At 69.0% G+C, this 57,671-nt stretch carries 38 protein-coding genes (1 of these 38 running past the window's edge); 30 read left to right on the top strand and 8 right to left on the bottom strand.

Features of this window, described 5'->3' with window-relative positions; translation table 11 throughout:
- Positions 1–1,218: the 5' portion of an Nramp family divalent metal transporter gene (locus ASC66_RS05655; protein WP_055835740.1), read on the bottom strand. It extends 45 nt beyond the left edge of the window; only the first 1,218 of its 1,263 coding nucleotides appear in the window; the start codon lies at positions 1,216–1,218; its stop codon lies beyond the left edge, outside the window.
- 326 nt (positions 1,219–1,544) lie between these two features.
- Between ASC66_RS05655 and ASC66_RS05650 the strand changes: the two genes are divergently transcribed.
- The 10 genes from ASC66_RS05650 (at position 1,545) to ASC66_RS05605 (ending at position 27,300) form a co-directional block, all read left to right on the top strand.
- Positions 1,545–4,049: a LuxR C-terminal-related transcriptional regulator gene (locus ASC66_RS05650; RefSeq protein ID WP_235496692.1), complete on the top strand. Its 2,505-nt coding sequence runs from the start codon at positions 1,545–1,547 to the stop codon at positions 4,047–4,049.
- A 189-nt stretch (positions 4,050–4,238) separates the two neighbouring features.
- Positions 4,239–4,559 carry a hypothetical protein gene (locus ASC66_RS05645; RefSeq protein WP_055835736.1) on the top strand — a complete coding sequence of 107 codons (321 nt, stop codon included), beginning with the start codon at positions 4,239–4,241 and terminating at the stop codon, positions 4,557–4,559.
- Between the two features lie 20 nt (positions 4,560–4,579).
- On the top strand, positions 4,580–11,452 hold the full coding sequence (locus ASC66_RS05640) for a beta strand repeat-containing protein (protein WP_157509654.1): 6,873 nt from the start codon (positions 4,580–4,582) through the stop codon (positions 11,450–11,452).
- Positions 11,453–11,559: 107 nt separating this feature from the next.
- Positions 11,560–12,234 (top strand): TrmH family RNA methyltransferase, encoded by a 675-nt coding sequence (locus ASC66_RS05635; RefSeq protein ID WP_502691565.1) that lies wholly within the window; start codon positions 11,560–11,562, stop codon positions 12,232–12,234.
- A gap of 219 nt (positions 12,235–12,453) precedes the next feature.
- Positions 12,454–21,636: a DUF5979 domain-containing protein gene (locus tag ASC66_RS05630; RefSeq protein ID WP_157509653.1), complete on the top strand. Its 9,183-nt coding sequence runs from the start codon at positions 12,454–12,456 to the stop codon at positions 21,634–21,636.
- 231 nt (positions 21,637–21,867) lie between these two features.
- On the top strand, positions 21,868–22,641 hold the full coding sequence (locus tag ASC66_RS05625; RefSeq protein ID WP_055835726.1) for an ATP-binding cassette domain-containing protein: 774 nt from the start codon (positions 21,868–21,870) through the stop codon (positions 22,639–22,641).
- Positions 22,641–24,731: a YhgE/Pip domain-containing protein gene (locus ASC66_RS05620; protein ID WP_055835723.1), complete on the top strand. Its 2,091-nt coding sequence runs from the start codon at positions 22,641–22,643 to the stop codon at positions 24,729–24,731. The genes ASC66_RS05625 and ASC66_RS05620 overlap by 1 nt, the downstream gene beginning before the upstream one ends.
- Before the next feature lie 35 nt (positions 24,732–24,766).
- Positions 24,767–25,378, top strand: a complete 612-nt coding sequence (locus ASC66_RS05615) for a TetR/AcrR family transcriptional regulator (protein ID WP_055835720.1) — start codon at positions 24,767–24,769, stop codon at positions 25,376–25,378.
- 118 nt (positions 25,379–25,496) lie between these two features.
- The gene (locus ASC66_RS05610) at positions 25,497–26,009 is read left to right on the top strand and encodes a DUF3151 family protein (protein ID WP_082492035.1); all 513 of its coding nucleotides are present in this window, start codon (positions 25,497–25,499) and stop codon (positions 26,007–26,009) included.
- A gap of 4 nt (positions 26,010–26,013) precedes the next feature.
- Positions 26,014–27,300 carry an adenylosuccinate synthase gene (locus ASC66_RS05605; protein WP_055835718.1) on the top strand — a complete coding sequence of 429 codons (1,287 nt, stop codon included), beginning with the start codon at positions 26,014–26,016 and terminating at the stop codon, positions 27,298–27,300.
- A 117-nt stretch (positions 27,301–27,417) separates the two neighbouring features.
- On the opposite strand, the gene ASC66_RS05600 is transcribed toward ASC66_RS05605, so the two are convergent.
- Complete coding sequence (locus ASC66_RS05600; protein ID WP_055835716.1) at positions 27,418–28,158, bottom strand: sulfite exporter TauE/SafE family protein; 741 nt, start codon at positions 28,156–28,158, stop codon at positions 27,418–27,420.
- A 189-nt stretch (positions 28,159–28,347) separates the two neighbouring features.
- On the opposite strand from ASC66_RS05600, the gene ASC66_RS05595 reads away from it, so the two are divergent.
- From ASC66_RS05595 to ASC66_RS05580, 4 genes are all read left to right on the top strand, one after another.
- The gene (locus ASC66_RS05595; RefSeq protein WP_055835714.1) at positions 28,348–29,061 is read left to right on the top strand and encodes a GNAT family N-acetyltransferase; all 714 of its coding nucleotides are present in this window, start codon (positions 28,348–28,350) and stop codon (positions 29,059–29,061) included.
- A 222-nt stretch (positions 29,062–29,283) separates the two neighbouring features.
- Positions 29,284–30,240 carry a DMT family transporter gene (locus ASC66_RS05590; protein WP_502691573.1) on the top strand — a complete coding sequence of 319 codons (957 nt, stop codon included), beginning with the start codon at positions 29,284–29,286 and terminating at the stop codon, positions 30,238–30,240.
- A gap of 73 nt (positions 30,241–30,313) precedes the next feature.
- A complete protein-coding gene (locus ASC66_RS05585) occupies positions 30,314–30,679 on the top strand; it encodes a chorismate mutase (RefSeq protein WP_055835711.1) in 366 nt (121 codons plus the stop codon).
- 17 nt (positions 30,680–30,696) lie between these two features.
- Complete coding sequence (locus tag ASC66_RS05580) at positions 30,697–31,668, top strand: SDR family NAD(P)-dependent oxidoreductase (RefSeq protein WP_055836426.1); 972 nt, start codon at positions 30,697–30,699, stop codon at positions 31,666–31,668.
- Positions 31,669–31,893: 225 nt separating this feature from the next.
- Here the strand turns inward: ASC66_RS05580 and ASC66_RS05575 are convergent, their stop codons facing one another.
- Positions 31,894–32,280 (bottom strand): RidA family protein, encoded by a 387-nt coding sequence (locus tag ASC66_RS05575; protein ID WP_055835708.1) that lies wholly within the window; start codon positions 32,278–32,280, stop codon positions 31,894–31,896.
- A 64-nt stretch (positions 32,281–32,344) separates the two neighbouring features.
- The gene (locus ASC66_RS05570) at positions 32,345–33,079 is read right to left on the bottom strand and encodes an IclR family transcriptional regulator (protein ID WP_055835705.1); all 735 of its coding nucleotides are present in this window, start codon (positions 33,077–33,079) and stop codon (positions 32,345–32,347) included.
- Positions 33,080–33,200: 121 nt separating this feature from the next.
- Here ASC66_RS05570 and ASC66_RS05565 point away from each other — a divergent pair, with 121 nt between their 5' ends.
- The 14 genes from ASC66_RS05565 (at position 33,201) to ASC66_RS05500 (ending at position 48,010) form a co-directional block, all read left to right on the top strand.
- The gene (locus tag ASC66_RS05565) at positions 33,201–34,340 is read left to right on the top strand and encodes a sugar kinase (protein ID WP_235496689.1); all 1,140 of its coding nucleotides are present in this window, start codon (positions 33,201–33,203) and stop codon (positions 34,338–34,340) included.
- Positions 34,330–34,944 carry a bifunctional 4-hydroxy-2-oxoglutarate aldolase/2-dehydro-3-deoxy-phosphogluconate aldolase gene (locus tag ASC66_RS05560; protein WP_055835702.1) on the top strand — a complete coding sequence of 205 codons (615 nt, stop codon included), beginning with the start codon at positions 34,330–34,332 and terminating at the stop codon, positions 34,942–34,944. The genes ASC66_RS05565 and ASC66_RS05560 overlap by 11 nt, the downstream gene beginning before the upstream one ends.
- The gene (locus ASC66_RS05555) at positions 34,941–36,272 is read left to right on the top strand and encodes an alanine racemase (protein ID WP_055835698.1); all 1,332 of its coding nucleotides are present in this window, start codon (positions 34,941–34,943) and stop codon (positions 36,270–36,272) included. Before ASC66_RS05560 ends, ASC66_RS05555 begins: the two co-directional genes overlap by 4 nt.
- Positions 36,273–36,302: 30 nt before the next feature.
- The gene (locus ASC66_RS05550) at positions 36,303–37,376 is read left to right on the top strand and encodes a lactonase family protein (RefSeq protein ID WP_162243476.1); all 1,074 of its coding nucleotides are present in this window, start codon (positions 36,303–36,305) and stop codon (positions 37,374–37,376) included.
- Positions 37,377–37,567: 191 nt separating this feature from the next.
- Positions 37,568–38,734, top strand: coding sequence for a baeRF11 domain-containing protein (locus ASC66_RS05545; protein ID WP_055835692.1), 1,167 nt, complete (start codon positions 37,568–37,570; stop codon positions 38,732–38,734).
- Between the two features lie 190 nt (positions 38,735–38,924).
- The gene (locus tag ASC66_RS05540; protein WP_055835689.1) at positions 38,925–40,190 is read left to right on the top strand and encodes an ABC transporter substrate-binding protein; all 1,266 of its coding nucleotides are present in this window, start codon (positions 38,925–38,927) and stop codon (positions 40,188–40,190) included.
- Between the two features lie 139 nt (positions 40,191–40,329).
- Positions 40,330–41,172: a carbohydrate ABC transporter permease gene (locus tag ASC66_RS05535; protein ID WP_235496687.1), complete on the top strand. Its 843-nt coding sequence runs from the start codon at positions 40,330–40,332 to the stop codon at positions 41,170–41,172.
- A complete protein-coding gene (locus tag ASC66_RS05530; protein WP_235496685.1) occupies positions 41,172–42,098 on the top strand; it encodes a carbohydrate ABC transporter permease in 927 nt (308 codons plus the stop codon). Before ASC66_RS05535 ends, ASC66_RS05530 begins: the two co-directional genes overlap by 1 nt.
- A gap of 3 nt (positions 42,099–42,101) precedes the next feature.
- Positions 42,102–44,015, top strand: coding sequence for a DUF8034 domain-containing protein (locus ASC66_RS05525; RefSeq protein WP_235496683.1), 1,914 nt, complete (start codon positions 42,102–42,104; stop codon positions 44,013–44,015).
- An 81-nt stretch (positions 44,016–44,096) separates the two neighbouring features.
- Positions 44,097–44,951: an RraA family protein gene (locus tag ASC66_RS05520; RefSeq protein ID WP_055835682.1), complete on the top strand. Its 855-nt coding sequence runs from the start codon at positions 44,097–44,099 to the stop codon at positions 44,949–44,951.
- A complete protein-coding gene (locus ASC66_RS05515; protein ID WP_200944734.1) occupies positions 44,944–45,918 on the top strand; it encodes an aldo/keto reductase in 975 nt (324 codons plus the stop codon). Before ASC66_RS05520 ends, ASC66_RS05515 begins: the two co-directional genes overlap by 8 nt.
- Positions 45,915–46,259 (top strand): L-rhamnose mutarotase, encoded by a 345-nt coding sequence (locus tag ASC66_RS05510; RefSeq protein ID WP_055835679.1) that lies wholly within the window; start codon positions 45,915–45,917, stop codon positions 46,257–46,259. Before ASC66_RS05515 ends, ASC66_RS05510 begins: the two co-directional genes overlap by 4 nt.
- A 123-nt stretch (positions 46,260–46,382) precedes the next feature.
- The gene (locus ASC66_RS05505; protein WP_157509652.1) at positions 46,383–47,336 is read left to right on the top strand and encodes an amidohydrolase family protein; all 954 of its coding nucleotides are present in this window, start codon (positions 46,383–46,385) and stop codon (positions 47,334–47,336) included.
- Positions 47,336–48,010 carry a GntR family transcriptional regulator gene (locus tag ASC66_RS05500; protein ID WP_055835673.1) on the top strand — a complete coding sequence of 225 codons (675 nt, stop codon included), beginning with the start codon at positions 47,336–47,338 and terminating at the stop codon, positions 48,008–48,010. The genes ASC66_RS05505 and ASC66_RS05500 overlap by 1 nt, the downstream gene beginning before the upstream one ends.
- 540 nt (positions 48,011–48,550) lie before the next feature.
- On the opposite strand, the gene manD is transcribed toward ASC66_RS05500, so the two are convergent.
- Together manD and uxaC are read right to left on the bottom strand one after the other, a co-directional pair.
- Positions 48,551–49,783, bottom strand: a complete 1,233-nt coding sequence (gene manD, locus ASC66_RS05495) for a D-mannonate dehydratase ManD (RefSeq protein WP_286145576.1) — start codon at positions 49,781–49,783, stop codon at positions 48,551–48,553.
- A gap of 60 nt (positions 49,784–49,843) precedes the next feature.
- On the bottom strand, positions 49,844–51,268 hold the full coding sequence (gene uxaC / locus ASC66_RS05490) for a glucuronate isomerase (protein ID WP_055835670.1): 1,425 nt from the start codon (positions 51,266–51,268) through the stop codon (positions 49,844–49,846).
- A 254-nt stretch (positions 51,269–51,522) separates the two neighbouring features.
- On the opposite strand from uxaC, the gene ASC66_RS05485 reads away from it, so the two are divergent.
- Positions 51,523–52,512 carry a LacI family DNA-binding transcriptional regulator gene (locus tag ASC66_RS05485; protein WP_055836414.1) on the top strand — a complete coding sequence of 330 codons (990 nt, stop codon included), beginning with the start codon at positions 51,523–51,525 and terminating at the stop codon, positions 52,510–52,512.
- A 49-nt stretch (positions 52,513–52,561) separates the two neighbouring features.
- Positions 52,562–54,115, top strand: a complete 1,554-nt coding sequence (locus ASC66_RS05480) for a mannitol dehydrogenase family protein (RefSeq protein WP_157509651.1) — start codon at positions 52,562–52,564, stop codon at positions 54,113–54,115.
- Between the two features lie 54 nt (positions 54,116–54,169).
- Here the strand turns inward: ASC66_RS05480 and ASC66_RS05475 are convergent, their stop codons facing one another.
- Together ASC66_RS05475 and purL are read right to left on the bottom strand one after the other, a co-directional pair.
- Positions 54,170–54,682 (bottom strand): NUDIX domain-containing protein, encoded by a 513-nt coding sequence (locus ASC66_RS05475; protein WP_055835665.1) that lies wholly within the window; start codon positions 54,680–54,682, stop codon positions 54,170–54,172.
- 532 nt (positions 54,683–55,214) lie between these two features.
- On the bottom strand, positions 55,215–57,539 hold the full coding sequence (purL, locus tag ASC66_RS05470; protein WP_055835662.1) for a phosphoribosylformylglycinamidine synthase subunit PurL: 2,325 nt from the start codon (positions 57,537–57,539) through the stop codon (positions 55,215–55,217).
- Positions 57,540–57,671: the final 132 nt, after the last annotated feature.

The raw sequence follows: 57,671 nt of genomic DNA, 5'->3' as shown, positions 1-57,671 counted from the left end.
CAGAACGGATGCCGTCACGCCAGCCGCGGTCGTCATCCAGCGGTTGCGGTACTCGCCGAGCACGCCGGCCTTCGCGGTCAGCCAGACCAGCGGCACGAGCGCGAACGGGATTCCGAAGGAGAGCACCACCTGGCTGAGCACGAGCGCCTGGGTGGGATCGAAGCCGCTGCCGAGGATCAGCAGCGCCGGAATCAGCGTGACGAGGCGCCGAGCCAGCAACGGCACCCGGATGTGCAGCAGTCCGTGCATGATCTCGGCGCCGGCGTACGCGCCGACCGAGGTCGAGGCGAGCCCGGAGGCGAGCAGCCCGACCGCGAAGAGGGTCGCGACGACCATTCCCATGGAGTCTTCGAGCGCCGCGTACGCGCCCTCCAGGCTGTCGGTGCCCTCGACACCCTGCAGGTTCGCGGCGGCGAGCAGCAGGATGCAGAGGTTCACGCTGCCGGCGATGACCATCGCGATCGAGACGTCCCAGCGGGTCGCGGTGAGCAGTCGCTTCGTGGTGAGGCCGGATGCGCGCACCTCGAAGCGGTCGCGCGCGAGGGCCGAGTGGGCGTAGATGGCGTGCGGCATGATGGTCGCGCCGAGGATCGACGCGGCCAGCAGCACCGAGTTGGTGCCCTCGAATCGTGGCACCATGCCGCCGAGCACGCTGCCGGCATCCGGCGGGCTGATGAACACCCCGGCACTGAAGCCGATCGCGATGATCGCGAGCAGGCCGATGATGACGCGCTCGAACACCCGGGGCCCGCGCCGCGTCTGCACCGCGAGCATCACCATCGACACGGTGCCGGTGATCACGCCGCCCCAGATCAGCGGGAGGTTGAACAGCAGGTTCAGGGCGACCGCGCCGCCGATGATCTCGGCGAGGTCGGTGGCCATGGCGACGAGCTCGGCCTGCAGCCAGTATGCGCGGCGGGCATGGCGGTTGCGGATGCCGCTGCCGAGCAGCTGCGGCAGGCTCTTGCCCGTGACGATCCCCAGCTTGGCGGAGAGGTACTGGATCAGCCAGGCCATCACATTGCCGGCGACGACCACCCACACCAGCAGGTAGCCGTACTGGGCGCCGGCGGTCATGTTGCTCGCGACGTTGCCGGGGTCGAGGTAGGCGACGCCGGCGACGAGGGCTGGCCCGAGCAACCACAGGATGCGGTGCTGCGGCGGGATCACGCCACGCCGGGTGGTGAGTGTCGGCTCGTCGTCGAGTTTTTGAGGCATGCCTAAAAGATAGCAAAATTTAGGCGCACCTAAAAGTTAACTGCTCCTCATGCTTCCGGCTCGGCCGGGGCCCGCTGAGCGGCTCGCATTCCCGCTACTATGGGCAGCACGTGGCAGACCGCCCGAGCTATTCCCGAAGCATGCTGTGGCGGTCGCAGTGCATTCAGCTATGCATTCTGTGGCAGTTCAGTGAAAGTCGGGAAGACCCATCAGTGCAAGACTCCGCTAGCATGTGCGCCCGCACTTCGGAGCGGGGATGCGCCACACTGCCCCGTTTGGCGGCCCGCAGCGTTCCACGGCCGGCCTTGGTGAGCAGGCTCAACCGCTTGGCGGCGCTCACCCTCGTGCAGGCTTTCGCGGGCTACGGCAAGACGCAGCTGATCGGGAGCTGGGCGCGTGACCTCGAAGCGGCAGGGACCGTTGTCGACTGGGCCGATGCAGACTCCTCGATGAACTCCGTCGATGCGGTGCTCGCTCGTCTGCACCGAGGGATCGAGCACGCGGAGCGCGGGGCAGCCCCCGTGCTCGTTGTAATCGACGACGCCGACCACATCGACTCACCCGACGCCGTGAACGCGCTCCTCGCCCTGCTCGAGCGGCTGCCAACTCTGCAGTTGGTGGTGTGCTCTCGTCGCGTGCATCCGATTCGAGCGGCAGCAGACGGGCGTCGAATCGACATGCAGGTGCTGACTGGGCGCGAACTCACGGCCAGTGCCGACGAGATGTCCGCCTTCGCCGATGCCTGGGGCCACGAGGTGGCCCAAGACCGCATGGCGGAGCTGCGCTCACTCACCGGCGGCTGGCTGCGCGTGATGCAGCTGGTTCTCGATGACACGGCGGTTGGCGCGACTTCGCTCTCGCCCGATGCGGCGAGCCGATTTCTGCGCAACTCGGTGCTGCCACAGCTCGGCGACGGGCAGAACAGGGATATGGCATTCCGGGCCGCCGTACCGCACGCCGTCACGCTCGGCGTGGTCACCGCTCTGCTGTCGCAGTGGGGCGAAGAGCGGGGTGATGAAACGCATTCGGGCTCAGCCATGACATCCGTCGAGCTCGTCGATAGGCTGCACCTCGTCGGGCTGCTTGAGCGGGCGGATGACAGCATGGAGGACGGGGGCGAGCCGGCCTGGCGCCTTCCGACCCTGATCCGCCGCGTGCTGGTGCAGGAGTTCGAAGCCGGCCACCCGCTCGAGTTCCAGGCGGCTCACAGAGCGCTCGCCAGGCACTACCGCCTGTCGCAGAGGGAAGCGAGCTTCGCCGCGTCCGTGCACCATGCGCGCACCGGTTCCGACTGGCCGCTGCTGAACCAAATCGTCAGCGAACGCGCCCTTGCGATGTCGCTGGCCGGATCGCGCGACGTGATGGCGGCCGTCTCGACGATCCCGCAGCACGCCCAAGACGCTCACCCCGGCCTCGGTTTCGCCGCAAGCATGCTCGAACCGTGGGTGAGTGATCCTGACACCGACAATGGCCGAGCGCTGCTGCGCAGGTACATGGCGGCGGGCAAGGATGGGCTCGCCGATCTGGCGGGGTTCAGCTCCGCCGCCGAGCTCTCCGCGGTGACCGCGGCGGCCGTCGTGTCGTTGCGCGGTAGCGGGCGTGTGAAGGCGGCGCTGGAACTCGCCAACCGCCTTGACACCGAGCTGGGCCTGCGCCGCGCGCGGGGCGACGTGGGGTGGAGGGCCGAGCCGACGGCGTGGTTTCTGTTCCAGTGGAGCATGACGGCGCTGTTGAGCGGTGACCATACTGCTGCCCAGCAGCTCTCGCTCCGCGCCTTTGAGCTGGCACAGACGGAGGGCAACGAGTTGGTGGCGTCGAACGCCGCGGCGCAGCTTGCCCTGATCCACACGCTGTCCGGCGAAGCGGGCGACGCCCAGAGCTGGCTCGGCACGCACCAGGGCTTTGCGACCTCCGGCAGCTGGACCGACCGCCTGATCGCGATACCCGCCCGGATCGCCCAGGTGCACCGTGCGCTCGACGCATTCGAGACGGATGCCGCGTCAGCGTTGCTGGAGGAGATCGGTGATGCCGCCCAGCCGATCGAGATGTGGGCGTTCGTCGCCGATGCGGCTGCCCGCCACGCCCTGCTCGTCGGCGAGCCGATGGTGATGCTCGCGCGGCTGGAGCAGTTCGTGCGCGTGCACGCCGAGGTGCTCCAGGGCGATGGGGTCGCCCGCTCCCTGCTGGACCGAGCCGCGATCGAGCTCCTGCTTTCGATGGGGGAGCTCAACCGGGCGGAACAGCGGATCGCCGCGTCCGAGCGCAATGGCTCCCCACTCATCGTGCAGGCCGCCCGCCTGCGCCTCATCGCCGGCAGGGACGACGCGGCCCAGAAGCTCGCGGCGTCGGCGGTGTGGGCGACGGAGACGTCACTGCGCGATCGCATTGAGCTGTTGCTGATCGGCGCGGTTGCCGAGATGCGCCTGGGTGATTCTGAAGGCGCCGCGCGGTCGTGCCGACGCGCCCATGCCCTGGCTGCCCACGCGAAGACGCTGACGCCCTACCTCGCCATTTCCCGCGAGGAACGCGACGCAGTGCTGGAGCTTGCCGGCATCCGGCTGCCGCCCAGTGTGCACGAGCGCCTTGACGGGTTCCGGAGTGTATTCCCGCGTCGGGCCTCGCTCATCTCGCTCACGGAGCGCGAGCAGGTGGTGCTCGCACAGCTCGTGCACACCGACGCGTTCTCGGAGATCGCCGCTGCGCTCACCGTCTCAGTCAACACGGTCAAGAAGCAGGCGGCGAGCGCGTACGCGAAGCTCGGCGTGCACGATAGGCGCGCCGCGTTGGCACGCGCGCACCAACTGGGACTCCTCACTGCCGGTTCCCGCTAGCCCCGTCTGGGGGTGATTCCGGCGCCTCCGGTGCCACCCCGGTACCAAGTGCGAAACCATTTGTGCCCGATCGTCGGCTCGCGGCTGGCATCTGCCCTGCGGCGTCGGGCTTGATGGACTCGTACCCCTGCGCGCGGCCGGTGTGCAGGAGTGCGTCTGCAGCCGCGCGGGGCGAAGCTTGGGAGAAGAATGCATTTCGGCACGAGGGCCGCGTCCGCCGCGGTCGGAGGCGCGCTCGCGGTCCTGCTCGTTGGATGCGTGCCGGCGACCTCGGCGTCGCCATCGACGGTCTCTGACGTCATCGCAGAGACAATCGAGCGCACGATCGACGTACGCCCGCTCGTCGACTGCGGCACGGATGTCATCGACACCGCCGACGGTGCAGAGACGTCGTGCACCGTCACAGACCCCGCGACCGCGAGCACCCACGACGCGCGCATCCGATTCATCAACCCCGCCGGCGGTGACGACTTCACGGTCGACATCGCCGTTGCCGACGAGCCGAAGTAACGAGAGTGCAGGATCGCATTGTGAGTACCTTCTTCACGACCTTGACGGGCCGAACCGCACGCCACAGGCAGGGCAGGCGGGTCGGGACGAAGATCGTGGCGAGCGTCGCTGTGGCACTCCTGATCGCCACTGGATTCACGCTCCCGACACTTCCTGCGCTCGCCGAGGAGGTGCAGACGGCCACCCAATTGGAGGGCACCGTTGAGGCGCCCCCGGTCGAGGACGCAGGGGAGCCAACGCTGACCCCAGCCGAGGAGACCCCAGCCGAGGAGATCCCAGCCGAGGAGATCCCGGCCGAAGAGGCAGCCGTCGAGGAGGTCCCGGCCGAGGAAGTCCCCGCGCAAGACGCTCCGGCTGCCGAGAGCCCTGCAGAGGCGCCGCCAGCCGAGGGCGCACCGACCCAGCGCGCCGACGGGCCGGTGGCGATGTCGGTTCCGGGTGGAACCGCGGTGCTGACCACGGCGATCGTCCCCGTCGACCACCTGACGGGCGACCCACAGACGACTGCCGCCTACAATCTGCACGGCGGCAACGTCGGCTACCGCGTCTCGTACTCCTGCGCGGTCTCCGCCTGCGAGAACGTGACGGTGCAGCTGGCGCCGGCGCAGGCGAGCCCCTACTTCCCAGCGGCTCAGGTCGGCACCTTGCTCCGGTACTCGAGCTGGACAGCCCCGTTCCTGGGTGCCACGATCGGTGGCAACGACACGACGGGCAAGCTCGTGAGCCTCGGAACGCTCACCCCGGGCACAGCCGGCACCTTCCTCGTCGTCTACGGCATCAGCGGCAGCAGTAGCTACACCACAGCGAGCCCCGCCCAGTACTACCCGTCTGGCTTCCAGGTGCAGAACTCCGCGACGATCGACGCGAGCACCGCGGGCGCGACTGCCACAGCGAATGCGGCCCCTGTCACGTTGAGCAACACGGTGCCGAACCCGTCACAGTCGATCACGAGTCCCGGGACGGTCGCCCCAGGGGAGGTCGTCTCCTACCGCGTCTACATGGGATCCGGTGCGTTCATTCCCGCCGGCTCGGGGCGAATCGCGGGAACGCCGGAGCTCGTCGGCGCCGGCAGCTATGTCGTCGTCGACCAGCTCCCCGCAGAGGCAGAGTACGTGTCGAGCAACGGTGGCGGCGTCTATGACGCGGCGACCCACACCGTCACTTGGGCCGTCGGCTCCGAAGCTGCACCCACCCAGAACACCGTCGGCGGCTGGGGTTCCTCAGCGCAGTCCGGCTGGGTGACGCGCGGCGAGTATTCCCCGCGCACGGTGTCGATCCGCTATCCGGGAACGCGCTTCGCCGCCGCGACGAACGGCTGCGAGTTCACGCAGAGCGTGAGCCACACGGTCACCTCGACGCTCACCTACCTCGACACCGCGCGCACCGTGAAATCGGTGTCCGGCTCGATGGCGCACACCGTCTCCTGCTACCTGCCGTTCGGCGCCGCGACGGTAGCCAAGGACTCCACCAACAGTGCATCGTCTGGCGCCACCCGACTCGTGAACGTGCCGAAGACCGACACCCCGAACGCGTTCTATTGGGCCGTCGAAACCGTGAACCGCGGCAACGTGTCGGGAGTCGCCGTCGTCACCGACAACACCCTCGACCAGGCCAACGCGCCCGTGCACCGGATCAACACCACGGTGACGAGCCCGGCGCCGACGATCGCATACCGCTATGTCTGCCAGACCGCCGACCCGGTCACCGGCCTGAGCGATGTCTCCGGCAGCGCGCAGAGCACCGACATCTCGTTGACGACGGCGCAACGAGCCGCCGGATGCCGCTACGCCTCCGCAGAGGTGACCAGCGGTCCGATCGCTCCGAACCGCGTGTCACCGAGCGACCCAACAGCCGGCACGCCGTTCCGCGTGCACTACAACTACACCGTCAACAAGGACGCCCCGATCGGGCAGGACCGCACCAACACGGCTGCCGCGACGATGGCCTACCCGAACCAGAGCGTCGCCGATGTGCCGCTCGCCCCCGTCTCCCGCACGATCCGATTCCGGGCCACCCCTGTTGTTCAGCCGCCCGGCACGCCGAAACCCGCGTTCGCCGCCTCCTTCGCGGCGGCCGCAGTCGTCGACGGCGGCGGAGCCGTTGTTCCCGGGCGCTCGGTGACGTTCGCCGTGCGGGGAACGACAGCGAACATCCCGGCCGACGTCACGATCACGCCCGAATACGTCTTCCTGGCACCTGCCGGCTGGGTAATCACGCCCGGCTCAGCCTCGTTCCCGACCGGGAGCGTTCCGGCCGGTGTCGACTTCAGCTACCGCACGGTCACGATCGCCGGTATGGATCGCCAGCTTGTGGTCGCGAAGTGGCCGAATGACGTCGCCTTCGGCTCGAACGGGACCTGGCCAACGATGACCGTCATCGGCTCGCCGACCACAGCGGTCGCCCCGGGGACGACGAGCGTCGCCAACGCGTGGATGGGCGATTCGCGTGAGACATACGACAACGTCGCTGCGAACTACGGCGGCGCCCAGCAGAACACGGCCGATGTCGCGGCAGACGGTGCAACCGCCCAGTGGTTCGCCAGCGCGGCGCAGAACGTGCTTGTCTCCTCCTCCGACGGCCTCGTCGTGCTGAAGGAGATCTGCCTGCCGGATGCCGGCGCGGCCGATGGCTGTGATTGGATCGCCGACCCGAGTCGAGCTGTGCCCGTGCCGGTCGATGCCGCCAGCATCAAGTACCGTATCTCGCTCCAGAACACCGGTAACACGGCGCTCGGATCGGTCGTCGCCTACGACGTGCTGCCGTACATCGGAGACACCGGCCTCATCCCCTCCACGGCCGCAACGCCCCGCGGCTCGGACTTCACCCAGACCCTCACCGGCGTCTCGGATGTCTCGACGAAGCTGACACTCGCCTATTCCGCGTCGACCAACCCCGCTCGCCCCGAGGTGAGCCCGGCCGGCGTCGACAACGACTGGTCGGCAGCCCTGGCGGGCAAGCAGGCGATCCGTGCGAGCGTCAACGGCACACTGGCCGCCAACCAGGTCGTCTCCTTCACCTACACCGCTGCCGTCGGTGCCGGCGCCACGGCGGATTCGACGGCGTGCAACTCCGTCGCCGTCGCATCCGACCGCACCCTGCCGTCGGAGCCGCAGGCGGTCTGCGCGACCACCGCAGAGGCCGACCTCGAGGCCGGCGGCGTCGCAACGGTCGACGTCCAGCTCGGTCGTCCGTCCGTGTTCCCCTTCACCTTCGACAACCTCGGCGGCTCGCAGTCGGCGCCGGCCGGTGTCGCCGTCGCCGTTCCGGCCGGTGCGACCGTGACGGGCGCCCCCTCCGGGTGGAGCTGCACGTCGGTCTTCCCCGTGGTCGGGCCCGCGACGCTGGACTGCGCGCCGCCGGCGAGCCTCGAGAAGAACACCCCCATCCCATTCGATCTGCCTGTCATCGTGACCACGAGCGGAATCGCCATCATCGCCACCGTCACGGGGGCGATGGTCGACCCCGACGAAGGCAACAACGCACACACGATCACCGCGCCCACCGCGGCAGCAGCGGCCGGCAGCTTGGGGGTCGTGAAGTCGGACGGCGTCGGCGCGGTCGTCGTCGGCCAGGAGGTCACGTACACCGTCACGGTGACGAACCCGCTCGATTTCGAGAGCCTCCGCGATGTCGCGGTTGCGGACACGCTGCCGGCCGGCGTGCAGTTCGTCTCGGCCACGGCGGGCGGCGCCCTCGCGGGCGGCGTCGTCACGTGGACGATTCCGTCGATTGGGCCGGCTGCGGATGCAGTTGTGGCGGTCACCGTGCAGGTGCTGGACTCCGCGGCGAACTCGATCGTGAACACGGTGTCGGCCAGCGCCCTCGACCCCGGCTTCCCAAGCGCAACTCTGAGCGCGAGCGGAACCGACACGGACGCGGTCGACCGGCTCACGCTGACGAAGACGGGCGCGCGTGCGGGCTCCGCTTCACCGAAGCCGGGTGATGTCGTCACGTACACCTTCGTCGCGACGAACAGCGGCGGTGGTGTGCTGAGCGGGGTGAGGCTCGCAGACGCGATGCCGGGCCTCTCGGCGATCACGGTGCTCTCGTGGCCGGCCCTGCCTGGATATCTGGGCGCTGGGCAGTCGGTGACCGCTCGGGCGACGTACACCCTGACGGCGGCAGATGTTGACGCGGGGGCTCTCTCGAACACGGCATCCGTGACCGGGACCTCGACCGGAGGCGGCAATGCGACCGCGAGCGCGACGGAGGACATCACGCTCCTCGGAACGCCCGCGATCTCGCTGGTCAAGACGGCGGCGCTCGGCTCGCCCGTGCCGAACTCCGCTGACCCGGTGAACTACACATTCACCGTCACGAACACGGGCAATGTGAGCCTCAGCGGCATCGCCATCTCCGACCAGCTGGCCGGTCTGTCGACGATCACCTTCGGAACCTGGCCGGGCACCCCCGGGACCCTGGCCGCCGGGCAGACGGTCACGGCGAGCGCGACGTTCGCGCTCGGCACTGCCAACATCGACCACGGCAGCCTCGTCAACACGGCGACCGCCACCGGAACTCCTCCGGCCGGTGCGTCCGTCTCCTCGACGGACGACGTCACGACGTTGCTTCCGGCGAACGCCGCGTTGACGCTCGAGAAGAGCGGCATGCAGGCAGACCCGTTCGGCACGGTCGCCGGCGACACGATCACCTACACCTTCGTCGCCACGAACGCCGGCAACGTCACCCTGAGCGGCGTCGCCATTGCCGATCCGCTCTCCGGGCTTTCCGCGCTCAGCTATGCGTGGCCGGGCACCGCTGGCGTGCTCGCGCCTGGCGACTCTGTCACCGCGACGGCCACGTACGTCACGACGCAGGATGACGTGGACGCGGGCGGCGTCAACAACACCGCGACCGTCACCGGAACCGGAGCGGACTCGAGCACGGCGTCGGCCATTGACTCGACGAGCGTTCCGATCCCGGCCGACCCGCGTCTGACGCTCGAGAAGAGCGGCACGGTCGCCTCTGCCATGCCTGCGCCCGGTGACGAGGTCGCGTACAGCTTCGAGGTCGAGAACACCGGCAGCATCACGGTCACTGACGTCGCGATCACGGACGGGCTCGACGGCCTGTCGGCAATCCAGTACGGCGCATGGCCGGGCGTGGACGGCCGACTCGCGCCGGGCGAGCGCGTCATGGCGACCGCGAGCTACGCACTGACCCAGGCGGACATCGACCTCGGCCGGGTGGACAACACCGCGACCGCGTCCGGCATGGCCCCGGGCGACGACCCCGTGTCGACGATCGACAGCGCAACGGTGAACCTGCTCGGCGCGCCGGCGATAACGTTCTCGAAGACCGGCGACATCGGCAGCGGAATCCCCGTCGCCGGTGACCCGGTCGACTACAGCTTCGAGATTCGGAACAGCGGCAACGTGACGCTGTCCGGTGTCGGCATCACCGACGATCTCGTCGGCCTCTCGGAGATCACGTACGGTACGTGGCCGACGAGCACGGGAGTTCTCGCGCCCGGCCAGTTGGTGACGGCGACCGCGAGCTACGCGATCACGCAGGCCGATCTGGACCTCGGCACGGTCGTGAACGATGCGACGGCGGCGGGAACCGGCGCACGCGGCGGCCCCGCGGCGGCCGACGACGGCGTGACGATCGCCCTGCCTGCTGGCCCGGCCATCACCCTCGACAAGTCGGTGGCGCTGGATGCCACCGGCGACCCCGTCGCCGGTGCCACCGTCACGTTCGGCTTCGAGGTGCGGAACGCCGGCAACATCACGGTCAGCGGCATCACCCTGCTCGACGACATGCCGCAGTTGTCGGCGGTCGAGTTCGGCGCGTGGCCGGACGCAGTCGGCGTGCTCGCCCCCGGCGAGACGGTGACCGCCACAGCCGGTTACACGCTGACCCAGGGCGATCTCGACGCCGGCACCGTGTTCAACGACGCGACCGTCTCGGCAACGCCGGCGCGCGGCGACCTCGACGCGGCCGTTGACTCGGTCACCCTCGTGCTGCCGGCCGCTCCCGCGCTCGCCTTCACGAAGACGGTCGAGCTTGCGGATGCCGCCAGCCCGGTCGCCGGACAGGATGCGCGATTCGTGTTCGAGATTGAGAACACCGGCAACACCACGGTCTCCGGCATCGCGATCGCCGACGAATTCGATGGCCTCTCGGCGATCGTGTTCGGCTCGTGGCCGGGCGATGACGACGTGCTGGCCCCCGGCGAGACGGTGAGCGCCTCAGCCGGCTACCGACTCACGCAGGCCGACATCGACGCGGGCGAGATTCTCAACCGGGCGACTGTGTCCGGCACGCCGGCCCGGGGCGGCGCGCTCAAGGTTGAGGCAACCGTCACGGCCGCGCTCGTGCCGGTTCCCGGTCTGACGATCGTCAAGAATGCCGAAGCGCAGGATGCGAACGGAGACGGCTTCGCGAATCCCGGGGAGCGGATCGGCTACACGTTCGAGGTTGCCAACACCGGGAACGTGACCCTCCGCGACGTGGTCGTCAACGACCCCAAGGTCTCCGGCATCCCCGTGATCGACTCCATCGCCCCCGGCCAGAGCGTGACCGTGGCCGCTGACGACTACATCGTCACGGCAGCCGACGGCACGGCGGGCAGTGTTGTGAACACCGCAACCGCCTCCGCTCGGACGCCCGACAGCTCGGCGGTCGACGCTGCGGCCTCGACGACGACGACGAAGGCCGGCCTAGTGCCGGATGTGCCAGGCAAACCTGATGTGCCGGGCAATCCCGTTGTGCCGGGACCAGGTGAGCCCGGCACCCCGGATGCGCCCGACGTACTGACCGGCGTGAGCGGACTTGCACACTCCGGATTCACCGGTGGCGCGATCGCGCTGGTCGCGGGGATACTCGTGCTCGCCGGTGCCGGGTTGCTCGGCATCCTCGTCATTCGCCGCCGCCGGTCCAGCATCGGCTAGCGCGGCCCCAAGCCGTCCGCTCTCGGTCGACCGCACTCTGACGACGCAATCCCCGGAAGGGGATTGCGTCGTCGTGGTTGTGGGGTCGACGCGGCTACGGTTGAAGAGTGCAGAACCCTGAGAACCCGGATGCCGTGGCGACCGTCGCGACCCCGACCGTCGAGCTGAGCACCTGGGGCGTCGGCCCGTGGCCCGGTGGCCGCGAGGAGTGGCCGGACGAGGCGCACTACGATCCGGAACTGCTCGAGCGCGGCGACACCCGCAACGTGATCGACCGCTACCGCTACTGGCGCATGGAGGCCATCGTCGCCGACCTCGACGAGCACCGGCATCCGTTCCATGTTGCCATCGAGAATTGGCAGCACGACATGAACATCGGCTCGATCGTGCGCAGTGCCAACGCCTTCGCCGCCGACACGGTGCACATCGTCGGCCGTCGCCGCTGGAACAAGCGCGGCGCCATGGTGACCGACCGCTACCAGCACGTGCTGCACCACGCCACGGTCGACGAACTCGTCGAGTGGGCACGCGCGGAGGGGTTGCCGATCATCGCGATCGACAACGTGCCCGGATGCGTCAAGATCGAGACATTCACCTGGCCGGAGCGCTGCCTCATGCTCTTCGGGCAGGAAGGGCCAGGGCTCTCGCCCGAGGCGATTGCCGCGGCGGATGCCGTTGTCGAGATCACCCAGTTCGGGTCGACCCGCTCGATCAACGCGAGTGCGGCGGCCGCCGTCACGATGCACAGCTGGGTCATGCAGCACGTGAGTTTCTCCGACTGAACCCCGGTTGCCCCCCGCACGGGGCTGGGCAGGGTGATTAGCAGGGTGAAATCGTGTCCTCATTTATGAGGACACTGGCCGTACGGACGGTCGGGCTGCCAGTCTCGAGATGCAGCCCGAATTGCACACCCTACTTTCCCTGACGCGTCAGAGTCGCTAGTCGATTCTGCGCGCGCTCGCGGGCTGCGTACCCGATTCGCACCCACTGGGGGATTCCCGATGTCCACACCCACTGCACGTTCCAGCGCGCCCGCACACCGGGCACCGCGACGCCGGCGAGCAAGCCTGCCGTCATTCGCAGCGGCGATGCTGTCGATCGTCGCGCTCGTCGCCGGCGCCCTCGTCATCACGCCGGCGACCGTTGCCGCCGAACTGGACGGCACCATCACCGTCGCCAAGTCGGTGCAGGGCGAGGCCGGTGTGCCGGAGTACGTTCCCGGCGCACGGTTCAGCTACGAACTGAAGGTGTCGTGTTCGACGACCCAGAGTGACGTGTGCCAAGAGGCCACGATCACGGATGCCGTTCCCGCCCCGTTTGTGGTGACGAGCGTGTCGCTCCCGGGGACGCCGCAGAGTCACTTCGTCGACCACACATCGGGCAATGATGTGGCGATCGAGTTCGTGCAGCAGAGCCAGGACGGCGACATCGGGTTGGTCTCGGGTGCATCCGACCTGCTCATCCTCGTCGAGGTGGAGATCCCGAGTGATGTCACGGCCGACTTCGCCGGCCTCATCTCGAACACGGCGAAGGCCACGGCGCTCAACGCGCCCGACCACCAGAGCTCGGCAGACGTCACGCTGCGCGTCGACGCGAATCTCGCCGTCGCAGCCACGAAGTCCGCGACTCCGGGCGACACCATGCCGGCCGCTCCCGGGCTGCCCGTCGAGTTCTCCATCGGCGCCTCGAACACCTCCAACCACGCCGTCGACAGCCTCAGCCTCACCGACCCCGGCGCGGGCTCGAGCAACCTCGAGTACCTTGACTTCGCCGGTATCGGCGCGATCACCGCACCGACGGGCGCTGACACCGTACTGATCGAGTGGCTGGATGCCGACGGCGCCTGGACCGCCATCGGCGCCGCAGTGCCGATCCCGGCGGACACCTCCACCCTCTTCGACGGCATCGACCTCGGCGGGGTGAAGGGAACGCGATTCACGTTCACCAGTTCGGCCGGCAAGCTTCCGATCACCGCCGCCGACGGCCGAGCGGCCATCGTGCTCGACTACGTGACGAACGACGCCGTGAAGACCCTGCCGGCGAACACGCCGCTCACGGTCACCAACGTCGTCGAGGCGACCGTGACGAACGAGGGCGACACCGTCACCGAGCCTGCCTCCGCGACCGTCAGCGTTCTCAACACCCCGCCGTCTGTCACGGTCGCCAAGGACTTCGCCGTCACCGCGATCATGCCGGGCGACTCGACCACCGCGACCCTCCGCGCCGACAACACGGGCAAGCCCGTCACCAGCATGGTGATCACCGAGCCGGGAACGGGTGGCATCACCCTGGCCGATCAGGGTCTCGGCTTCGACGGCTTCGTCGCAGAGGACATCGAGTGGCCGGCCGGGGCAGAGGCCGTCGCGATCAGCTACCTCCACGCCGACGGCAGCTCCAGCGACGCGCTGACGGGCACCGACCGCGACACCATCCCCTCCGCCCCGAGCGGCAGCTCGGTCGTCGGGTTCACGGTGACCTTCACCGGCAGCATCGACCCCGGCGAGTACGCCGTGCTGCCCTTCGGCGTCACGGCCCAGCCGATCAGCGGCCTCGTCGATGTGACCTCGACGAACACCGTCGAGGCGACGGTGACGGACTCCGATGGGCAGAGCGCGAGCGCCACATCTGCCGACGACCTGACGCGCCAGGCCAAGCGCGTCAACACGGAGATCTCGAAGAACATCATCAAGGGAGAGCTCTGGGCGGCACCCGGTTCGTCGACGCTCGTGTCGCTGCCGGCATCCGTCACCCCCAACGACGGCAGCGCGAACAGCTCGACCATCGGCGCGCAGTCGCTCATCGTCAGCGACCCGTCGAACCCGACTCTGGCACCGAGCCAGTTCTGGAACACCTTCGATCTGCAGGAGATCACCTCGATCGACGTCCCGCCTAGCGCGGCGATGACGCCCGAGTACTGGGACGGCACGACGTGGGCGCCGCTGCCCGGTGTCAGCCCGCTGCCCGTTCCCGCCGGAACCGCCAACTGGAGCTACACCCCGAGCGCCTCGCTCAGAGAGCAGCTGCAGGGAATCCGCTTCGTGTTCGAGCCCGCCGTCGCCGGCGAGCTGCTCGAGCCCGGCTTCAACGTGCTGCCGTACTTCAAGGTGCAGCTGCGCGACGAACTGCGTGACGGAACGGGCACCACTCACGACGCCACCGATGCCGTGACGATCCCGAACGAGGCGAGGAGCACCGTCGCGAACGAGAACGCCGTCATCCCCGAGGTGACGGCCGTTGACGACGACGGCATCGTGCTCAAGCCGCTGCGACCCGGCATCGACCCCGACCTCGTCGACAAGACGTGGATCCCGGAAGAGCTGATCGCCCAGTCCGACGACTCGTCGTGGGCCCGGTTGAGCTGGGGAACCCAGGATCTGCCGCTCGACACCGTCACGATCACGGACCCGGCCAGCGCCGCCGAGCTCGGCACCGTTGCGACGTCCGTCTACGACGCGTTCAACGTCACGCGCATTGCGCCCATGACCGACGAATGGATGACGTTCGACCAGCTCGTCGCGGAGCGCTACAGCGACGCAGCGGACGCGTGGGTGCCGCTCGGCATCTGCACCACCGCCGACCCGTGCGTCGGCTCCTTCCCCGGTTACAGCTTCACCGAGGCAGAGCAGCTCGACACCATCGGGGTGCGGTTCACCTTCGCCGAACGCGCCGACCGGGCGGATGTCATCACGAACCCGCTCACGGATCCCGCCGTCGGCTCCGGCGTCGCGGCATCCGGCACGAGCCGCTTGATCGACCTCGAGATGCAGCTGCGCACCGAGCTCCGCTCCAATGCGAGCATCCCGGTGCTCGGCACCGAGCATGACTACCGCTACAACTCCGGCGAGAAGGGCATCGTCAAGAACACCGTCAACGCAACCGGCGTGCGCGGGTCCGACAGCTACAGCACCGACGACGCCGACCTGATCACCATCCTCGACCGTCCGCTGAACGTCAGCCTCAGCAAGCGCTTCGTCGACTACGACGAGAACATCGATGATCTCGCGCTCCAGCCGGACGTCAGCGCCGTCGGCCTCCCGCAGGCCGGAACGGTGCAGAGCAGGTTCCCCCTCGTCACGGCGCTGCTCACGGCCGAGAACGCGACGGAGACCAAGGTCAACGCGCTGAAGATCTCCGACCCCGACCCGACGGTCGGCGTGGCGGAGACCTTCTACGAGGACTTCAACCTCTACCGCATCGCGTCGATCACCCAGCCGGACGGCACAGCGACGACGACCGTCACGCTCAAGCGCGCCGGACTGCCGGACGAAGTCATCACCTCGCTCGTCCTGGCGTACTCGCTGACGCCGGCCGCCCTGTCGAACGTCACCGGGATCGTCGTCGAACACGACGGCCGCATCGCATCCAAGGCGACGTCGACCCTGCGCCTGGAGTATCAGCTGCGCGAGCAGTCCCGCTCCGGCGACCCGGTGACGACGACATCCGCCCCCCTGGTCAACACGGCCATCGCGGAGCTGGAGAGCCCGGCCGCGACGCCGGGCACCCCGCCGACCGCGATCGCGAGCGACGACATGAACGTCGTCACCCCCGACTACGCCCTGACCTCCGGCAAGACGATCAGCCCCGCGACGCGCACCGAGATCAGCGCCCAGACGGGCTACACCGTCGAGCTGAGAGGCAAGCCGTCCGGAACGGTGCGCACGACGCACCTCCAGCTGGATGACGCGACACCCACCTTCTGGAACGCCTACGACTTCGCGGGCTTCTCGGCCGTCAGCCTGATGCGCCCGGTGGAGCAGCTGCGGGTCTCCGTGCTCCTCGACACCGACTTCGCACTCGCCGCAGACGGCACGCTCGACGTGAGCTGCGCGGACGACAGCACGCTCGACGCCTGCTGGACGAGCGGATCCTGGGTGGCGCCGATCGGCGGCAGCCGGACCGTCACGGCCGGTCAGCTGACGAACAGCTTCGGCACCGCGTTCGACAACGCCGACGTGCGCGGCGTGCGCTTCGAGTACCGGCGCGCAGGAGACGAGAACTGGGAGCGCCCGAGCAACCCGACGGTCACCGCCGGCTACAAGGCCTCCCGCCGCACGACCCTCCTGGTCGGCGCGGACGGCGGCGCGACGACGCTGATCCCGACCACGCGGCCCGGCGTCGCGCCCGCACCGGGGGAGACCCAGAACGGTCACACCAGCAACCTGCTCTCCGCGGTGGCGACCGGCGCATGGAACAACACCGGCAGCAGCATCTGGACGGCGACGTCCAGCGCTCCCGCCGAGACCGTGCTGACCCACCTGGTCAACAGCATCTCCGTCACGAAGGTGCACGGCAGGGAAGACAGGGTGAACCCGGACACCACGTTCGGCACCTTCCTGCCCGGCCAGCCGATCCCGTACGTCATGGACATCGTGAACACGGGTGCATGGCCGATGACCGGCCTGGCCCTGAGCGACCAGCTGACGGCGGATGCCGCAGGCTCGCTGCTCGTGGAGCCGAGCCAGGAGCCGGACGAAGACCCCGTCTCGCCGTACACCTTCGTGCTGAAGAACAGGTGGGGCACCTCTCTGGACTCCTCAGGATTCCGTGCATCGCTGGACCCGGCCACGGGCGCCATCACCATCACCGTGCCGACTCTCTTCGTGTTCCAGCCGGGTGACGCGCTGAAGATCAGCGCCCAGCTGGCCATCCGCGTCACCCCCACCGTCGCGCCGGGGACCCAGGTCACGAACGGCGTCAGCGCGAGTGCCGACCGCGATTTCGAGACCTGCGCCTACTCGGCGAACGGCTCGAACCGTTCTCCGCTCAGCAACGTCAGCTCCTGCGCATCCGAGACGACGTTCACCCCGGCAGCGGCCTCGCCGTTGCAGGTGACCAAGTCGGTCAAGGGCGTCGACGCCGGCCTCGACGGGCGTGACGACCTCGGTGTGCTCGCGCTCAAGGTCGCGACGGCCAGCTGCGCCAGCCCGAACGCCGCGGACGGTTACTACGCGACCCCCTGCGTGCCGATCACCGAGCCCGGCGGTTCCGAGCGCTGGCGCATGCGGATGAAGAACGCCGGCAACATCAGCGCCACCTCGCTCAGCAGCATCGATGTCCTCCCCAGCTACAAGGACCAGGGCGTCACGGTCCCAGGGCCGCGCGGTTCGCTCTGGGCGCCGACGTTCCTCGGCGAGCTGCAGACCGAGCTCTCGGGTATCGCGGATGCCGCCAAGGCCGTTGTCACGACGTACTACAGCTCCACCATCCCGAACCAGGCCTGCAACGCCGCCGACATCATCGCCAGCGGCGGCACGGCACTGAACCCGGCCGACCCGTGTGCGGCCGAGGTCGCAGACCGCGCCGCGAATCTGTGGCAGCCCTACGACAACAGCCTCGACGCGGCGACCCTCGCAACGGTCAAGGCGCTCAAGTTCGTTGTCACCTTCACGGATGGCGGTGCGGTACGACCGGGCGAGAGCTTCGGCGTCAACTTCCTCACCCAGACGGCGTGGTTCGCCCAGCAGGCTGAGGCGCCGGCACAGGGCGTCGATCCGATCGCCTGGAACGTCGTGTCTGCGGCATCCGTCGGCAACGACAACGGCGTTCTCGTGCAGAGCTCCGTGACCCAGCCGCGCCGTGTCGGCGTCGCGATGGCCACGGGCCAGCTCGACTTCGCCAAGCTGGTGCAGGGCACGATGGCGAGCTGGAGCGGACCGTTGCCGAGCGACTATCCGTTCCAGTTGCAGTGCACCTCCGGCGGACACCCCGTTCCGCTCGTCGGCGCCAACGGAACGACCGACCTCAGCCGCTTCTCGCTGAAGGCCGATGGGACCGTGCTGCACTACAACAGTGGCAGCGGCACATACGGCAACGTCACGCTCCCGTTGAACGCGAGCTGCTCGATCGTCGAGGACCCGGCAGCACTCGGTGTCGATGTCAGCTATTCGGCCGACGAGGTCACCGCGCTCCGCCACTCCTTCGCGGCCAACGTCGCGAACCCGGCCTTCACCGGAACCACCGAGGTGGAGACGATCACCGCGACGAACACCTACCTGCTCGCCGGATTCTCGGTGACCAAGCGGGTCGACGCCAGCGGCGCGGTCGATCAGGACGGCACAGCGATCGCCTACCCGGGGCCGTACGCCTTCGGCGCCAGCTGTACATTCCTCGGCACCGAGATCCTCACCGAGACGTTCAGCCTGGACGCCGACGGCGCCAAGGAGTTCACCGAGCTGCCGACGGGAGCCGAGTGCACCGTCACCGAGACGGCGCGCGGCGGTGCGGCATCCAGCAGCTCCGTCTTCAGCCAGACCGGTGAGGACCCGGTGGAGACCGCCGGCCACACCTCGACCTTCACACTCACCGCGGACGATGCCGATGACGAGCTCACGAACGAGCTCGTGATGACGAACACGTTCACCGTCGGTGCGGCGACCATCACCAAGGAGTTCGCCGGCAACGGCTCGACCGATTGGGGCAACGAGGACTTCACCGTCGAGCTCAGCTGCACGCTCGCCGGCGCCCAGCCCGGCACGGTCTTCTCCGACACGCAGGTGTTGAGCAAGGCGTCACCGACGTGGACGATCTCCACCCTCCCCAGCGGTGCGGCGTGCGACGTGACCGAGAACTCCACCGGTGGCGCGAACAGCAGCAGCGTGTCGCCGGACAGCTTCATCGTCGGTGCGGACACCGCCGCGCCGACCGCGGTGACGGTGACGAACACCTTCACCACCGGCAGCGTGCGCGTCACCAAGGCGCTCGCCGGCGAACCGGCCGCATCGCTCACCCCGGCGACCACGGGTGAATACACGGTTGAGCTCTCCTGCACCAGAGACATCGCGGGCACTGCAACGCCGATCAGCATCCCCGGTGGTGCGGAGCGCGTCATCACCGGTGCCGGATTCGCGGAGTACACCGGCCTGCCGAGCGGCGCGGAGTGCACCGTGAGTGAGACCGGACTCGGCCACGCCCAGGAGTCGACCCTCGACCCCAGCGACGGCACCGTCACGATCGGCGTCAACGACATGGTCGAGGTTGATGTCACGAACACCTTCCTCAACGGCTCGCTCGAGATCAGCAAGACGGTGAGCGGTGGCGGAGCGCCGTTCGCACCCGCGAGCTTCGACGCAACGCTCAGCTGTGTCTGGCAGGGCGAGTCCGTGCCGCTGCCGAACAGCGGCGCCATCACCCTGCGCGACGGCGAAACGGTCACGATCGACGAGTTGCCGCTCGACACGGTGTGCTCGATCGATGAAGCGGATGCCGGCCAGACCTCGTGGACGGCCTCCCCGGCCTCCGTGACCGTCAGCGACGTCAGCACCGCGGCGACGATCGACGTCGAGAACGTCTACGAGCTGGCCAGCCTGCTCGTGCAGAAGACGGTCCAGACGGGTGAGGGCGCCGGGACGCTTCCGAGCCGCTTCGCCTTCAGCGCACAGTGCACCTTCCAGGGTGCCGAGGTGCTCCCACTGACCACGTTCACGCTGAACGACGGCGAGTCGCGCACCTTCGACGGGCTGCCCGCCCGCTCGGAGTGCACGGTCATCGAAACCGATGCGCGTGGCGCCGACAGCACCGTGAGCACGGTGAGCGTCGTCGATGCCACTGTCCCGCCGACGATCGACCAGGCGACGAGCACGGTCGTGATTCCCGAGCTGACCGCGGGAACCGAGCCGCAGAACAACGTCGGCTTCACCAACCTGTTCGACTCCTCTGCACTCATCGTCACGAAGAAGCTCGAGGGCGGGGCCGCACAGCTGGGCTCCGACAAGAGCTTCGACGTCGCCCTCAGCTGCCGGCTGGCGGGGGAGGACCCCTGGTCGAGCACACTCACGCTGAATGCCGCCAACGGCTTCAGCGCGAGCCTCGGCGAGCTCGTCGCGGGTACAGAGTGCACCGTGACGGAGGAAGCACTGAACGGGGCCGACGCCGTGGTGATCACGCCGAACGACGGTGACGACGTCACCACCGGCACGGTGACGATCCCGGATGCCGGCAGCACGACCGTCACGGTGAGCAACTGGTTCCTCAGCGGCTCGCTCGAGGTGACCAAGTCGGTGCTCGGCGATGCCGCGGCGGCATACGGAACAGCCGACTTCGGCGTCGCGCTCTCCTGCACGCTGGACGGTGCGCCGATCGAGGTCGCCGGGGGCGGCGCGCGCACGGTGAGTGCGGCCCAGCCGCAGGCGCTCTTCGCCGGGCTGCCGAGCGGCGCGGAGTGCGTGCTCAGTGAGACGGAGGACGGCGGGGCCGGCGCGAGCCGGATCACCGCGGCCGACGGCACCACCCTCGCGGACGACGCGGCAGCCGGTTACGCCTTCACGGTGACGACCGACCCGACCGTGCTCGCCGTCGAGGATCAGGCACAGCCTGCCCTCGGCCTCGAGAACGTCTTCAGCTTCGCCGCACTCACGGCGACGAAGACCGTCGACTCCGCTGTGCTCGGCGCCGACGGCGAGCCGTTCGACCACGGCTCCTTCGAGCTGAGCCTGCAGTGCACCTTCAACGGCGCGGCCGTCATGGCGGCGGAGCCGATGACGCGCATGGTTGCGGCGAGCGAGAGCATCAGCTGGACCGAGCTCCCGGAAGGTGCATCGTGCGAGGTCACCGAGACCGACAGCAGGGGCGCCATCGGCACGACGGTCACCGTCAGCCAGGGCGAGCTCGTGGCCGAGCCCGTGCTCGGGCGCACCGTCGTGCTGGAGCCGCTGCTTCCCGGCGACGCGGCCGCCAACACGGTGGCGTTCGTGAACGAGTTCGCCGCGGCATCCGTCACGCTGCAGAAGATCGTCGACGGCACGGCGGCGAGCACCGTCTCGCGCACCTTCCCCGTCGCGCTCTCCTGCGTGCTGGTCGACGAGCAGCACCCGGCTCCCGGCATCGTGGTGCGCGACGTGACGCACCAGATCGGTGGCCCGAAGCGTCTCACCGTCACGGATGACGCGCTCCCGGCCGGCGCGGAGTGCACCGTCACGGAGACGGACACCGGCGACGCCACGCGCACCTCGGTGTCGATCGGCGAGCAGGCCGTCGACGGCAACACCGCGAGCTTCACGCTCGCGGCCGGCGGCGCGGCGGCGGCCACGGTGACCGTCACGAACACCTTCACCGCTCCGGGAACCGGGCTCGTCGTGACCGGCGTCGAGATCGGCCTCGCAGCAGGTGTCGGAGCGCTCATCCTCGGCCTCGGAGGAGTGCTGCTGCTCGTCGCACGCCGTCGCAAGCGCGGGGTGCACGCGGCCTAGCAGTAGACAGTTCCCGCTGGCGGGCATCGGTGCAGAGCACCGGTGCCCGCCAGCTGCGTTTCCCGCTTCCGCTCGTTCCGCAATTCCACTGAGAGCGGTCATATGGCCGCTGAGAGCGCTCCAGAGCGGCCATATGACCGCTCTCAACGGACCCCCGGGATTGCGAAGAAGGCTCATTCGTGCCTAAACTGACTAGTCAGTACAAAAACGGGAACGAACGGAAGGATCGACGTGCAGTCGATAGCGCGGGCAAACAATCTCGCCCTCAGTGCAACACGCGGCAGGGTCTACGGGCCCCTCAGCTGCGAGATCGGCAACGGGCTCACCGTTGTCAGTGGCGAAGCGGGGAGCGGCCGCACCAGCTTGCTGCTGACCCTCGCCGGGCGGATGAAGCAGAGCGAGGGTGAGCTGAGCGTGCTCGGCCACGCGCTGCCGCGCCGGGCCCGCGCCGTGCAGAAGGCAACGGCCATCGCGGGCTTCCACGACATCGACGCCCTCGAGGAGTCGGTGACCGTCGGCGCTGCGATCCGCGAGCGTCAGGCCTGGCTGGCCCCCTGGTATGCGATCGTGCCGCGGGTGGATGACGCCGCAGTGCGCCGCGTCTGCCTGCCCGTCTTCGGGGCTCCCGGCGAACCGGGCGCAACGCCGATGCCGCCGGCCGACACCGTGATCTGGGATCTCGACGAGACCCAGACCGCGCTGCTCCGTGTCGCGCTGGCCATGCTCGCCGCCCCGCGCATCCTCTTCTTCGACCAGGTCGAGCAGTTGCAGTCGCCGGAGGCGCGCAGCGCCCTCTGGGCGCGCCTTGACGCCCTCAGCCGCGGCACGGCCACCCGCGCGGCCACCGCGGTCGTGGCATCCGTCGCCGCCCCGGACACCGCGATCTGGGCACAGCTCGGCATCGCCCCCGCCGTCATCGCCATTACGCAGAGCGGCCCCGACGGCCGTAGCGAGCACGGCGACACACCCCTTTCCCTCGACGACCTCATCTTGGAGCGTGCCTGATGCTCGCTGTTCTCTCGCCAGGCACCGAACTGCGCCGCTTCCGCAAGGGCGTCATGCCCAAGGTCGCCGTCGCCGTGCTGCTGTTCATCCCGCTGATCTACGGCGCCCTCTACCTCTGGGCGTTCTGGGCGCCGACCGACGAGCTGAAGAACCTGCCGGTCGCCCTCGTGAACGAGGACATCGGCGCGATCAACGACGGTGAGCGCATCACGGCGGGCGCCGACGTCGTCGACAACCTGGTCGACGGTCACGACCTGGACTGGCAGGTGACGGATGCCGCCGACGCCAGCACCGGAGTCGCCGACGGCGACTACTACTTCGCCGTCACCATCCCCGCCGATTTCTCGGCGAACGCCATCTCCGTCGGAACCGACGCTCCCACCTCGGCGACCGTCGCCGTGGACTACAACGACTCGAACAACTTCCTCGCCTCGACCCTCGGTGGCTCCGCCATGACGGTGCTGCGTGACGCGGTCGCCGTCGAGCTCGGAACGCAGACCGCGGACGCACTCCTCGTCGGACTCAACGACGCGGGCGACGGCATCCGCTCGGCCGCCGACGGAGCGACGACGCTGGCCGACGGCCTCGTCACCGCCCACGACGGTGCAGGCAAGCTCATCGTCGGACTCGGCTCCCTCGCCGACGGCGCCGTGAGCCTCGACGACGGCGCAGCCAAACTGGCGGACGGCGCATCGACCCTGTCCGGTGGTCTGGCAACACTCAACTCCGGTTCTGCGACCCTCGCCGAGAAGTCGGGAGAGCTCAGCGCCGGTGCAGCCACCCTCGCCGGTGGCATGCAGGCGGCAGCCGACGGCGCAGCGACCCTCTCGGAGAAGTCGCAGCAGCTGAGCGGCGGGGCCACGGCACTCGCCGACGGCACGGCGGCTCTCGCAGCCGGAACCGGCCAGGTCTCCGGTGGCATCGACCAGCTCCTCGCGGCCATGGAGGCCGCTCCCGCCGGGACCCCCGCGAGCGCGTTCCTGCCGAGCGTGCAGAAGCTGCAGGCGGGCGCGACCGAGCTCAACACACAGACCGGCGCCGCCGCGACCCAGGTTCAGGGCTACGCCGGGCTGAGCGCGCAGTTCACCGCCGGTGTCGGCGAGCTCTCCGACAAGCTGGCGGCCGGGGCTCCCGGTGCGCAGCAGCTCGCCAGCGGTGCCGCGCAGCTCTCCGACGGTGCAGGCCAGCTGGCCGCGGGAGTCTCGACTGCGGCATCCGGTGCCGGCAGCCTGAGCGCCGGCGCGGCAACGCTGAGCGCGGGCACGGGAACGCTCGTCGACGGCAGCAGTCAGCTCGTCGAGGGTGGCTCGGCGCTCAACGACGGCGCCGCGCAGCTCGCAGACGGAAGCCGCGAACTCGCCGACAAGCTCAGCGAGGGCGGCGAGGCCGTTCCGGTGATGAGCGACTCCGACATCGATACGAAGGCCGGCGTGTTCGCCGAGCCCGTCGTGCTGGATCAGAGCTGGCAGAACGAGGCGAAGAGCTTCGGCGAGGGATTCGCCCCATTCTTCATCGCGCTGGCCACCTTCGTCGGCGCCCTGATCACGTGGCTGATCCTGCGGGCCCTGCCCGCCAGGGCACTCGCGGCCGGGGCCAGCGGCATCCGCGCCGTCATGACCGGTTTCCTGCCCGCCGTCGCGATCGGCCTCGGCCAGGTCGTGATCATGATGCTGGTGCTCGTCTACGGCATCGGCCTGGAGCCGGTGTACTGGCTGGCGACCTCGGCATTCATCTACCTGGCGACGCTGACCTTCCTCGCGCTGCAGCAGATGTTCATCATCCTGCTCGGCACGGCGGCCGGCCGCGTCGTGAGCCTGGTGCTGCTCATGCTCATGCTCAGCTCCTCCGGTGGCACCTACCCGGTCGAGACAACTCCGGAGTTCTTCCAGGCGCTGCACCCGTGGATGCCGGCCTCCTATGTGGTGAGCGGCCTGCGCGAGCTGATCACCGGCGGCGTGGACTCTAGACTGTGGCTTTCGGTGCTGGTGCTCGCCGGCATCCTCGTCGGATCGCTCGCGATCAGCGCGTGGAGTGCAGGCAAGCAGCGGATGTGGACGGTCGCGAGGCTCCACCCGGAACTCTCGATCTAGCCCACCTTCCCCTCCAACAGAAACGGTTGATGCCCATGGCTCGCTCCAGCGGAACGAAACGCGCCATTCTCGACGCGGCCCTCGAGCTGGCGGCGACCAGGGGCATCACCGGCACCACGATGGACGACGTCGCCGAGCGGGCCGGCGTCGCCAAGGGCAGCCTGTACTACAACTTCAGTTCCAAGGACCAGCTCTTCGAGGCGCTACTCGAGGAGGGCGTCGGCTCGCTCGCCGACGCCCTCCGCGAGGCGCGCGGAACGCTGGTCGGCTGGGCGGCGATCGAGGCGCTCGTCACCGCCCTGCTCGACCGCATCGCGGCAAACGCCGCGCTCGCCAAGCTGATGGCGTCCGAGATCTTCCGCACCGACCGCGCGTGGCAGAAGACGCTCTTCGCGCTGCGGCACGAGGCGCTCCTGGTGTTCGCCGAGGCGATCGAGCAGGCGGATGCCGCTGCTCCGGCATCCGCAGGGGTCGCGGGGCCGGGCGCCGCAGGCGGCGCGAGCACGATCATGGCCTCGAGCGTGTTCGGTGCCGTGCTGATGTCGGGTCTGGAGTGGCTCGTCTTCGAGCCGGAACGCTCCCGCGACGAGGTCGCGGCCGCGATCCTCGCCTCGCTGAGCGGCGCGCTCGCCCCGCGGCATCGCTGACGGGCAACGGCCGAGCATCGGTGACGGTTCCCGAGGTTGCCTGAGGTTGGGCTGCCGCCTTTCGCGGCGCTTCGCGCCGCGCTGACGGGCTTCAGCGTGGGGCGCGATAAGGTGGAGTGTGACTGGCGACGACTCGCTTGGCCCTGCCGAGATAGAACTGCCCGATGCGCCGACTGTGCGCGAGGCCTTGGCTTCAGCGAATCGTGACGAGGTCGCAGGCGTCGTGCTTCGGCATCCGGAGTCGCCGCTGGCCTGGGCCGAGCTCTCCGACATCGCCCACGCGGACGGCAGGGCACTGGACGCTTACGCCTACGCGCTCGCCGCCCATGTGCGCGGAACCGACGCCCTGCAGAGCGCCGGATGGCGGCCCGGCGATCTGGTGCCGTGGAGCCTGCGCTCCAACCGTGGTGTGCTGCGTGCGGCCTATGCGCTGCGCCGCGCTGCCAGCGCGATCGGTGCCCACGATGAGGCCGACCGCCTCGGCGACTTCCTGCAGAGTGTCGACCCGTCTGCGGTCGGGCGCATCGAAGTGAAGTACACAACCACCCAGCTCTTGCCGGTGATCACGCCGGAAATGCTTGCGGCAGCGTCGCCGAACACAGAAGCCTTTGTAGTTCGAGGAGAGGACTAGCAACATGCCAGCAATCGTTTTGATCGGCGCCCAGTGGGGCGACGAGGGCAAGGGCAAGGCGACCGACCTGCTCGGCTCGCGCGTCGACTATGTCGTCAAGTTCAACGGCGGAAACAACGCCGGTCACACGGTGGTCGTCGGTGACGAGAAGTATGCGCTGCACCTGCTGCCCTCCGGCATCCTGACCCCGAACGTCACGCCCGTCATCTCCAACGGCGTCGTCGTCGACATCGAGGTGCTGTTCGAGGAGCTCGACGCGCTCGCCACCCGCGGGGTCGACGTATCCAAGCTCAAGGTGAGCGCCAACGCGCACGTCATCACCCAGTACCACCGCACCCTCGACAAGGTGACGGAGCGCTTCCTCGGCAAGCGCCAGATCGGCACGACTGGGCGCGGCATCGGCCCGAGCTACGCCGACAAGATCAACCGCGTCGGCATCCGCATCCAGGATCTCTTCGACGAGAACATCCTGCGCCAGAAGGTGGAGGGCGCTCTCGAGCAGAAGAACCACCTGCTGGTCAAGGTCTACAACCGTCGCGCGATCACCGTCGACGAGATCGTGAGCGAGCTGCTCAGCTACGCCGAGCGCCTGCGCCCGATGGTCGAGGACACCGCGCTGCTGCTGCACAAGGCTCTTGAAGACAACAAGACCGTGCTGTTCGAGGGCGGCCAGGCCACGATGCTGGATGTCGACCACGGCACGTACCCGTTCGTCACCTCCTCGAACGCGACCTCCGGCGGCGCCGTCACCGGCTCCGGCATCGCGCCGAACAAGATCGACCGTGTGATCGCCGTGGTCAAGGCGTACACGACTCGCGTCGGCGCCGGCCCGTTCCCCACCGAGCTCTTCGACGACAACGGCGAGTTCCTGCGCGCCAACGGCTTCGAGTTCGGCACCACCACCGGGCGCCCGCGCCGCTGTGGCTGGTACGACGCCCCCATCGCCCGCTACACCGCGCGCATCAACGGCGTCACCGACTTCGTGCTCACCAAGCTCGACGTGCTCACCGGCCTGCCGACCATCCCCGTCTGCGTCGCGTACGAGGTCGACGGCGTGCGCTTCGACGAGGTGCCCGTCTCGCAGTCGGACTTCCACCACGCCACCCCGATCTACGAGAACTTCCCGGGCTGGACGGAAGACCTGACCGGCGTGCGCAGCTTCGAGGAGCTGCCGAAGAACGCCCAGGACTACGTGCTCGCCATCGAGGCGATGAGCGGATCGCGCATCTCGGCGATCGGCGTCGGCCCCGGCCGCGACGCGATCGTCGTGCGTCACGACCTGATCGACTAAGAGTCGACCGTTGGGCCGCGACCGTCGCGTCGCGGCCCGCATAAAGTGCAGGGGCCCGGGATCTTTCCCGGGCCCCTGCGCTTTTCGCGGCCCCCGAGCTTGGCCGACGCCGGGGCGCTAGGCGAGGAGCTTGAGCGCGCCGTCGATCATGGCGGCGGCGCCGCCGAGGTAGGCGATCACGATCACCGCGGTGCGCGCCGCCCGGTGGCTGACACGCGTGTGCAGCAGTTCGCCGAGGCCGAGCCCCACGAGCAGCGCGATGATCACGGCGAGCCAGCTGGCGGCATCCAGTTCGGGCCACGCCCCGCCGGAGAAGAACAGTTTGGTGATCAGTGAGACGGTGCCGATGACGACGAAGTACGGCTGCAGGGTCGCAGCGAACTGCGCCTGCGGCCAGCGGGTGAGCACGGCGTAGACGCTGAGCGCCGGGCCGCCGACGCCGGCTGCCGTGTTCATGAAACCGGATGCCGCACCCGCCACGATCGCGGACGGTCGCCGTGGCAGCGTGTGCTCCGCCCGGGTGACGAGCAGCGAGGCGGTCAGGGCGACGATCACGAGCAGCCCGACGCCGAGCTGCAGCTCGGGGCCGCCCAGCTTGGCGGCGAGCAGGGAGCCAGGCACGACCGCGATGATGGCGGGCACGGCGAGCCAGAGGAAGGTGCGCCACTCGATGTGCTTCCAGACCCGGGGGATGATCAGCAGCGAGGAGAGCACGCCGCAGAGGTTGACCACGAGCACGCCGTCGAACGGACCGAGGATGATGACCAGCGCGGGGGAGACGACGAGGGCGAAGCCCATGCCGGTGATGCGTTGGGCGAAGGCGCCGATCAGAACGGAGACGACGACCAGAGCGAGCATCCTGCCAGCGTAGTGCTGGGGCGGGATGGGCGCGGCGGCCGGTCGTGCGTCAGGCCCCGCGCCGCGCTGACGCCGAGCTCCCGCCGAGCGCATCCCCCGCGTGGGCCGGGCCCCGCACTCACACCGGGCCGCACGCGCCCGTCGCATGCCGTTCACTGGCGGGTAACCCGCCTACGCGAAGATCGGGCCATGACCGCAGTGCGCCCACCACTTGAGCCGATCCATGGCCGATTCATCTCGCTGCACCCGCTGCGCACCGACGGGCTCGTCGAGCTGCACGCCGCGATCGGGCATCCGCTCGTCTTCGCCGGCGGCTACGGCGGCGGGCCGGCCGCATACCGCGCGGATGCCGCCGACTTCGCCGTGTGGGCGCGCGGCTACCTGCGCTTCGGCGCCGAACCGCGGGCGGGCGCGCGGCTGGGCTGGCGCCGTCGCGTGATCGACAGTTCGGCCACCGACGCCAACGTCTTCGCCGTCCGGCTGCACGGCGGCGCCCACGACGGGGTGCTGGTCGGCACGACAACGCTTGGCGACATCGACGTCGAACGGGAGTCCGCGCACCTCGGCTGGTCGGCATTCGACCCGCGGGTGTGGGGGTCCCAGGTCAACGCCGAGGCGAAGCTGCTGCTGCTGAACTCTGCGTTCGAGCACGGATTCGGCCGGGTCAAGATCCAAGCGGACGCCATGAACACCCGCTCGCGCAGGGCGATCGAGCGTCTCGGCGCCCGCTACGAGGGCACCGTGCGTCGGGAACGCCGGCGCCCGGACGGCAGCTGGCGCGACACCGTGCTCTACTCGATCCTCTCCGAGGAGTGGCCAGAGGTGCAGGCCGGGCTTCACGACCGGCTCGCCCGCTTCACCGGGCCGGTCGCGTTCCGCTCTGCTGAGGCGCTGCGCGCGTAGCCCGTCCGCGGATGCGGGACGCGCGTAGCCGGTCAGCGGATGCGCCGGCTAATCGGCGCCGTTTCGGGCCGGAACCGCGGCGCGTCGCCGGCGGCATCCGCTGACCGGCAGTTCGGCACAGGCCGTGCCCGCGAATCGCGGCCAATGTTCGGCGCATTTCGGACAGCGTGCTCCCCGGCGCTCGGCACTGTCGCACCACGGCGGTAACGTCGTGGGGTGAGCATTCCCCCCGTCCAGAACCGCAGCTACAGCGCACTGTCGATCGCGCTGCAATTCGTGGCGATGGGCACGGTCTGGGGCGCCAGCTTCCTGTTCATGAAGGTCGCCCTTGACGGCGTCTCCTTCGGGCAGGTCGCGTGGTCACGGCTGATCCTCGGCGGCCTCACCCTCGGCCTGATCGTGCTCGCCAGCCGGCCGCGCGTCGGCGGCGGCCCCGTGCTGCCGCGCGAGGCGAAGGTCTGGCTGCACTTCACCGTCATCGCGATCACCGGCTGCGTCATCCCGCACCTGCTCTTCGCCTGGGCCGAGCAATACGTCTCCTCCAGCCTGGCCAGCATCTACAACGCGGTCACCCCGATCACGACGGCGCTCATGGCCACGCTCGCCTTCCGCGTCGAGAAACTCGACCGCGGGCAGATCCTCGGCGTGGCCGTCGGCATCCTCGGCGTCATCGTGATCATCGCGCCCTGGCAGTACGCCGAGCTCACCGGATCGCTCTGGGGCCAGATCGCCTGCCTCGGCGCCGCCACCTGCTACGGCTTCACCTTCGGCTACACGCGCAAATTCCTGAGCGCCCGACCCATCACCGGCGCCACCTTCGCCTTCCTCAACATCGGGATCGGCGGCGTGATCATGCTCGCGCTCACCCCGGTGCTCGCCTGGCAGCCGGTCGAACTCAACTGGGCGATCGTGCTCAGCCTGCTCACCCTCGGTGCGCTCGGCACCGGCCTCGCCTACATCTGGAACATCAACGTGCTGCGGGCGTGGGGGCCGACCAATGCGTCCACCGTCACCTACGTCACCCCGGTCGTCGGCGTGCTGCTCGGCGTGGTGATCCTCGGGGAGCGCTTCGGCTGGCACGAGCCGATCGGCGCAGGCCTGGTGCTGCTCGGCATCCTGTTGGCGCAGCGGCGCATCCGCGTCGGCCGGCGGATTCCGGCCGAATCCGTCCCCGCCTGAGCGTCCCCGCGCCGACCGCCGCACGGGGCATCATCCGGTGCTCGCCGCGACATGCGGACGATAGGGTCGAAGCATGGCTGCAGACGAGCGCGAAGCGCGTGAAGAACTCGATGGAATCCGGCTCAGCATCGACAACATCGATGCCGCGCTCATCCACATGCTCGCCGAGCGCTTCAAGTACACGCAGCGCGTCGGCCGGCTGAAGGCCGACCACGGCCTGCCGCCAACCGACTCCGCCCGTGAGACCCGCCAGATCGCGCGGCTGCGCGCCCTGGCCGAGGAATCACACCTCGACCCCGCCTTCGCCGAGAAGTGGTTCAACTTCGTCGTCGCCGAGGTCATCCAGCACCACGAGGAACTCGCCGGAGCCAACGGCGTCGCCACGGCCGAGCCCGCGCAGTCGGCACAGCCGGCCGAGCCCACCGACAGCCCGTCCTAGTGGGTGCAGCGGGCGACGTGACCACCGCCGGCGCGCGCTGGAACCCCTCCGCGATCCCGTCGCAAGCGGGCAAGACCATCGTCGTGACCGGCGCCAACGCCGGCCTCGGCTTCTTCACGAGCGAGCAACTCGCCCGCGCAGGCGCCAGCGTCGTCCTGGCCTGCCGCAATCAGAGCCGGGCGGATGCCGCGGCGCGCGCCATCCGCGCGCGCGTGCCCGGCGCAGCCGTCGGCACCCTCGCGCTCGACGTTGCCTCGCTCGACTCGGTGCGCGCGGCATCCGCGGAGCTGCTCAACCTCGAGCGGATCGACGGGCTCGTGCTCAACGCCGGCATCGTGCACCCACCACGGCGGCGCGAGTTCAGCGCCGACGGCCTCGAGCTCGTGCTCGCCACGAACTACCTCGGCCACTTCGCTCTCACCGCCGAGCTGCTGCCGGCGCTGCTGCGCACCCCCGGTTCCCGGGTGGTCGCGCTCGGCTCGATGATCTCGCGGCTGCTGGATTCCCCGCTCGACGATCTGCAGCTGGCCGGCGGGTACCAGCCGTGGCGGGCCTACGCCCAGTCGAAGATCGCGATGCAGGTGTTCGGCTTCGAACTCGACCGCCGCTTGCGTGCGGCATCCGCTTCAGTCGCTTCAGCCGAGGCCGCTGGCCACCCCGCGCGCACCTCGGCGTTCGTCGCCCACCCCGGCTACTCGATCGGCGGGCGCACGCCGCGGGTTGCCGGAGTGAACGAGCCGAGTCGGCTCAAACGCTTCGTCGACAACCTCCAGGCGCCGATCACGCAGGGCAAGGATCGCGGGGCGTGGTCGATCGTGCGTGCGGTCGCCGACCCGGCCGCTCACGGCGGTCAATACTGGGGGCCGCGATACATCATCAAGGGACAGCCCAGGCTGCAGGCGCCGAGCGCGACCAGCCTGGACCGGGCCATCGCCGAGCGCGTCTGGCGCGAGTCGGAGGCCCTGACCGGCACCGAGTTCACGATCTGAGCCGCTGTGGTCCGTGGTCCGTGGCGGTCCGCGCCGCGACCGTTGCTGTGCCGTCGGCCGGAGTTTCTGTCGACAGGCCGTGGCGGCCGGCGCGCCGCTCGGCGTGTTCACCGGCACGCCGGCCGACGGTGCGCGGTATCGCTATGCCACGGCGGTGGGGGTGGCGGTGTTGATACGGGGGGCCCGGATGCCGCAGCGCGCGGCATCCGGAACCACTCGGAACGACTACGCCTGGGGCAACGCGACGACGACGTCGATCTCGACGAGGATGTCGTAGAGATCGCTGCCGACGGTCGTGCGCACGGGATAGGGCTCGCTGAAGAAGCCGGCGTACGCCTCGTTGTACTCGGCGAAGTCGCGCTTGAGGTGCTGCAGGTGCGCGGTCGTCTTGACGACGTCATCCATCGATGCGCCGACCTCGTTGAGAACGGCCTGGATGTTGCGCAGCACCTGCGCGGTCTGCTCGCCGACGCCGCCGGGGACGACCTCGCCCGTCGCCGGATCCTGCGGGCCGAACCCGGCCGTGTAAAGGAAGCCGTTCGCGACGACGCCGTGGCTGTAGGGGCCGGCTGGCTTCGGGGCGTTGGGAATGGTGATGGCCTGCTTGGTCATGGTTGTCCTCGCTGTTGTTGGGGGCGGCGGATGGGTGGCTGTGGGGCGCTCGCGGGGCGGATGCCTAGCCCAGCGCTCTCGCGATGCGCTCGGTGGTCGCGAGCAGATCGGGCAGGTGGCGCTTCAGGGCGTCGAGGTCGCTGACGACCTTGATCGAGCTGATGGAGAGCGCGCCGAGCACGGTGCCCGTGGAGTTGGAGATGGGCGCGGCGATGCAGTTCATGAAGTCTTCGAACTCGCTGTCATCGACGCCCCAGCCGCGGGCGCGGATCTCGGCGAGCTCGACGTCGAGGCTCGCGCGGCTCGTGTGCGTCGCCGCGGTGAATGCCGTCCACTCGGTGTCGGCGAGGAGTTCGTCGCGCCGGCTCTCCGGCAGGGCGGCGAGGATGACCTTGCCGACACCGGTGGCCTGCGGCAGCACCGGGAGGCCGATGCGCGAGTACATGCGCACGCTGCCGCCGCCCTCCACCTTGTCGATGTAGACGACGCTGCGCTCCAACAGCTGGGCCAGGTGCACGGTCGTTCCGACCCTGGACTGCAGGGCGCGCAGCTCGTCACGCGCGATGCGGCGGAGGTCCAGGTTGTCGAGCGCCTGTTGGGCGATCGCGATGATGCGGGTGCCGATGTCGTAGTGGCCGTCGCTGCGGTGCACGACGAAGCCGGCGCGCTCGAGCGTCTGCAACTGGCGGAAGACCGTCGAGCGGTGCACCGCGAAGTGCGCGGCCACCTCGGCGAGGGTGCGCGGTCGCTCGGCGAGGAGCTCGATGATCTCGGTGGCGCGCTGCACTGTCTGCGACACGGATTCCTCCTCTAGACTCGACGTACGTCAATTCTTGCACAGCTTGTTGCAATATATGCACACGCTCGGGTGTCTGGCGGTTGACAACGGAGTGGCCGTGGGCCGGGAAGCAAGGGGAATGGTGTCCGACAGGAATCTGAACGGTGTCGAGACGCCGGAAGAGACGCCAGCAGAGACGCTGTGCATCGGTGAGACGATGCTGCTCGTCGTGCCGGCATCCGGCGAATCGCTTTCGGAGGCGAAACAGGTTTCGGTGCATATCGGTGGCGCGGAATCGAACTTGGCGGCGGGTCTGGCCCAGCTCGGTGCCCGCTCCGAGTGGTTCAGCCGGCTCGGGGCCGACCCGCACGCCGAGCGCATCCTGCGCACGCTGCACGAGCGAGGCGTCGAGACGCCCCTGGTCGTCACCGACCCCACGCGCCCGACCGGGCTCTACTTCAAGGACCACTCGACCGGAACGAACCGGGTCTACTACTACCGCGCGGGATCCGCGGCCTCAGCGCTCGGCCCCGGCGACCTCGCCGGCCTCCGGCTGAGTGAGCGTCGGCTCGTGCATCTCTCCGGAATCACCGCGGCCCTGTCGGCCAGCTGCGACGCGCTGCTGCAGAGCGTGATCGTCACGCGCGCGGCATCCGAACCCACGGTGAGCTTCGACGTCAACTACCGCCCGGCCCTGTGGAGCGTCGAGGATGCCGGCCCCCGCCTGCTCGAGCTGGCCAGGGCGGCCGACATCGTGATCGTCGGCCGCGACGAGGCCGAGACCCTCTGGGGCACAAGCGACGCGGCGAGCGTGCGGGCGCTGGTGCCGGATGCCGCAGAGCTCGTCGTGAAGGACGCCGAGTTCGGCGCGACTCACTTCGGCGCGGCCGGCACGACCTTCGTTCCCGCCCTGCGCGTCGACGTCGTCGAGGCTGTCGGCGCCGGCGACGCCTTCGCAGCCGGCTACCTCGCCGCCTGGCTGAGCGACGACGACACGGCGACGGCGCTCCGCCTCGGCCACATCATGGCCGGATACACGCTCGGAGCCGTCAGCGACATCGCGGTGCTGCCACCGCGGAACGTGCTGCGGAAGCTCGCCGCCTCCACCGACGCCGAGTGGGCCGGGCTCAGCTTGCCGGCCACCACGAACGCGGCAGCAGAAGCCCCCGACGCCCACCCCTCCGATTCCCACCCCTCCGATTCCCACCCCTCCGATTCCCACCCCTCCGATTCCCACCCCTCCGATTCACAGCACGAGAAAGAGGCCACCCATGGCACATGACATCGAAACCCTGCTCGGCGGCTCGCCCGTCATGGCGATCTTCCGCAACATGGCGCCCCAACCGGCCGTCGAACTGGCCAATCGCGCCTGGGACCTCGGCATCGAGCTCGTCGAGGTGCCGATCCAGACGGCTGACGCCGTGCCCAGCCTCGAGGCGGTCATCCGTGCCGGTGCGGAACGCGGCAAGCTCGTCGGCTCCGGAACCGTCGTGAGCGTTGAGCAGGTCGAGGTGAGCAAGCGCCTCGGCGCCGCGTTCTCGGTGGCGCCCGGCCTCGACCGGGCCGTGGCCGAGGCCAGCACGCGCCTCGGGCTGCCGCACCTGCCCGGCGTGGCCACCGCCACCGAGATTCAGGCCGCGGTCGGCCTCGGATTCACCTGGGTCAAGGCGTTCCCGGCCACCGTGCTCGGCACCGGCTGGTTCACCGCCATGCGCGGCCCGTTCCCGAACATCCGCTTCGTCGCCACCGGCGGGGTGGATGCCGGCAACGCGCGCGCATTCCTGAATGCCGGAGTCTCGACCGTCGCCGTCGGCTCCGCCCTCGCCGACCCGGCCCAGGTCGATCTGCTGGCCGAGATCCTGGCGGAGCCGAGGGCGACGGCATGAGCGCCGCCGAGGCCGCACCGGAGGGCGTAATTGTTCCGAGTTGGCGCGACAAGGGGATCTGGGCGCCAGCGGCATCCGATGCCCCAGCCCCTGCCACCACGGAGGAGGCGGCGGCGCTCGCCGGCTACCTCGCCGAGCGGCCGGCCCTCTTCGGCGGCAGCTGCGTGTGGCCGGCGATGGTGCTGCGCGAGGATGCGCTTGAGCAGAACATTCGGGCGTTGGCCGATTTCGCCGCACGGCACAGCCTGCTCTTCGCCCCGCACGGCAAGACGACGATGGCGCCGCAGCTCTGGCGACGCCAGATCGATGCCGGCGCGTGGGGGATCACCGTCGCCACCCCGGCGCAGCTGCTGATCGCGCGTCGCGCCGGCGTCGCCAGGGTCCTCCTGGCCAACGAGGTGCTCGACGTCACGGCCCTGGACTGGATCGCCGCCGAGCTGGCCGCGGACCCCGGGTTCGAGTTCGCCTGCTTCGTCGACTCGGCCGCCGGGGTGCGCGCCATCGCCGCGGCCGGTGTGGCGCATGCGCTGGAGCACGGGCCGCGCGGCGGTTTCCCCGTGCTCCTCGACGTCGGATTCGCGGGCGGACGGACGGGCGTACGCAGCCGGGCCGAGGCGCGCGCACTGGCCGATCTTGTGGCGGCAACTCCCGGCATCCGCCTGGTCGGCGTCTCCTCCTATGAGGGTGGCCTTCTCGCGGTCGAAGCGGTGAAAGGCTACTTCGCCGGCGTGCGCACCATTGTCGAGGAGCTGGCCGCCGCGGGGTTGTTGCCGGTTGACGCCATCGTGACCGCCGGCGGAAGTGTCTACTTCGACCAGGTGGGCAGCGAACTCACGGCGGAATGGGCGCGCTCGGTGCTTCCCGATGCGCGCGTGATCCTGCGCAGCGGCGCGTACATCAGCCACGACGACGGCGTCTACGTCGGCAAGACGGCGTTCAACCGCATCCCGGCAGAGGGCTCGCTCAGCGGTGCGCTGCAGATCTGGGCGCAGGTGATCTCGGCCCCCGAACCCGGCCTCGCCCTCGTCGGCATGGGCAAGCGCGACGCCCCCATCGACTCTGGACTTCCGGTGCCGCTGCTGCTGCGCCGGGCGGATGCCGCTGGGCGGCACCTCTCCACAGAAACGGCTGTGATCCACGGCGCGCGTCTCACGGCGCTCGACGACCACCACGGCTACCTCGCATTGCCCGAGGGCGTCACAGTCATGCCCGGCGACCTCGTGGCCTTCGGTATCTCGCACCCGTGCACGGCGTTCGACCGTTGGAGCGGCATCCCGGTGGTCAACGCAGACGATACGATCATCGACATCGTGCGCACCTATTTCTAGCGGCGCGAACATACCTCGAAGGGCATGCACATGAGCGCAACGCTGTTGCTGGGCGGGTACACGGGAGACGCCGGGGCGGGCCTCGGCATCGAGGCGGTCGCGCAGACACCGGATGCCGGGCTTGCGGACCTCGGCACGGCCGTCGTCGTCGACTCGCCCTCGTATCTGGTGCGCCACCCGCGACTGCCCGTCGTCTACGCCGCCTGTGAGGTGGCCGGCGAGATGTGGGCCTTCGCGGTGGCGGAGAACGGCGAAGCCGACAGCGATCCGCGTGCCGCTGTGAGGCTCAGCCCACTCGGGGGGCCGTGGCCGGCCGGCGCGCTGGTGTGCCACGTTGCCGTGGATCCTGACGGGCGCTGGCTCGTTTCGAGCAGCTACGGCGACGGCATCGTGTGCCTCTTCACCCTTGACGAACGTGGTGAGGTCGTTGCGCGTTTCGAGGGCGCGGCCGCCATCGACCACGCCGCGGTGGCCGCAGGCGTTCCGCCCAGGCAGAGCAGGGCGCACGCGGCACTCGTGCTCCCCGACGGCAGGATCGCATCGACCGACCTCGGGCACGATCTGCTGCGGGTGTGGAGCGTCGACCCGAGCGAGAATGGCTTCGCGCTCCGTCTCGACCAGGAGCTCGCTCTACCGACCGGGAGCGGGCCGCGCCTGCTCGATCTGCACCCGAGCGGCCACATCTACATCATCACCGAGTACTCCATCGAGATCGCGATCGTCGCGCCCATCGCCGGCAGCACGATGTATGCGCTTTCTGGCATGCTTCCGGTCCTCCCCGCCGGTGAAGCCCCGGCCGCCGGAGACTGCGGCGCGCACATCAGCATCGACGCCGACAGCGCGCGGGTTCACGCCAGTGTGCGCGGGCGCAACTCGCTGCACAGCTTCGGCATCTCCGCGGATGGCGGCGCGCTGCATCCGCTCGCCGAGATCAGCAGCGGCGGCGACTGGCCGCGTCACCACCTGCAGCACGACGGCCGACTGCACGTGGCCAATCAGTTCTCGAACACGGTCACGACCTTCACGATCGGCGAGGACGGGCTGCCGGGAGCCCAGATCGGCGAGCTCGCCAGCGGTGCGCCCAGTTGCGTGATCGCGCTGTAGCCACTCACAGGCGTTCTCCCGGACCTCCTCCGCGCTCCGCGCCGCCGAGCCGGAACTCTTCCGATCCGACCCTCCCGTTCCGCGCCGCTCGAACATAGACTGGCGAACGAGGGAGCTCGTCGCATTCGGGTCGTTTCACTCGGGGTCGGCATCTGGCTCCCTGAGTGTGGAACGACGATGGGGAGTTACACGTGCAGCACACCGATATCCCAAGCAGAGACACCATCCTGGCCCTCGCAACGGCGAGGGATCCACAGAGCGTCTCGATCTACCTTCCGACCAGTCCGCTCCCAAAGGACTCGGAAGCCTCCCGCATCGAGCTGCGCAATCAGGTCGACGAAGCGCAGCGCCAGCTCAGTGAGGCCGGCGCAGACAAACGGCAGATCGCGGCCATCACCGATCAGATCGCCGGCTTCATCGAGGACCGCGCGTTCTGGACGCATCTGTCCAACAGTCTCGCCCTGTTCGCGACACCGTCAGGGCTGAAGACCTTCCGGTTGCCGAACCGGCTGGAAGCCGCGGTCGAGGTCTCCGACCGCTTCTACGTGAAACCGCTCATGCGGGCGGCGACCTTCCCCCAGACGGCCTTCGTGCTGGCCCTGGCCCAGAATTCCGTGCGTCTGCTCGAGATCAGCGCCGACGATGTCCCGCACCGGATCGAGGTCGCCGGGATGCCGGAGAACGTCGCAGACGGAGCAGCACTCGACCCGGTCGCCGGGCGCGCGCCGGCCGGGCACCAGACGGGTGGTCGTTCGGGAGGCGGCATCACGACCGCCGGACGCATCCAAGGTGCCGAGGGTCAGAAGGTGCGCATGGCCGAATACTCGCGCGCCATCGTGCGTGCCCTGCGGACGACGTTCACCGGGCTCAACGTTCCGTTGATCATCGCCGGTGCCGAGCCGCTGGTGAGCATCTTCCGTGGCGTGAGCACCTACCCGCACCTGGCGGCGCAGACGATCACCGGCAATCCGGAGGAGATCCCGGACGCCGAGCTCGCGGCATCCGCCCGCTTGATCCTCGACGAGATCTACGCCGCGCAGCTTGCCGTGTTGCGGGAGAGCTTCGCCGACAGGCAGGCCAACGGCCGGGCGTCGACAGACCTCAGCGATGTGGCGCGTGCGGCGACCTTCGGCGCGATCGAGACGCTGTTCGTCGACATCGACCGCTCGATCCCCGGCACGATCGACTCGGAATCCGGTGCAGTCACGGTCGATGCGGCGGATGACGGCGTCAACTACGGCGTCGTCGACGAGATCCTGCGCCGGGCGCTGCTCAGCGGATCGCAGATTCTCGCGGTCCGCGCCGAGGATGTCCCGGGGGGAGGGGCCTTCGCAGCAACGCTGCGCTTCGCAGCCTGAGACCCAGCATTCACCAGCGACTGCCCGCACCAGCCTTGGTGCGGGCAGTCGCTTCGTTGTGTCTCGCCGGCGCCCGCTCGGCCAGAAAAGGGCGGTAAACGCCAGTGGAAGCCGACCCAATTCGCATTTGCAAACGATTATCGATTATCGTAGGGTCAATTCCACACCCCCTCACCGAAGGACATAATCAATGACGATTTTCCCCCGCGCTGTCGCGATGACGGCATCGCTCGCCGCCATGACCCTGGTTCTCGCCGGCTGCTCGGCCAGCGCCCCGAGCACGGGAGGCACGGATGAGAAGGTCGAGCTCCGCATGCTCGTCAACATCACGCCGAACCTCACGCAGACCTGGTGGGACGAGCTGATCGCCCCCTTCGAAGAGGCCAACCCGAACATTGACGTCGCCATCCAGGCGCCCGTCACCGAGAACGTGAAGACCACGGTTCCCCAGCTCCTCGCCTCCGGCGACGTCCCCGACGTCATCCAGTCGATCTACCCGACAGCGGAGCTCGCCCCCGAGCTGCTCGACCTCTCGGCATACGACTTCGTCAAGTCCGCCCCGCTCTCCGAGCAGTACACGATCGACGGCAAGTACTACACCGCCGGCGTCGGCCAGCAGCTCCAGACGATCGTCTTCTACAACAAGGCGGCCTTCGCCGAGGCCGGCATCACCGAGGTGCCGACCACCTTCGAGGAGTTCGAGAGCGACCTCGGCAAGCTGAAGGATGCCGGCTGGACCCCCATCCAGACCGGTGCCGATTGGTTCACGAACCTCACCCCGCAGTACCTCGGCGTTCCGACCGTGCTCAGCGAGAACCCGGACTGGTACGCCGACATGAACAGCGGCGAGCTGACCTGGAGCGAGACCTTCGGCGACACGATCGACGCCTACGCCGACTGGGTCGCGAAGGGCTACATCCCGGCCGACGCCGCCGGCACCAAGTACCCGGACGCCGAGGCGCAGTTCCTCAGCGGCAAGTCGGCCATGTACCCGATGGGCAGCTGGTTCGCCGCCTCGGAGTTCAAGGCCACCGACGCACCGGAGATCGGCGTCTTCGCCGCCCCGGCCGTCAAGGGCACAGAGGATGCCAAGGTCGGTTCCAACCTGGCCAGCCCGTACCTCGTGATGAAGTCCACCAAGCACGAGGATGCAGCAATGAAGCTCGTCGAGTTCCTCACCACGGATGAGGACGCGGTTCTCACGCAGCTCAAGGTCGACTCGAACTTCCGCGAGGGCTACGAGTACGAGACCAATGAGCTCGGCGCAGAGCTGCAAGCGATCCTCGCGGCAACCGAGCAGGAGAACTTCGTGCCGACCGGTGACGGATACGGCGAGCTCACCGCTCCCGCCGGCTACCAGGCCGAGTTCAACACGCAGGCCCAGGCGATCCTCATCGGAGGTAGCGCCGACGACGCCAAGAAGGCCATGGACGAGTGGTGGGCGTCCAACCGCTAGTCGACTGACGATGTGGTGCGGCGGGGCCCTTCCCGCCGCACCGCATCGTGACCCACCACCCTCAGATAGGAACCCAACGATGGCCAACTCCTTGCGGCGCCCCCGAGCCAGATGGCAGCGGCTGCTCCCCGAAGTCGTGATGACGACACCAGCGCTCGTGATCTTCGTCGGGATGTTCGTCATCCCCACGATCCTCGCGGTGTATCTCAGCATGACCGACTGGAACGGTTTCAGTCTCAACATGAACTTCATCGGTGTGGAGAACTACACCGAGCTGTTCAACAACCCCCGCGCCCAGAGCGCCGCACTCTTCACGGCGGTCATCGCCATCGTCGGCACCATCCTCTGCAACGTGATCGGCCTCGGCCTCGCCGTGCTGATCGCGGAGCCCACCCGGGCGAACTCCGTCATCCGGACGGTGCTGTTCTACCCGCACATCATCAGTGCCCTGATCATCGGCTTCCTCTGGTCGGCCATGCTCTCGCCGACCGGGATCGTGAACTCGACGCTCGCCCAGCTCGGCATCGATGCCGTGCCCTTCCTCTCCGACCCCACCTTCGCGGCCGTCTGCGTCATCGCGACGATCGTGTGGGCGACGTTCGGCATCAATCTGATCCTCTACATCGCCGGCATCAAGTCGGTGCCGACCGAGTTCTACGAGGCCGCGACGGTCGACGGCGCGAGCAAGTGGCAGCAGTTCAAGTCGATCACCTTCCCGATGATCGCCCCCATCATGACGGTCAACCTGATCATCGTGCTGGTGAGCCTGCTGCGCACCTACGACCTCGTCCTCGCGCTGACCGGTGGCGGCCCGGCCGGCCGCACGCAGACGATCGTGTTCCAGATCCTCGTGGACTCGTTCCAGAACGGCAAGCTCGGCTTCGGCTCGGCCCAGGCCGTCGTGCTCATGATCGTCACCGCGGTCTTGGGCGTCGTGATTACCCTCGCACGTCGCCGTGCCGAGGAGAAGGTGACCGACTGATGCTGCAGACCACCGAGGCGCCAGACCTCTCCACCCGCGCGATCATCGCGCCCGCCGCTCCGGCACCGCGCCGCCGTCCAATGACCACGAAGCGCGTCAGCGTCGGCAGGGTCGTGAAGTGGGTCGTGCTCGGCGCCGCCAGTTTCGTGATGCTCGTGCCGCTGTACGTCATGGTGATCAGCGCCTTCAAGCCGGAGTCCGAGATTCTCAGCGACCCGCTCGCGATCAACCCGGACACCTTCACCTGGGACTACCTCGTCCAGGCGATCCAGAGCCCGAACTTCAACGTGGTCGGCGCGTATGGCATCACGCTGTTCTTCGTGCTCGCGGTCAACGTGTTGAGCATCGCCGTGAGCGCCCCCGTCGCCTATGTGATTGCCCGCGGTCGCACGCGCTGGTACGCGGCGCTGCTGCTGCTCTTCGTCTCGGGCCTGTTCGTGCCCTCGCAGGTCATCCTGATCCCGGTGGTGTTCGTGCTGCGCTCCATCGGCCTGATGGGCACCATCCCCGGCTTCCTCCTCTTCGAGACCGCTGTCACGCTGCCGATGACGATCTTCCTGTTCACGGCGTTCGTGCGCACCATCCCGCGCGACATCGACGAGGCGGCCTCGATCGACGGCGCCGGTCGCGTCCGCGCCTTCTGGTCGTGCATCTTCCCGCTGATGCGCCCCATCGTGGCCACCATGATCGTGCTCAACTCGGTCGGTGTGTGGAACGACTTCGTCAACCCGCAGATCATCCTCGGCCCCGGTTCCGGCATCTACACGGTGACCACCGGTGTCTTCGCGGCCGTCGGCCAGTACACGACCGATTACAACGTCGTGTTCCCGACCCTGCTTCTCGCGGTCGCCCCGGTGCTGATCTTCTTCATCATCATGCAGCGGCACATCATCGGCGGTCTCGTCGCCGGCTCGACGAAGGGCTGATCCGTGACCGCGCGCGAGGTGCTCGTCACGCCGATGGCCACGATTCCGGCCTGGGCGGTCCTGGAACGACGGCTGTTCGATGCGGTCGAAGAGAGTTGGCGGGTCTTCGCCGCAAAGTTCACGGAGGCCGACGGCCGCCTGCGCTTCGACCGGAGCCTCGCGAACTCGCGTGACGGTGTCGACGACTTCTACGAGGCCTTCTTCAACTGGCCGGCGTTCTACAGCCTGGGTGGGTCGCGCGAGATCCTGGATGCCGCCAAGCACCACTGGCGCGGTGTGACGGCCCAGCTCACCGAGGCCGGCATGCTCTCAGAGGAATATGAGAACGGCTACGACTGGTTCCACCAGGGCGAGTCGCTCATCTTCTTCTACGCGCTCTGCGCCGCCGACCCGCACGACACCGCGTTCCGCGATCGCGCCCGGCGCTTCGCCGAGCTCTACACCGACGCACGCCGCGGCAACTACGACGAGGCCAGCAACACCATCGCCGCGCCGCACAACGGCGCACTGGGCCTGCTGCCCGGCCTCGGCAACGAGTGGCAGAGCTACCCGGCATCGCTCGAGAACATGCGCCCCTACGGCCTGCCGCTCGAGTACCTGCCCGGCATCTCGAGCTGGTCGGATCTCGAAGACCCGGCCAATGCGGATGCCATGGGCGCCGCCATGCAGGCGGTGCTCGGTGCCGGCGACGTGCCGATCAATCTCGCATCAACGAGCCTCGTGCTCAACCGCTGGCTGTACGACGGCGATGAGGCCAGCGAGCGTTGGATCGCCCGCTACGTCGACGGCTGGCGGGCCCGCGCCGCCGACAACGATGGCCTGATCCCGGACAACGTCTCAGCGGACGGAACCACAGGCGGCCAGCACGACGGCCGCTGGTTCGGCGGGCATTATGGCTGGACCTGGCCGCACGGACTGCTCTCGGTCGAGATGGGCGCGCTGATCGGGGCCATGAACGCGGCATTCGTCACCGGCGACAACTCCTACCTCGACCTCGCCCGCACCCCGCTCGACACCGTGCTGGCGCAGGCGATCACTGCCTCCGTCGACGAGACGCCGATGAGCCTGCAGCCATCGTGGCAGGATCGCCTCGGCGCGGCCTCGGCCGAGCCCGCCCTCCTCGTTCCGCACCGCTTCGGCCGCGACGGCTGGTTCGACTTCGGTCCGATGCCGATGAGCATGCCGATGTGGCTGTGGTGGTTCTCGCGTGAGGATGCCGACCGTGAGCGCCTCGACCGCGTGATCGCCGGATCCGTCGAGTCGTCCATCGGCTTCGGCCCGTTTCGCGACAAGGAGGAGGCGGGGCACGAACGCCCGTGGCTCGCCTTCCTGAACGGCGAGAACCCGGACTACCCCGAGGCGGCGCTGGCCGGAGCGCTCGGCCAGGTCGCGCGGCGGATGGCCCTGGTCGCGGCGGAAGACCCCGACATCCGCACCGTGCACATCCACTTCTGGCAGCGGGTGAATCCCGTCGTCACCGAGGTGCTCACCCAGCTGATCGCCGGGGCTCCGCAGGTGCTCTACAACGGGGGAGTCCCGTTCGCGGCGCTCTCCTACGAGGATGCCGACGCCGGCCGGCAGGGGCTCCCAGCCGATGTCGCAGCCCTCGTGCACTCCATCGAGGGCGAGAGCATCCGGGTCGAGCTGGTCAACCTCAGCATGACGGCGACCCGCCGCGTGCTCGTGCGGCCTGGTCGTTTCGGTGAGCGGGACATCGTCTCCGTCACCTCCCGCGGCGAGAGCGGGGCCGACTACCCCGGTGCGACGCCCGCGTACCGCTCGATGCCCGGCGAGCCCGTGCAGCAGACCGTGCCGGTCGACGCGGCCGAGCTGCTGGTCGAGCTGCCGCCGAACCACCGCGCCGACATCACGCTCGTCACCCGCCCGAGCGGGCGTCGTCCATCCTTCGGCGTGTAAACGCCACCTGACACAGCGCCGCCCCACAGGGCATACGCACTCCACAACACCGAACGCATCAATGAAAACAGAGGTATCGCCATGAGCGAGCTGCTCCAGACTCTTCCCGCCACCGAGGCACTGCCAGACGGCGAGGCGATGTCTGATGACGTGCCACGGATCGGCGGCATCTGGAACCTTCCCGTGCGCGGGCCGGAGATCGCTCCCCTTGACCCGGCAACGGTCGAGGCGTTCAAGGGCATCAGCTCGGCCACGGCGTGCGCGCAACTGCACCGCCTCGGCATCACGCAGACCCTGATCGAGGGCCCGAAGACGACGATGCCGGGAACCCGGGTCGTCGGGCGGGCCGTCACGCTGCAGTTCATGCCGCTGCGCGAAGACATCTACCAGGATGCCGGTGAGACGCAGGAGTACGTCGAGCGCGCGACGGCGCTCTGGGGCGTCCTCGACGAGATCGAGGCAGGCGACGTGCTCGTCGTACAGGCCTACGGCTCGACCCGCTCCGGAGTCGTCGGCGAGATGCTGGCCCAGCACCTGCAGAACCGTGGCGGTGTCGGCCTCGTCGTCGACGGCCGCATCCGCGACTCGCAGGCGGTGCGCGAGGACGGTCTGCCCGTCTGGTCGCTCGGCGGCACCCCGCACTACGCCTCCCAGGGCGAGCTCTTCGCATGGGCGTACCACGTGCCGATCGCCGTCGGCGGCGCGCTCGTCATCCCCGGCGATATCATCATCGCGGATGACGATGGCGCCGTCGTGGTGCCGGTGGCCAAGGCGGAGGCTGTGCTCGCCGCGAGCAAGAAGCACGACGACTGGGAGGTGTTCTCGCGTATGAAACTGCGTGCGGGCGGGGCGCTGCGCCGCTACTACCCCCTCAACGAGGCCGGCAAGGCCGAGTACGAGCAGTGGATCGCGGACGGACGGCCCGAGATTGGCTGAGTCGACATCGCCTGCGCCCGCCGTGCAGACGGCGACGGTCGGGGCTGCCCGCGTGCCGATCAGCCGTTTCGGCCTCGGCACCGCCAAACTCTCGAATCGTGACGACCAGGCTGAGGCGACCCGGGTCGTCGCCGCGGCGCTCAAGCGGGGCGTCACCTACTTCGACACCGCGCCCTACTACGGCATCGGTCAGGCGGAGCTCGCCCTCGGGGCGGCGTTGCAGGAGCAGCCGGGCGCCCAGGTCACCGTCTCGACCAAGGTGGGCCGCATCGTCGACCCCGCCACGGGCGCCTGGCACTACGACTACTCCCGCGACGGCGTGCTGCGGAGCCTCGACTCGTCCTTCGCCCGCCTGCAGCGTGACCACGTCGACATCGTCTACGTGCACGATCCGGACGACTTCGCGGCAGAGGCGAGCGCAACGGCCATCCCGACGCTGTTGGCGCTCCGCGACGAGGGTGTCATCGGCGCGGTCGGCGTCGGCATGAACCAGTGGCAGCTGCCGCTCGAGTTCGTGCGGAACTTCGACCTCGACGTCATCCTCATCGCCGGCCGCTACTCGCTGCTCGATGCGAGCGCGGCGGAGGAACTCTTCCCAGCCTGCATCGAACGCGGAGTCGGCGTCGTGCTCGGCGGCGTGTTCAACTCCGGCATCCTCGCCGACCCGAGCGACCAGGCCACCTTCGCCTACCGCCCCGCCGCGGCCGATCTCCTCGAGAAGGCGCGCCGGATGCAGGCCATTGTCGTGCGGCACGGCTTCGCCCTCGCCGACGTCGCGCAGGCGTACAGCGCGGCTCACCCGGCGAGCACGGCCGTGCTCATCGGTGTGACCGATGTCGCCCAGCTTGAGACGAACGTCGCCGCGTGGCACCGCCCGGTTCCGGCCGCACTCTGGGCCGAGCTCGCGGATGCCGGCCTGCTCCCGCGGGGCGGAACGCTGCCGGGCACCGAGGCGGCCCGCCCGTGACCGACATCGTGCGCACCGCGCGCCGCACCCGAGTGCGGCCGGGCATGGCCGCGGAGTATGCCCGGGTGCACGCGCGCCTGCCGGAGGCCGTCTTCGACTCGCTGCGCGAGGCCGGCATCCTCAGCTGGCGCATCTGGAGCATCGGCGACGACCTCTTCCACGTCATCGAGTCGACGCCGGACACCGAGGCCGCGCTCGCCGAGCTCAGGGCGCGCGGACCCATCGACCCGGAGTGGGCGGCGCTGATTGCGACGCTCGTCTCGGATGCGCCGGGCGACAACGACCAGCTCAGTCAGGTCTGGGGAATGGATGCCGAGACCCAGTGGCCGGGCGAGGGCTGAACACCCACAGTTCATTCACGGCGCCGTTGGGCCTGCGCCGTGGTTTGATTGATTATGGCTAATCGATAGTCAGCGTTTTCGGATGGGCCGTCGATCGGCCGAAGCAGGATTGGAGGGAGCCACGTGAGAGTCTTCGACGCGCATGTGCACATGTGGGACACCGCGGTGTTCCCGCTCCCCTGGCTCGCCTCCGTGCCTATTCTGGCCCCGCGCTACGACGTCGACGATGTGCACTCACCCCTCGCCGATGGCGTGATCTGCGTACAGGCCGGAGACACCCTGCTCGAAGCCGAGTGGCTGCTCGAGCGGGCCGCGCGGTTCCCCGGCATCGACGCGGTCGTGCTGCAGTATGCCGCAAGCGATGAGACCGGGGCCTGGGCCGGCGTCGTGCACCCCGCAGTCGCTCGCTCGCTGGAGAACGGCGGCCCCGTCGTCGGCGTGCGCATCCCGGCACGCGGCGCCTCGGACGACCTCACCGCGATCCCCGGCATCGACGCGCTCTGCTCCGGCCTGGCCGCCAATGGTCTCGTGCTCGAGCTGCTGCTGCGGCCCGCGCAACTCCGCTCCGTCTCACGCCTCGCCGAACGCCACCCGGCGCTGACCATCGTGCTCTGCCACATGGGGATCGGCCAGGATCCGATCGAGGTGGGCTGGGAGGCCGAGCTGGCCGCTGTCGCGGCGCAGCCAACGGTGAATGCGAAGATCTCCGGCATCCTCTCTCTGGCGGATGACGACAGTCGCCCAGACGCACCGGGGCGCATCGTGCGCGCCGCACTCGACTCCTTCGGGGCGGAACGGCTGCTCTTCGGCAGCGACTGGCCGATGTCGATGCGCACCGGGCTGGACTACGCCGGGGTTCTCCGCCGCATCGACGCCGAGCTGGCGCACTGCACGGACGAGGAGCGGGAACGCATCTTCGGCGAGACCGCTCGCTCCGTGTACGGCCTCAGGCAACCGGTGCCGGCCGCCGCGACCACATTGGAGTTCGGGCAATCCCGGCCCCGATACGGCAGACGCGATAGCGTGGCCGAATCACCCATGACGACATTCACGCAACGCGACGGTAGGTTGAATTGATGAGCGACGCAGGCTACACCTCTCTGAGCCTGGACCGAGGTCTGCTCTCGGACCGGGTCTACGCGCTGATCAAGACCTCGATCAGGAACGGCACCTTCGAGCCGGGTGCGCAGTTGGTGGAATCCCAGCTGGCGCGCGAGCTCGAAGTCAGCCAGGCGCCGGTGCGTGAGGCGCTGAAGCGCCTCATCCACGAGGGCGTTGTCACGCACGTTCCGCACCGGGGCAGCTTCGTCACGGCGTTCAGCGAAGAGGAGGCCGAGCAGGCGCGCACCGTGCGCATCGCGCTCGAGGGCCTCGCCGCCTCGTTGGCGTGCGGCCAGCTGAACCCCGCGGCGCACGACGCACTCGCGGACGCCATCGACCAGATGCACGAGGCGGCATCCGCCGGTGACATCGCCGGGTTCCGCGAACTCGACCTGTTCTTCCACCGCACGGTGATCGAACTGAGCGGCAACGTGTACCTGCCGCGAATGTGGGAGCAGATCGAGCCGAGCATGCGCTCGCTGCACGTTGTCTCCGACCCCAACTTCGTCGGGGACTGGCACCAGGTCGCCGAGACGCACCGCGGCCTGCTGAGCGCGCTCGACGGTGGTGACCCGGAGACCGCGGCACGACTGTTCCGCGCCCACTCGGACGGCCACGCGCTCGTCGGCGGGCAGCTCGCCACCAGCTGAGCACCGCTCCGCTGCGCGCCGCGTCGGTTGAGCCTGTCGAAACCCCTCCGCCCCCGCTGGTCGCGCCTGTCGAAACCCTGCCAGCATCGGTCGCGGATCCTGAGTTTGCCTTGGATTGGGCTGCCGCCTTTCGCGACGCTGCGCGCCGCGCTGGTTGAGCCTGTCGAAACCCTCCACGCTGGTCGAGTAGGCCGTCTACGGCCGTATCGAGACCGATGTCCGTGCGAACGCTCCAGCCCGTGAGGTTTCGATACGCTCGTTCCTCGCTACTCAACCGGCAAGCTGTTCCGAGACCCCCCGTTGGTTGAGCCTGTCGAAACCCTCCACGCTGGTCGAGTAGGCCGTCTACGGCCGTATCGAGACCGAAGTCCGTGCGACGGCTGCGGTCCGTGAGGTTTCGATACGCTCGTTCCTCGCTACTCAACCAGCAGGCAGTCTTCCGTTGGTTGAGCTTGTCGAAACCCACGCTGGCAAAGAAGAAGGGCCGACTCTCGCGAATCGGCCCTTCTGCGTTCAGCGCTGACGTTCAACGCCCGGCGATCACCAGTCGTGGATCGTGCCGTCGAGCTGCAGCCGGTTGACGGGCAGGTACGCCGGCGCGTACTCGAAGCCGGCGGCCAGCTCCTCGTTGTACTCGACGCCGAGGCCGGGGTTCGTTCCCGGGTGCAGCAGGCCGTTCTCGAAGCTGTAGCTGGTCTCGAAGACCTCCAGCGTGTCGGCGGGGTGCTTCATGTACTCCTGGATGCCGAAGTTGTGGATGGCGATGTCGAGGTGCAGCGCCGCGGCCATGCCGACGGGTGAGATGTCGGTCGGGCCGTGGAAGCCGGACTTAATCTGGTAGACCGCCGCGAAGTCCATGATCTTCTTCAGTGCGCTGATGCCACCGGTGTGCGTGACGGCGCTGCGCACGTAGTCGATCAGCTGCTCCGTGATGAGCGTCTGGTAGTCGAAGACGGTGTTGAAGACCTCGCCGATGGCGAGCGGCGTCGTCGTCTGGGAGCGCACGCGGCGCAGCGCCTCCTGGTTCTCGCCCGGCGTGCAGTCCTCGAGCCAGAACAGCTTGTACGGCTCGAGCGACTTGCCGAGGATGGCGGCCTGGTTGGGCGTCATCCGGTGGTGTCCGTCGTGCAGCAGGGGGAGCTCGTAGCCGAACTCCTCGCGCACGGCGGCGAAGACGCTGGGGATGTGGTTGAGGTAGGCGGCGGTGTCCCACTCCTCCTCGCTCGGCACGGACGTGCGCTTGGCCGGTTCGTAGTCGTAGCGCTGGCCGGGAGCCTGGTCGCCTGCGACACCGTAGACCTGGCCGAGCCCGGGAACTCCGGTCTGGATCCGGATCGCCTTGAAACCCTGGTCGAGGTGGTTCCGGATCGAGGTGAACAGCGAGGGGATGTCGGAGCCGGAGGCGTGCCCGTAGGCGAGCGCACCGGTGCGGGAGGCACCTCCGAGCAGCTGGTACACCGGCTGCCCCGTGATCTTGCCCTTGATGTCCCACAGGGCGACGTCGACGGCGGCGATCGCCGCCATGGTGACGGGGCCGCGGCGCCAGTACGCGCCACGGTAGAGGTACTGCCAGGTGTCCTCGATGTTCTGCGGGTCTCGCCCGATCAGCATCGGGATGACGTGCTCAGTGAGGTAGGCGACGACCGAGAGCTCGCGGCCGTTCAGGGTCGCGTCGCCGAGGCCGGTCACCCCATCCGAGGTGGTGATCTTCAGCGTGACGAAGTTGCGTCCCGGACTCGTGACGAAGACTTCTGCGCGTTCAATGGTGCTCACGGTGCTTCTCTTTTCTTCACTGACTGTTCGTGTGTCGGTATGGGTGGGGCGGATGTCGGCTCAGGCTCTGCGCGCGTACGCCGCCAGCGGCAGCGTGTGGGCGAGGTCGATGATCGTCTCCGTCGCCTCGTCGATACCCAGGCGGTGTTCGGCGACGAGCTTCGAGAGGTATCCGGCATCGACCCGGCGGGCCAGGTCGTGCCGCGCCGGGATGGAGGCGAAGGCGCGCGTGTCGTCGACGAAGCCGCTCGTGTTGTAGAAGCCGGCGGACTCGGTGACGAGTTCGCGGAAACGCATCATGCCGTCCGGGGAGTCGAGGAACCACCACGGGGCGCCGAGCTTGACGGCGGGGTAGGCGCCGGCGATCGGTGCGAGCTCCCGGGAGTACACCGTCTCGTCGATGGTGAACAGGATCAGCCGGAAGCGCGGCTCGAAGCCGAAGGCGTCGAGCAGTGGCTGCAGCGCCCGGGTGAACTCGACGTTCTGCGGGATGTCGAAGCCCTTGTCGGCGCCGAACGCCCGGAAGTTGGGAGCGGAGTGGTTGCGCGCAACGCCGGGGTGCAGCTGCATGACGAGACCGTCCTGCACCGACATCCGCGCGCTCTCGAACAGCATGTTGGCGGCGAAGGTGGCCGCGGCGGCCGTGTCGACCGGGCCGCGGAGTGCCTCGGCGAAGATGCGGTGGGCCTCGATGGCGTCGAGCGGTGTCGTGTCGGCGCTGAGGTGGCCGTGATCCGTTGCCAGGCCGCCGGCGGCGACGAAGGCGAAGCGGCGCTGCTGCAGCGCCTCGAGGAAGCTGGGGTAGTCGACGATGTCGATGCCGCTCACCCCGGCCAGCGCCTCGATCTCGCTCCGCCAGTCTGCACGGTCGGGGTAGAAGACGCTGTCTGGGCGGAACGTCGGGACAACCCGCTCGCCCCAGCCCTCAGCGGCGAGCGCCGCGTGCTCGGTGAGCGCGGAGTGCGCGGCATCCGTCGTGCTCAGCATCTCGATGTTGAAGCGATCAAAGAGCGGCCGAATGTGCCACTCCGGCCGAGCGAGGGTCTCGGAGAGCTGGTCGTAGATTGCGTCGGCTGTGGCCGCGGACGGCGCTTCGGTGATGCCGAAGATCAGGGAGAGCTCGTGTTCCATCCAGTAGCGGGTGGGGGTGCCGCGGAAGAGCTTCCAGTTCTCGGCGAAACGACGCCAGACCATGCGGTGATCGGTCTCGAAACCGCCGCCGTCCAGCGGCCGCACGCCGAGTTGCTCGTGTGTGATGCCCTGGGAGACCAACATCCGCAGCAGATAGTGGTCGGGGATGATGAACATCTCGGCCGGGTCGCCGAACGCGTCGTTGCGCAGGATCGCGCCGACGTCGATGTGGCCGTGCATCGAGATGATCGGCAGATCGGCCACGGCCCGGTAGAGCTCCCGCGCGATGCCGCGCTGCGTGGGCTCCGCCGGCAGTGCGCGATCGGGGTTCACGCCCCAGGGTTCCGATGACACGACTCTGCCTCCTCGTTGAATGCAACAACTCTTGAGCGTGTTTCAGGCGAATGTGCTTCGATGCTTCGACGCATTCTCGCGGCCGCTCACCGTTAACATACCGAATTTCCGAGGGAGTTGGCGCAAATTCATCCGATCTCTGTGCCGTCAGCCGCGCGCTCACGTGGCCGAACTTGACGAAATCATGAAAAGGTTTGCAGAATGGGAGCGTGCCCACGGTGGGCGCAGCGCGACACACGCAGGGCGGTATGGACATGGCTGTGACGATTCGCGATGTTGCCAAGGCCGCCGGGGTGTCGATCTCCACCGTCTCGCGAGCCCTCGCGAAGCCGGATCAGGTCGCGGAGGCGACGCGAGTGCACGTGCGGGAGGCGGCCAGGACGCTGGGCTACCGGCCGAGCCCGGCCGCCCGCGGTCTCATCACGGGGCGCACCGGCAACATCGGACTCGTCGTCCCCGACCTCGAGAACCCGTACTTCGCGTCGATCTGCAAGGGCGTGCAGGCGCGGGCGCGAGCGGCCGGTTATGCGGTGTTCATCGCCGACTCGGACGAGGATGCCGCGGTCGAGGCCGAGATCGTGCGCAGCCTGGCGAAACAGGTCGACGGCGTCATCCTCTGTTCGGCACGTGGCGGCGACGACGCCGTGCGTGCCGTGGCTGAGGAACACCCGGTGGTTCTCGTGAACCGCACGGTCGATGGTGTTCCGTCGATCGCATTCGACAACGGCGGCGGCGTGCGGAGCGTCATGGCCCACCTGCTCGCCCTCGGCCACCGCACCATCGCGTACGCGGCGGGCCCGACCAGCTCGTGGTCGAACACGGTGCGCGTTGAGGCCATGCGCGCGGTCGCGGCGGCGTCGCCCGAGCTCGAGCTGCTCGAGTTGGGCAACTTCCCCCCATCGTTCTCCGGCGGGCTGCAGGCCGGTGACCTGGCGATCGCGAGCGGTGCGACCGCCGTCGTCGCCTTCAACGATCTCGTGGCCGTCGGGCTGATCGACCGGCTCCGGCAGCGTGGCGTGGGCGTTCCGGAGGCCATGAGCGTTGCCGGCTTCGACAACGTCCCCGTCTCGACCCTGGTGTGGCCGAACGTCACCACCGTCGACTGCCCCCGGGTGCAGATGGGGCGCGCCAGCGTCGATCTGCTGCTGGACACGGTGCTCGGCCGGGCCGGAACGCCTGTGGTGCCCGTGCTCGGCACAGAGCTCATCGTGCGGAACTCCACCGGCGTCGCACCGCGGCGCTGACACCCCACCGCGCACCCGCGCAGCCTGACACCTGACCACGAGGAGACCCGTGACCGCAGCACTCCGCCTCTCGAGTGAGACCCTCGCCCGGCTCCAGCGCCCCGGTACGGCCGTCGAGTTGCCGCTTCTGACCGCCGACGAGCTCTCGCTGGGCATCGTGCACTTCGGCATCGGCGCGTTCCACCGCGCCCACCAGGCCGTCTACACCGAGCGAGCAGCTGCGGCCGAGGGCGAGACGCACTGGGGGATCCTCGGGGTGACCGGACGAACGGATGCCGTCGCCCTCCAGTTGCAGCCGCAGGACTGCCTCTACGGCGTGCTGGAGAAGAGCGCGAGCGACACGCGACTCCAGCTGGTCTCCTCCGTGCGCGACGTCGCCTGGCCCAGGCGGGACTCGGAGCAGGTCGTGGCGACGCTCGCGGCGTCGACTACGCATCTGGCCACCCTCACGATCACCGAGAAGGGCTATCTGCGCGCACCGGACGGCCGCATCGACCTCTCACTGCCGGCCGTGGTGCACGACCTGGCACTGATCGACGCCGAACTGAGCGGCGCCGCTCTCGAGTCTGGCGCTGACGGTGGCGGGGCCGCGTCGCAGACGCCGATCGGCCTGCTCGTGCGTGGCCTGGCCCGTCGCCACCGCAACGGCGTTGGCGCCTTCTCGGTGGTGTCCTGCGACAACATGGTCGACAACGGCGGCGTCACGCGCCGCCTCGTGGAATCGCTCGCTGCTGCGCTGCCAGCCGGGGCGGAGGCCGCGGCCTTCCGCCGGTGGTTGGCGGCATCCGTCACCTTCCCGTCGACGATGGTCGACCGGATCGCCCCGGCGACGACGGACGCCGACCGCGCGGAGGCGCTCGAGCTGCTCGGGCTGCAGGATGACGCCCTCGTCGTCGCCGAGCCGTTCTCGCAGTGGGTGATCGAGGATGACTTCGCCGGGCCGCGCCCCGCTTGGCAGAAGGCCGGCGCCATCCTGACGGAGGATGTCGCGCCCTACGAGATGGTGAAGTTGCGCACCCTGAACGCGACGCACTCCCTGTTGGCTTGGCTCGGCGCGCTGAGCGGCCACCGCACGATCGCGTCCGCGGTTGGCGACGAGCGGCTGCGGGCTCTGGCCGTCGGCGTCATCGACGATGACATCCTGCCGACCCTCACCGCGCCTGCCGGTATCGATCTGGCGGAGTATCGCGACAGTGTTCTCGAACGCTTCGCGAACCCGAGCCTCGCGCACACGACCGCGCAGGTTGCGATGGACGGCTCGCAGAAACTGCCTGTACGCATCCTCGGGACCGTCGCGGATCGGCTTGCCGCCGGGGCGACGCCGCGTGGGTTGGCGCTTGTCGTCGCAGCGTGGATCGGCTACGTCGCGGCATCGACCGCGCCGGGCGGGCACACGCTGGACGATCCGATCGCCGCGCAGCTGCAGAGCACGGTTGGGTCGGAGACGGAGCTCCGCGAACACCCGGATGCCGTCGTCGGGCGGATGCTCGCTCTCCCCGCGGTGTTCCCGGCCGAGGTGGGCGACTCGCTGGCGTTCCGCGAGGCCGTCGTCGCGCAGCTCGTTACCGTGCAGCAGCTGACCGGCTCGCGCGCGACTGGCTAGCGCGACGGGCGCGGCTGGCCGTGCGGCAGCCGACTCTGCGTCGGCCGGCGGGGCCTAGAAGCCGTACGCCACCGTCGACGCAAGAGTGCCGGTGCGGAGGCCCTCGAGAACGAAAAGCTCGTGTGGCACGACCGGCGTGGGCAGGGCATCCAGCGGGAACCAGGCCAGGGCTGCGGCCTTCTCCTCCTGCAGCTCCGGGGTTCCGTGCCATTCGCGGCAGGCGAAGAAGAAGTCGACGCGTTCGTCGATTTCCTGTCCGTTGCCGTGGGTGCGGTGCATCGCGGTGAGCGGATGCAGCATCGAAGCGTCGATCGAGACGCCGAGCTCCTCGCGGGCCTCGCGGGCTGCGGCGGCGAACACGGATTCGCCTGGCTCCACGTGACCGGCCGCGCCGGAGGCCCAGTGCTCGTCGTAGTAGCCGGTGCCCCGGCGCAGCTGCAGGAGCACCTCATCGGGGCCTGCCGTGTCGGCCCCTGCGTACAGGCTGCCGGAACCGGCGCCGGCGCCCGGGCGCAGCAGGAAGACGTAGGCCGCCGGAATCACCTGAAACCGCCCGTGATCGCTCATGACACCAGCCTACGGTCACCCGCAAGAGGCAGGACAGTTTTGCTGGTCGAGTAGCGAGGAACGAGCGTATCGAGACCTCGCGGGCTGGAGTCTTCGCATGTGCGAGGGTCTCGATACGGCGCTAGCGCGCCTACTCGACCAGCATGGATCTCACGCCCCAGTGTCGGCGGATCCGCTCAGGGCTTCGCGTGCGTCGCTGCTCCTTCGTCGCGGCGCCGCTCGCTCGAGCCAGCGTGAGTTCCCACGCTGGGTTGCGAGCGTCGTGCATCTTCACGCTGGGTTGCGAGCGTCGTGCATCCTCACGCTGGCTCGAGGGAGCAGCCGAGGAACGAGGCCGCCCCCGAAGCCCTGAGCGTCTGATCGGATCGGGTCGCCCGGGTCTCGAGACGGCCGCGGGCGGCCTACTCGACCAACGTGCCGGCAGGGTTTCGACAGGCTCAACCAGCGAGGGGTTCGACGTGCTCAATCAGCGAGGCGAGGAACGCAGAAGGGCCCGGTCGCGAACGACCGAGCCCTTCCGTGCAGCGGGCGACTAGTAGCCGACCACCGGGCCGAAGGCGTCGGCGAGCGGCGAACGGTGCGCGGTGCGGAGCTCCTCGAGCGGAACGTGGAACTCGCCCTGGATGTCGAGGCCGTCGGTGCCGGCATCCGTCACGCCGATGCGGAGAACCTCGTACTCGCGCCCCTCGCAGAGGCCGCGGAACTTGACGTCGTCCTCGCGCGGAACGCTGACGATCACGCGGCCGGTCGACTCGGAGAACAGTGCGGTCGCCGTGTCGACGCCGTCGCGCTCTGCGAGGTCGCCGAGCCAGACGCGGGCACCGACACCGAAGCGCAGCACGGCCTCGGTGAGGGCCTGGCCGAGGCCGCCGTCTGCGAGGTCGTGTGCGCTGTCGATGAGGCCCTCGACGGATGCCGCGTGCAGCAGCCCGGCCAGGCGGCGCTCTGCCGCGAGGTCCACGGCCGGCGGGCGACCACCGAGGTGGTCGTGGATGACGCCGGCCCATGCCGAGCCGTCGAGCTCGAGCTTGGTCGTGCCGAGCATGTAGATGTTGTGTCCGTCGTCCTGCCAGCCGGAGGGGATGCGGCGGGCGACGTCGTCGATCACACCGAGCACGGCCACGACGGGCGTGGGGTGGATGGGGGAGTCGCCGGTCTGGTTGTAGAACGACACGTTGCCGCCGGTCACGGGAACCTCGAGCTCGAGGCAGCCGTCGGCCAATCCCTCGACGGCCTGGGCGAACTGCCACATGACCTCGGGGTTCTCCGGCGAGCCGAAGTTCAGGCAGTCGGAGATGGCGACGGGAACCGCGCCGGTGGTAGCCACGTTGCGGTACGCCTCGGCGAGGGCCAGGCGGGCGCCCTGCTTCGGGTCGAGCTGGCAGTAGCGACCGTTGGCGTCGGTGGCGACGGCGAAGCCGAGGCCGCTCTCCTCGTCCACGCGCACCATGCCGCCGTCATCCGGGAAGCTGAGGGCCGTGTTGCCGAGCACGTACTTGTCGTACTGGCTGGTGATCCAGCTCTTGTCTGCGAGGTTCGGGCTGCCGACGAGCTGCAGCAGCTGGGCGCGCACAGCTGCGGCATCAGTTGGCCGGGGCAGAACGGATGCCGTGTCTGCCTGCAGCGCGTCGAGCCACGTCGGGTAGGCGACCGGGCGGTCGTAGACGGGGCCGTCGACGGCGACCGTGTTCGGGTCGACGTTGACGATCTCCTCGCCGTGCCAGTTGATGACGAGGCGGCCGGTGTCGGTCACCTCGCCGAGCACGCTGGTCTCGACATCCCACTTCGCGACGACGGCGAGGAAGCCCTCGAGCTTCTCGGGTGTCACGATCGCCATCATGCGCTCCTGGCTCTCCGACATGAGGATCTCCTCGGCGGTGAGCGTTGGGTCGCGCAGCAGCACGTTCTCGAGGGCGATGACCATGCCGCCGTCGCCGTTGGCCGCGAGCTCGCTCGTCGCGCAGCTGATGCCGGCGGCGCCGAGGTCCTGGATGCCCTCGACAAGCTCGTTCTTGTAGAGCTCGAGGCAGCACTCGATGAGCACCTTCTCGGCGAAGGGGTCGCCGACCTGTACCGCGGGGCGCTTGGTCGGCCCGCCCTCGTCGAAGCTGTCGGAGGCGAGGATCGATGCGCCGCCGATGCCGTCGCCGCCGGTGCGGGCGCCGAAGAGCACGACCTTGTTGCCGACGCCCTTGGCGTTGGCCAGGTGCAGGTCTTCGTGGCGCAGCACGCCGACCGCGAGGGCGTTGACGAGCGGGTTGGCCTGGTAGACCGAGTCGAAGTAGGTCTCGCCACCGATGTTCGGCAGGCCGAGGCAGTTGCCGTAGAAGGAGATGCCGGAGACGACGCCGTGCACGACGCGGGCCGTGTCGGGGTGGTCGATGGCGCCGAAGCGGAGCGCGTCCATGACGGCGACGGGGCGGGCGCCCATCGAGATGATGTCGCGAACAATGCCGCCGACGCCGGTTGCTGCGCCCTGGAACGGCTCGATGTAGCTGGGGTGGTTGTGGCTCTCGATCTTGAAGGTGACCGCCCAGCCCTCACCGACGTCGACGACGCCGGCGTTCTCGCCCATGCCGACCATGAGGTTCTTCTTCATGGCGGGGGAGACCTTCTGGCCGAACTGCCGCAGGTAGTTCTTCGAGCTCTTGTAGGAGCAGTGCTCGCTCCACATCACCGAGTACATGGCGAGCTCGCCCGAGGTGGGGCGGCGGCCGAGGATCTTCTTGATCTGCTCGTACTCATCGGGCTTCAGGCCGAGGGCGCCGTAGGGCTGTTCCTTCTCGGGCGTCGCAGCGGCGTTCTGTACGGTGTCGGCGACACCGCGCACAGACGTGTTGGCGGGGTTTTCGGTCACGAGTGGCGCTCTCCCAATGACAATGGCACGGCCCGAGACAGGCACGGCTGGTGGATGCAGGCTCCGCTCAGTCTACCGTTTGGCTCTGGGCCCGACGCCCGGGTCGTGCCCGGCCTCCCGCCTAGGCTGGAT

The organism is Leifsonia sp. Root4 (assembly GCF_001425085.1).
Lineage (GTDB): Bacteria > Actinomycetota > Actinomycetes > Actinomycetales > Microbacteriaceae > Microterricola.
Note: the sequence above shows the minus strand (reverse complement) of the source record. Positions and strands in the feature narration are given on the sequence as shown.

What these genes read in the sequence shown, in the direction of transcription:
- ASC66_RS05645 (WP_055835736.1), top strand. Translation starts at nt 4,239, where the DNA reads ATGCATTTCGGCACGAGGGCCGCGTCCGCCGCGGTCGGAGGCGCGCTC.
- ASC66_RS05630 (WP_157509653.1), top strand. Translation starts at nt 12,454, where the DNA reads ATGTCCACACCCACTGCACGTTCCAGCGCGCCCGCACACCGGGCACCG.
- ASC66_RS05620 (WP_055835723.1), top strand. Translation starts at nt 22,641, where the DNA reads ATGCTCGCTGTTCTCTCGCCAGGCACCGAACTGCGCCGCTTCCGCAAG.
- ASC66_RS05615 (WP_055835720.1), top strand. Translation starts at nt 24,767, where the DNA reads ATGGCTCGCTCCAGCGGAACGAAACGCGCCATTCTCGACGCGGCCCTC.
- ASC66_RS05605 (WP_055835718.1), top strand. Translation starts at nt 26,014, where the DNA reads ATGCCAGCAATCGTTTTGATCGGCGCCCAGTGGGGCGACGAGGGCAAG.
- ASC66_RS05600 (WP_055835716.1), bottom strand. Translation starts at nt 28,158, where the DNA reads ATGCTCGCTCTGGTCGTCGTCTCCGTTCTGATCGGCGCCTTCGCCCAA.
- ASC66_RS05595 (WP_055835714.1), top strand. Translation starts at nt 28,348, where the DNA reads ATGACCGCAGTGCGCCCACCACTTGAGCCGATCCATGGCCGATTCATC.
- ASC66_RS05585 (WP_055835711.1), top strand. Translation starts at nt 30,314, where the DNA reads ATGGCTGCAGACGAGCGCGAAGCGCGTGAAGAACTCGATGGAATCCGG.
- ASC66_RS05575 (WP_055835708.1), bottom strand. Translation starts at nt 32,280, where the DNA reads ATGACCAAGCAGGCCATCACCATTCCCAACGCCCCGAAGCCAGCCGGC.
- ASC66_RS05560 (WP_055835702.1), top strand. Translation starts at nt 34,330, where the DNA reads ATGGCACATGACATCGAAACCCTGCTCGGCGGCTCGCCCGTCATGGCG.
- ASC66_RS05555 (WP_055835698.1), top strand. Translation starts at nt 34,941, where the DNA reads ATGAGCGCCGCCGAGGCCGCACCGGAGGGCGTAATTGTTCCGAGTTGG.
- ASC66_RS05550 (WP_162243476.1), top strand. Translation starts at nt 36,303, where the DNA reads ATGAGCGCAACGCTGTTGCTGGGCGGGTACACGGGAGACGCCGGGGCG.
- ASC66_RS05540 (WP_055835689.1), top strand. Translation starts at nt 38,925, where the DNA reads ATGACGATTTTCCCCCGCGCTGTCGCGATGACGGCATCGCTCGCCGCC.
- ASC66_RS05535 (WP_235496687.1), top strand. Translation starts at nt 40,330, where the DNA reads ATGACGACACCAGCGCTCGTGATCTTCGTCGGGATGTTCGTCATCCCC.
- ASC66_RS05530 (WP_235496685.1), top strand. Translation starts at nt 41,172, where the DNA reads ATGCTGCAGACCACCGAGGCGCCAGACCTCTCCACCCGCGCGATCATC.
- ASC66_RS05520 (WP_055835682.1), top strand. Translation starts at nt 44,097, where the DNA reads ATGAGCGAGCTGCTCCAGACTCTTCCCGCCACCGAGGCACTGCCAGAC.
- ASC66_RS05500 (WP_055835673.1), top strand. Translation starts at nt 47,336, where the DNA reads ATGAGCGACGCAGGCTACACCTCTCTGAGCCTGGACCGAGGTCTGCTC.
- ASC66_RS05485 (WP_055836414.1), top strand. Translation starts at nt 51,523, where the DNA reads ATGGCTGTGACGATTCGCGATGTTGCCAAGGCCGCCGGGGTGTCGATC.
- ASC66_RS05475 (WP_055835665.1), bottom strand. Translation starts at nt 54,682, where the DNA reads ATGAGCGATCACGGGCGGTTTCAGGTGATTCCGGCGGCCTACGTCTTC.